The sequence below is a fragment of the Pseudomonas sp. MWU16-30316 genome (genome assembly GCF_020515645.1).
GTDB classification, from domain to species: Bacteria; Pseudomonadota; Gammaproteobacteria; order Pseudomonadales; family Pseudomonadaceae; genus Aquipseudomonas; species Aquipseudomonas cerasi.
Genome location: NZ_JAIZAZ010000008.1, coordinates 115,344 through 173,014, shown reverse-complemented (window position 1 = coordinate 173,014; position 57,671 = coordinate 115,344). Strand labels below are relative to the sequence as shown.

General features: G+C 60.3%; 48 protein-coding genes and 1 pseudogene (2 of these 49 cut by a window edge). 26 read left to right on the top strand and 23 right to left on the bottom strand.

The features are described from left to right. The 7 genes from betB to LCH65_RS22505 all read left to right on the top strand — a co-directional run. A protein-coding gene (gene betB / locus LCH65_RS22535; protein WP_058396369.1) for a betaine-aldehyde dehydrogenase crosses the window boundary here: on the top strand, positions 1 to 1,422 show its 3' portion. The gene continues 51 nt to the left of window position 1, outside the view; the window shows 1,422 of its 1,473 coding nt (coding positions 52-1,473); its start codon lies beyond the left edge, outside the window; it ends in the stop codon at positions 1,420 to 1,422. Between the two features lie 140 nt (positions 1,423 to 1,562). After that, positions 1,563 to 3,269, top strand: coding sequence for a choline dehydrogenase (gene betA, locus LCH65_RS22530; protein ID WP_226439814.1), 1,707 nt, complete (start codon positions 1,563 to 1,565; stop codon positions 3,267 to 3,269). A gap of 286 nt (positions 3,270 to 3,555) precedes the next feature. Beyond that, positions 3,556 to 4,074 (top strand): RNA polymerase sigma factor, encoded by a 519-nt coding sequence (locus LCH65_RS22525; protein ID WP_003372500.1) that lies wholly within the window; start codon positions 3,556 to 3,558, stop codon positions 4,072 to 4,074. Next, the gene (locus LCH65_RS22520) at positions 4,071 to 5,054 is read left to right on the top strand and encodes a FecR family protein (RefSeq protein WP_058416054.1); all 984 of its coding nucleotides are present in this window, start codon (positions 4,071 to 4,073) and stop codon (positions 5,052 to 5,054) included. Before LCH65_RS22525 ends, LCH65_RS22520 begins: the two co-directional genes overlap by 4 nt. Positions 5,055 to 5,175: 121 nt before the next feature. Continuing rightward, positions 5,176 to 6,309, top strand: coding sequence for a PepSY-associated TM helix domain-containing protein (locus LCH65_RS22515; protein WP_226439813.1), 1,134 nt, complete (start codon positions 5,176 to 5,178; stop codon positions 6,307 to 6,309). Beyond that, entirely contained in the window at positions 6,306 to 6,488 is a 183-nt protein-coding gene (locus LCH65_RS22510) for a hypothetical protein (RefSeq protein WP_002555613.1), read from the top strand. The genes LCH65_RS22515 and LCH65_RS22510 overlap by 4 nt, the downstream gene beginning before the upstream one ends. A gap of 69 nt (positions 6,489 to 6,557) precedes the next feature. Then, positions 6,558 to 7,187 carry a glutathione S-transferase family protein gene (locus LCH65_RS22505; RefSeq protein ID WP_024661874.1) on the top strand — a complete coding sequence of 210 codons (630 nt, stop codon included), beginning with the start codon at positions 6,558 to 6,560 and terminating at the stop codon, positions 7,185 to 7,187. Between the two features lie 366 nt (positions 7,188 to 7,553). Here LCH65_RS22505 and LCH65_RS22500 read toward each other — a convergent pair whose 3' ends face one another. Continuing rightward, positions 7,554 to 8,057, bottom strand: coding sequence for an ATP-dependent zinc protease (locus tag LCH65_RS22500; protein ID WP_003432546.1), 504 nt, complete (start codon positions 8,055 to 8,057; stop codon positions 7,554 to 7,556). A gap of 193 nt (positions 8,058 to 8,250) precedes the next feature. Between LCH65_RS22500 and LCH65_RS22495 the strand changes: the two genes are divergently transcribed. Beyond that, positions 8,251 to 9,144, top strand: coding sequence for an acyltransferase (locus LCH65_RS22495; RefSeq protein ID WP_003432549.1), 894 nt, complete (start codon positions 8,251 to 8,253; stop codon positions 9,142 to 9,144). Positions 9,145 to 9,215: 71 nt separating this feature from the next. Continuing rightward, complete coding sequence (locus tag LCH65_RS22490) at positions 9,216 to 10,262, top strand: RHS repeat-associated core domain-containing protein (protein ID WP_226439812.1); 1,047 nt, start codon at positions 9,216 to 9,218, stop codon at positions 10,260 to 10,262. On the opposite strand, the gene LCH65_RS22485 is transcribed toward LCH65_RS22490, so the two are convergent. Further along, positions 10,242 to 10,805, bottom strand: a complete 564-nt coding sequence (locus LCH65_RS22485; protein ID WP_003372491.1) for a DUF2780 domain-containing protein — start codon at positions 10,803 to 10,805, stop codon at positions 10,242 to 10,244. The genes LCH65_RS22490 and LCH65_RS22485 overlap by 21 nt on opposite strands. A gap of 221 nt (positions 10,806 to 11,026) precedes the next feature. Here LCH65_RS22485 and LCH65_RS22480 point away from each other — a divergent pair, with 221 nt between their 5' ends. After that, positions 11,027 to 16,855 (top strand): hypothetical protein, encoded by a 5,829-nt coding sequence (locus LCH65_RS22480; protein ID WP_226439811.1) that lies wholly within the window; start codon positions 11,027 to 11,029, stop codon positions 16,853 to 16,855. A gap of 119 nt (positions 16,856 to 16,974) precedes the next feature. Then, entirely contained in the window at positions 16,975 to 17,985 is a 1,011-nt protein-coding gene (locus LCH65_RS22475; RefSeq protein ID WP_054081722.1) for an RHS repeat-associated core domain-containing protein, read from the top strand. Between the two features lie 33 nt (positions 17,986 to 18,018). On the opposite strand, the gene fdhA is transcribed toward LCH65_RS22475, so the two are convergent. The 10 genes from fdhA to LCH65_RS22425 all read right to left on the bottom strand — a co-directional run bounded on the left by fdhA (position 18,019) and on the right by LCH65_RS22425 (position 30,125). Beyond that, positions 18,019 to 19,218, bottom strand: coding sequence for a formaldehyde dehydrogenase, glutathione-independent (gene fdhA / locus LCH65_RS22470; protein ID WP_226439810.1), 1,200 nt, complete (start codon positions 19,216 to 19,218; stop codon positions 18,019 to 18,021). A gap of 49 nt (positions 19,219 to 19,267) precedes the next feature. Beyond that, positions 19,268 to 20,125, bottom strand: a complete 858-nt coding sequence (gene purU, locus LCH65_RS22465; RefSeq protein WP_003432560.1) for a formyltetrahydrofolate deformylase — start codon at positions 20,123 to 20,125, stop codon at positions 19,268 to 19,270. A gap of 175 nt (positions 20,126 to 20,300) precedes the next feature. After that, positions 20,301 to 20,933, bottom strand: coding sequence for a sarcosine oxidase subunit gamma family protein (gene soxG / locus LCH65_RS22460; RefSeq protein ID WP_122266818.1), 633 nt, complete (start codon positions 20,931 to 20,933; stop codon positions 20,301 to 20,303). Positions 20,934 to 20,983: 50 nt separating this feature from the next. Then, a complete protein-coding gene (locus LCH65_RS22455; RefSeq protein WP_003432562.1) occupies positions 20,984 to 24,004 on the bottom strand; it encodes a sarcosine oxidase subunit alpha in 3,021 nt (1,006 codons plus the stop codon). Beyond that, positions 24,001 to 24,297, bottom strand: coding sequence for a sarcosine oxidase subunit delta (locus tag LCH65_RS22450; RefSeq protein ID WP_096108058.1), 297 nt, complete (start codon positions 24,295 to 24,297; stop codon positions 24,001 to 24,003). Before LCH65_RS22450 ends, LCH65_RS22455 begins: the two co-directional genes overlap by 4 nt. Before the next feature lie 15 nt (positions 24,298 to 24,312). After that, on the bottom strand, positions 24,313 to 25,563 hold the full coding sequence (locus LCH65_RS22445; RefSeq protein WP_003411874.1) for a sarcosine oxidase subunit beta family protein: 1,251 nt from the start codon (positions 25,561 to 25,563) through the stop codon (positions 24,313 to 24,315). Positions 25,564 to 25,580: 17 nt separating this feature from the next. Continuing rightward, positions 25,581 to 26,834 carry a serine hydroxymethyltransferase gene (gene glyA, locus LCH65_RS22440; protein WP_226439809.1) on the bottom strand — a complete coding sequence of 418 codons (1,254 nt, stop codon included), beginning with the start codon at positions 26,832 to 26,834 and terminating at the stop codon, positions 25,581 to 25,583. Positions 26,835 to 27,089: 255 nt separating this feature from the next. After that, positions 27,090 to 28,268: a choline ABC transporter ATP-binding protein gene (gene choV / locus LCH65_RS22435; protein ID WP_003372468.1), complete on the bottom strand. Its 1,179-nt coding sequence runs from the start codon at positions 28,266 to 28,268 to the stop codon at positions 27,090 to 27,092. Beyond that, positions 28,265 to 29,113 (bottom strand): choline ABC transporter permease subunit, encoded by an 849-nt coding sequence (gene choW / locus LCH65_RS22430; RefSeq protein WP_170846044.1) that lies wholly within the window; start codon positions 29,111 to 29,113, stop codon positions 28,265 to 28,267. Before choW ends, choV begins: the two co-directional genes overlap by 4 nt. 64 nt (positions 29,114 to 29,177) lie before the next feature. After that, positions 29,178 to 30,125 (bottom strand): choline ABC transporter substrate-binding protein, encoded by a 948-nt coding sequence (locus tag LCH65_RS22425; protein WP_003432571.1) that lies wholly within the window; start codon positions 30,123 to 30,125, stop codon positions 29,178 to 29,180. 781 nt (positions 30,126 to 30,906) lie between these two features. On the opposite strand from LCH65_RS22425, the gene LCH65_RS22420 reads away from it, so the two are divergent. Next, positions 30,907 to 32,010, top strand: coding sequence for a GlxA family transcriptional regulator (locus tag LCH65_RS22420; RefSeq protein WP_003432573.1), 1,104 nt, complete (start codon positions 30,907 to 30,909; stop codon positions 32,008 to 32,010). A gap of 333 nt (positions 32,011 to 32,343) precedes the next feature. Here the strand turns inward: LCH65_RS22420 and LCH65_RS22415 are convergent, their stop codons facing one another. After that, positions 32,344 to 33,969, bottom strand: a complete 1,626-nt coding sequence (locus tag LCH65_RS22415) for a methyl-accepting chemotaxis protein (RefSeq protein ID WP_096128356.1) — start codon at positions 33,967 to 33,969, stop codon at positions 32,344 to 32,346. Between the two features lie 421 nt (positions 33,970 to 34,390). On the opposite strand from LCH65_RS22415, the gene LCH65_RS22410 reads away from it, so the two are divergent. After that, entirely contained in the window at positions 34,391 to 34,624 is a 234-nt protein-coding gene (locus tag LCH65_RS22410) for a hypothetical protein (RefSeq protein WP_003316169.1), read from the top strand. Then, a complete protein-coding gene (locus LCH65_RS22405) occupies positions 34,621 to 34,923 on the top strand; it encodes a cell division protein ZapA (protein WP_003316170.1) in 303 nt (100 codons plus the stop codon). Before LCH65_RS22410 ends, LCH65_RS22405 begins: the two co-directional genes overlap by 4 nt. Positions 34,924 to 34,948: 25 nt before the next feature. On the opposite strand, the gene LCH65_RS22400 is transcribed toward LCH65_RS22405, so the two are convergent. Further along, positions 34,949 to 35,662 carry a 3'-5' exonuclease gene (locus LCH65_RS22400; RefSeq protein ID WP_003372461.1) on the bottom strand — a complete coding sequence of 238 codons (714 nt, stop codon included), beginning with the start codon at positions 35,660 to 35,662 and terminating at the stop codon, positions 34,949 to 34,951. Further along, the gene (locus LCH65_RS22395) at positions 35,659 to 37,593 is read right to left on the bottom strand and encodes a DUF294 nucleotidyltransferase-like domain-containing protein (protein WP_003432578.1); all 1,935 of its coding nucleotides are present in this window, start codon (positions 37,591 to 37,593) and stop codon (positions 35,659 to 35,661) included. The genes LCH65_RS22400 and LCH65_RS22395 overlap by 4 nt, the downstream gene beginning before the upstream one ends. Before the next feature lie 231 nt (positions 37,594 to 37,824). Between LCH65_RS22395 and LCH65_RS22390 the strand changes: the two genes are divergently transcribed. Further along, the gene (locus tag LCH65_RS22390) at positions 37,825 to 38,271 is read left to right on the top strand and encodes a response regulator (protein WP_003372457.1); all 447 of its coding nucleotides are present in this window, start codon (positions 37,825 to 37,827) and stop codon (positions 38,269 to 38,271) included. Between the two features lie 65 nt (positions 38,272 to 38,336). Here the strand turns inward: LCH65_RS22390 and LCH65_RS22385 are convergent, their stop codons facing one another. Next, positions 38,337 to 40,514, bottom strand: a complete 2,178-nt coding sequence (locus tag LCH65_RS22385; RefSeq protein WP_058416061.1) for a malate synthase G — start codon at positions 40,512 to 40,514, stop codon at positions 38,337 to 38,339. Between the two features lie 322 nt (positions 40,515 to 40,836). On the opposite strand from LCH65_RS22385, the gene LCH65_RS22380 reads away from it, so the two are divergent. Further along, positions 40,837 to 41,355 (top strand): ACT domain-containing protein, encoded by a 519-nt coding sequence (locus tag LCH65_RS22380; RefSeq protein ID WP_003432583.1) that lies wholly within the window; start codon positions 40,837 to 40,839, stop codon positions 41,353 to 41,355. Between the two features lie 19 nt (positions 41,356 to 41,374). Here LCH65_RS22380 and LCH65_RS22375 read toward each other — a convergent pair whose 3' ends face one another. The 4 genes and pseudogenes from LCH65_RS22375 to LCH65_RS22360 form a co-directional block, all read right to left on the bottom strand. Next, positions 41,375 to 41,677, bottom strand: a complete 303-nt coding sequence (locus LCH65_RS22375) for an XRE family transcriptional regulator (protein WP_058416062.1) — start codon at positions 41,675 to 41,677, stop codon at positions 41,375 to 41,377. Continuing rightward, positions 41,677 to 42,029 (bottom strand): annotated as a pseudogene (locus tag LCH65_RS22370) (type II toxin-antitoxin system RelE/ParE family toxin). The gene LCH65_RS22375 and the pseudogene LCH65_RS22370 overlap by 1 nt, the downstream one beginning before the upstream one ends. Positions 42,030 to 42,293: 264 nt before the next feature. Beyond that, complete coding sequence (gene rarD / locus LCH65_RS22365; protein ID WP_226439808.1) at positions 42,294 to 43,181, bottom strand: EamA family transporter RarD; 888 nt, start codon at positions 43,179 to 43,181, stop codon at positions 42,294 to 42,296. A 265-nt stretch (positions 43,182 to 43,446) separates the two neighbouring features. Next, a complete protein-coding gene (locus tag LCH65_RS22360) occupies positions 43,447 to 44,421 on the bottom strand; it encodes a serine/threonine protein kinase (protein ID WP_003432591.1) in 975 nt (324 codons plus the stop codon). A gap of 194 nt (positions 44,422 to 44,615) precedes the next feature. Here LCH65_RS22360 and LCH65_RS22355 point away from each other — a divergent pair, with 194 nt between their 5' ends. From LCH65_RS22355 to LCH65_RS22330, 6 genes are read left to right on the top strand one after another with little or no spacing between them, the layout of a single operon-like run. Beyond that, the gene (locus tag LCH65_RS22355) at positions 44,616 to 45,635 is read left to right on the top strand and encodes a substrate-binding domain-containing protein (protein WP_044309134.1); all 1,020 of its coding nucleotides are present in this window, start codon (positions 44,616 to 44,618) and stop codon (positions 45,633 to 45,635) included. Then, positions 45,619 to 46,620 (top strand): ABC transporter substrate-binding protein, encoded by a 1,002-nt coding sequence (locus LCH65_RS22350; RefSeq protein ID WP_226439807.1) that lies wholly within the window; start codon positions 45,619 to 45,621, stop codon positions 46,618 to 46,620. The genes LCH65_RS22355 and LCH65_RS22350 overlap by 17 nt, the downstream gene beginning before the upstream one ends. Further along, positions 46,620 to 47,489, top strand: a complete 870-nt coding sequence (locus LCH65_RS22345; protein WP_024661938.1) for an ABC transporter permease — start codon at positions 46,620 to 46,622, stop codon at positions 47,487 to 47,489. Before LCH65_RS22350 ends, LCH65_RS22345 begins: the two co-directional genes overlap by 1 nt. Next, positions 47,486 to 48,280: an ABC transporter permease subunit gene (locus LCH65_RS22340; protein ID WP_003432594.1), complete on the top strand. Its 795-nt coding sequence runs from the start codon at positions 47,486 to 47,488 to the stop codon at positions 48,278 to 48,280. Before LCH65_RS22345 ends, LCH65_RS22340 begins: the two co-directional genes overlap by 4 nt. After that, a complete protein-coding gene (locus tag LCH65_RS22335) occupies positions 48,277 to 49,308 on the top strand; it encodes an ABC transporter ATP-binding protein (RefSeq protein ID WP_226439806.1) in 1,032 nt (343 codons plus the stop codon). Before LCH65_RS22340 ends, LCH65_RS22335 begins: the two co-directional genes overlap by 4 nt. 25 nt (positions 49,309 to 49,333) lie before the next feature. Further along, the gene (locus tag LCH65_RS22330) at positions 49,334 to 50,167 is read left to right on the top strand and encodes a phosphodiesterase (protein ID WP_003432597.1); all 834 of its coding nucleotides are present in this window, start codon (positions 49,334 to 49,336) and stop codon (positions 50,165 to 50,167) included. Positions 50,168 to 50,431: 264 nt separating this feature from the next. Here LCH65_RS22330 and LCH65_RS22325 read toward each other — a convergent pair whose 3' ends face one another. The 3 genes from LCH65_RS22325 to LCH65_RS22315 form a co-directional block, all read right to left on the bottom strand. After that, a complete protein-coding gene (locus LCH65_RS22325; protein WP_226439828.1) occupies positions 50,432 to 52,348 on the bottom strand; it encodes a PhoX family phosphatase in 1,917 nt (638 codons plus the stop codon). Positions 52,349 to 52,429: 81 nt separating this feature from the next. After that, positions 52,430 to 53,194 (bottom strand): TOBE domain-containing protein, encoded by a 765-nt coding sequence (locus LCH65_RS22320; RefSeq protein WP_003372419.1) that lies wholly within the window; start codon positions 53,192 to 53,194, stop codon positions 52,430 to 52,432. Positions 53,195 to 53,332: 138 nt separating this feature from the next. Next, positions 53,333 to 54,067, bottom strand: a complete 735-nt coding sequence (locus LCH65_RS22315; RefSeq protein ID WP_058416064.1) for a ComF family protein — start codon at positions 54,065 to 54,067, stop codon at positions 53,333 to 53,335. Positions 54,068 to 54,156: 89 nt separating this feature from the next. Between LCH65_RS22315 and bioB the strand changes: the two genes are divergently transcribed. The 4 genes from bioB to bioC form a co-directional block, all read left to right on the top strand. Next, entirely contained in the window at positions 54,157 to 55,215 is a 1,059-nt protein-coding gene (gene bioB, locus LCH65_RS22310; RefSeq protein WP_003372416.1) for a biotin synthase BioB, read from the top strand. Between the two features lie 64 nt (positions 55,216 to 55,279). Beyond that, complete coding sequence (gene bioF, locus LCH65_RS22305) at positions 55,280 to 56,470, top strand: 8-amino-7-oxononanoate synthase (RefSeq protein ID WP_226439805.1); 1,191 nt, start codon at positions 55,280 to 55,282, stop codon at positions 56,468 to 56,470. Then, positions 56,463 to 57,194 (top strand): alpha/beta fold hydrolase, encoded by a 732-nt coding sequence (locus tag LCH65_RS22300; protein WP_060708366.1) that lies wholly within the window; start codon positions 56,463 to 56,465, stop codon positions 57,192 to 57,194. Before bioF ends, LCH65_RS22300 begins: the two co-directional genes overlap by 8 nt. Then, positions 57,187 to 57,671: the 5' portion of a malonyl-ACP O-methyltransferase BioC gene (bioC, locus tag LCH65_RS22295; protein WP_226439804.1), read on the top strand. 325 nt of this gene lie beyond the right edge of the window; the window shows 485 of its 810 coding nt (coding positions 1-485); its start codon is at positions 57,187 to 57,189; the stop codon falls past the right edge of the window. Before LCH65_RS22300 ends, bioC begins: the two co-directional genes overlap by 8 nt.

Sequence of the window (57,671 nt, the reverse complement as noted above, 5' to 3'; positions counted from 1 at the left end):
GCCAGCAACCCTGAAACCTTCGACGCCATCAATCCGGCGAACGGCGAAGTCCTGGCGCAGATCCAGCGCGCCGGCAAGGACGATGTCGAGCGCGCCGTCGTCGCCGCCGAAAAGGGCCAGAAAATCTGGGCCGCCATGACCGCCGTCGAGCGTTCGCGCATCCTGCGCCGTGCCGTCGACATCCTGCGTGAGCGCAACGATGAACTGGCCGCTCTGGAAACGCTGGACACCGGCAAGGCCATCTCCGAAACCCGCTACGTGGACATCGTGACCGGTGCCGACGTGCTGGAATACTACGCCGGTCTTGTACCCGCCATCGAAGGTGAGCAGATTCCGCTGCGCGACTCTTCATTCGTGTACACCCGCCGCGAGCCGCTGGGTGTGGTGGCCGGTATCGGCGCCTGGAACTACCCGATCCAGATCGCACTGTGGAAATCCGCCCCGGCGCTGGCCGCGGGTAACGCGATGATCTTCAAGCCGAGTGAAGTCACTTCGCTGACCACCCTGAAGCTGGCAGAAATCTACACCGAAGCGGGCGTACCGAACGGCGTATTCAACGTGCTGACCGGCAGCGGCCGTGAAGTCGGTACCTGGATCACCGAGCACCCGCGCATCGAGAAAGTCTCCTTCACCGGCGGCACCGACACTGGCAAGAAAGTCATGGCCAGCGCCTCTAGCTCGTCGCTCAAGGAAGTAACCATGGAGCTGGGCGGCAAATCACCGCTGATCGTGTTCGACGACGCCGATCTGGACCGTGCGGCCGATATCGCGATGATGGCCAACTTTTACAGTTCCGGTCAGGTCTGCACCAACGGCACCCGCGTGTTCGTGCCGAACGCTCTGAAAGCCGAGTTCGAAGCGAAAATCCTCGAGCGTGTGAAGCGCATCCGCGCCGGCAACCCGGAAGACGAAACTATCAATTTCGGCCCGCTGGTCAGCTTCGAGCACATGGAAAGCGTGCTGGGTTATATCGCCAAGGGCAAAGAGCAGGGCGCACGTCTGTTGTGCGGCGGCGATCGCCTGACCGGCGGGGTGTTCGACAAGGGCGCGTTCGTTGCGCCGACCGTGTTCACCGACTGCACCGACGAGATGACCATCGTGCGTGAAGAAATCTTCGGCCCGGTGATGAGCATCCTCGGTTACGACACCGAAGACGAAGTGGTGCGCCGCGCCAACGACACCGACTTCGGTCTGGCTGCAGGCATCGTGACCCGCGACCTGAACCGCGCCCACCGCGTGATTCATCTGCTGGAAGCCGGTATCTGCTGGATCAACGCCTGGGGCGAGTCGGCGGCACAAATGCCGGTCGGCGGCTACAAGCAGTCGGGCGTCGGTCGTGAGAACGGCATCAGCTCGCTGGCCCAATACACGCGCATCAAGTCGGTACAAATCGAACTGGGCGATTACGCCTCGGTTTTCTAAACACGGTTTCAGTGGCACGCGGCAGGCCTCAAGCAGACGCACTCAAAAGCTGCCTGCCGCACCCCATTTTCACGAGTATCGCCTCGCTGCTTCTGCTTGCGGCCAAGGCTTGAAACTCGCAGCTCTATGAGGGAGCCTCTATGACGACTCAATCCGAATACGACTACATCATCATTGGTGCCGGCTCGGCCGGTAACACCCTGGCAGCCCGTCTCACCGAAGACGCAGGCGTCACCGTTCTGCTGCTCGAAGCCGGTGGCCCGGATTACCGGCTGGATTTCCGCACCCAGATGCCTGCCGCCCTGGCATTTCCGCTGCAGGGCCGTCGCTACAACTGGGCCTACGAGACCGAGCCAGAGCCGCACATGAACAACCGCCGCATGGAATGCGGCCGCGGTAAAGGCCTGGGCGGCTCATCGCTGATCAACGGCATGTGCTACATCCGCGGCAACGCGATGGACTACGACGGCTGGGCCAAGGAGCCGGGTCTCGAAGACTGGAGCTACCTCGACTGCCTGCCGTACTTCCGCAAGGCCGAAACCCGCGACATTGGCCCGAACGACTACCACGGTGGTGAAGGTCCGGTCAGCGTGACCACGCCCAAGGCGGGCAACAATCCGCTGTTCCACGCGATGGTCGAGGCGGGCGTGCAAGCCGGTTTCCCGCGCACTGACGACCTCAACGGTTATCAGCAGGAAGGTTTCGGTCCGATGGACCGCACCGTGACGCCTAACGGTCGTCGCGCCAGTACCGCCCGTGGTTATCTGGACGAGGCCAAGAAGCGCTCGACCCTGACCATCTTCACTCACGCGCTGACCGATCGCATTCTGTTCGAAGGCAAGCGTGCCGTCGGCGTGGCGTACCTGGTAGGCGACAGCGATACCCGCATCCAGGCCCGTGCCCGCAAGGAAGTGCTGCTGTGTGGCGGCGCGATCGCTTCGCCACAGATTCTCCAGCGTTCCGGCGTCGGCCCGGCCGAAGTGCTGAACAAGCTGGATATTCCGGTGGTTCATGACCTGCCGGGCGTTGGCCAGAACCTTCAGGATCACCTGGAGATGTACCTGCAGTACGCCTGCACCCAGCCGGTGTCGCTGTACCCTTCGCTGAAGTGGTGGAACCAGCCTGCCATCGGTGCCGAGTGGATGTTCCTCGGTACAGGTATCGGTGCGAGCAACCAGTTTGAAGCCGGTGGTTTCATTCGCTCCAGTGAAGCGTTCGAATGGCCTAACATTCAGTACCACTTCCTGCCGGTCGCGATTAACTACAACGGCACCAAGGGCGTTCAGGAACACGGTTTCCAGGCTCACGTCGGCTCCATGCGTTCGCCGAGCCGTGGCCGCGTGCAGGTCAAATCCAAAGACCCGCGCGAGTACCCGAGCATCCTGTTCAACTACATGGCCAGCGAGCAGGACTGGCAGGAGTTTCGCGATGGCATCCGCCTGACGCGCGAGATCATGCAGCAGCCGGCACTGGACCCGTACCGTGGCCGCGAAATCAGCCCCGGCATCGACGTGCAGTCTGACGAGGCACTGGACCAGTTCGTGCGTGAGCATGCCGAGACGGCTTATCACCCGTCCTGCTCGTGCAAGATGGGCACCGACGAAATGGCGGTTGTCGATGGTCAGGGTCGCGTGCATGGCCTGCAAGGCCTGCGTGTGGTCGATGCCTCGATCATGCCGATCATCACCACCGGTAACCTGAATGCACCGACGATCATGATCGCCGAGAAAATCGCCGACAAGATCCGTGGTCGCCAGCCGCTGCCACGCAGTACGGCCGACTACTTCGTCGCAGGCGACAAGCCGTCACGCGGCAAGCCGCTGCGCGAGATCAGCCACCAGGCCTGATCTAACGCCCAGGCGTCCTCCCGGGACGCCTGTCGTTGTGCACGCTCCAGCGTGAATGTATTTCACACTGGAGCATCGGCGCGATAGTTACAGGATTCTTGTTCCTCACGCTTCAGCGTGAGACTGCATTTCCCGACGCTCCGCTTCGCAATGGCGCTGAGCATGGGCACGAGCGCCCACTCGATTCAGACCCGCCTCCCGACAGACGCGAATTGCCACTATCCCTCCGCTCTGCCACAATCGCGAATGATTCTCTTTAGTTAGAACTTTCTCATCGAGGCCATTCGTGTCGTCAGTCCCAAGCACTCATAGCGAGATCGTTGGTGCGCTGTATCGCGATCATCGCGGTTGGCTGCTGGCCTGGCTCAGACGCAATGTCGCCTGCCCGCAACGTGCTCAGGATTTGAGTCAGGACACGTTTGTGCGCTTGCTGGGGCGCCATGAATTGCTCACGCCCAGAGAACCGCGTGCTTTCCTGGCAACCGTCGCCAAAGGCTTGATGTTCGATCACTTCCGACGCGCTGCGCTGGAGCAGGCCTATCTTGGGGAGTTGATGCAGGTGCCCGAGGCCGAGCAGCCCTCTCCGGAAGAGCAGATGCTGATTCTGGAAGACCTCAAGGCGATCGACAGCATGCTCGGCACATTGTCCAGCAAGGCGCGGGCAGCCTTTCTGTACAGTCGCCTCGACGGCATGAGTCACGCTGAGATTGCCGAGAGGCTGGGCGTTTCGGTCTCGCGCGTCAGGCAATACCTGGCTCAGGCCATGCGTCAGTGCTACGTGGCACTTTACGGTGAGCCGACGTGAACGCCAGACCGGTCTCTGCCCGCGTGCTCGATGCGGCCATCCAGTGGCAACTGAACATGGACAGCAACGACGGCAATGACGCCGAACTGGCGCGCTGGCTGGCAGCCGATGAAGAGCATGCCCGGGCCTGGAGCCAGTTGGGCATGGTCAATCAGCGCTTTGCTTTGCCCGCAGGTCCGGCACGCAAGGTGTTGCAACAGTCGCCGGGTGCCCTGCGACACAGTTTGCGCAAGCTCGGTGGCGGTCTGGCCGGGGTGTTCATGGCCTTGGGTCTGGCATTGTTCGTCGGCGACCGCTATCTGCCGATAGATTACTGGCTTGCCGACCAGCGCACCGCCACCGGTGAACAGCGTGACGTGCGTTTGGCGGACAACACTCTGATTCGCCTTAACACCCACAGCGCAATCGATGTGCGCTTCGATGCGCAGCAACGTCGGGTCATTCTGCAGGACGGTGAAATACTGGTGCAGACCGGCGATCATGACGACCCGCGGCCCTTCATCGTCGAGACGGCGGATGGAAAGATGCGCGCTCTGGGAACGCGTTTTCTGGTCCGGCGCGAGTCCGATGGAACACGGCTCAGCGTGTTGCAATCGGCGGTTGTCGCCCACCCGCGCAATGCTTCCGGTGAACAGGTTCTGCGCGAGGGCCAACAGGTGCTGCTGACCCGCAACGGACTTGGCCCGTTGCTTGGCATGCCTTCCGGTGTCGACGCCTGGACGCGCGGCATGCTGGTGGTGGACAACGCGCGGCTGGCGGACATGCTCGCTGAACTGGGGCGTTACCGGGCAGGACATCTGGGCGTCGACCCGAAGGTGGCTGATCTGCGGGTTACCGGTACTTTCCCGTTGAAAGACACTGACCTGGCGCTCAAGGCGCTGCTGCCGACCTTGCCTGTGCAGATAGAACAACACACGGCGTGGTGGGTGTCCGTGCTGCCCAGGGATCAACAGCCCGGTAATCCTCCGGCAAAACTCTGAAACATACCCGTTCATGCAGACAGCGGATCGCCCTGACACTTTTTCGGTTTCGAGCGGCTTAGTCTTACAAGTCATTTCGGGGACGCGCGTAGCGTTGCGTCTCTTCGTCTGTGGATAAACCATGAAAAGCCAAACCGTGCGCCGCTGGTCCATCTTGCATACCTGGAGCAGCCTGATTTGCACCCTGTTCCTGTTGATGCTGGCTGTCACCGGCCTGCCGCTGATCTTTCATCATGAAATCGATCATCTGCTCGGCGACGCTCCGCATTACCGGGAGATGCCTGCCGACACACCACGCCTGGATCTGGAGCAACTGGCCAGGGCTGCCGAAGCGCATCGCCCCGGCGAGGTGATGCAGTATTTCGGCTGGGACGACGAAGACCCCAATGGCGTAATGGCAATCACCGCTGCAACCGCCGGCACCGAGCCCAACTCCTCGCACACCTTCGCCCTCGATGCGCGCACCGGTGAGGCGCTGGAGATGCCTTCTGCCAACGGCGGCTTCATGATGGTCATGCTGCGCCTGCATGTAGACATGTACGCCAACCTGCCCGGCAAATTGCTGCTGGCGTTCATGGGCTTGCTGTTTGTGGTGGCGATCGTTTCCGGGACCGTGTTGTATGCGCCGTTCATGCGCAAGCTGGAGTTCGGCCAGGTGCGGGTCAATAAATCCAGGCGTATGCGTTGGCTGGACCTGCACAACCTGATCGGCGTAGTGACATTGACCTGGGCGCTGGTGGTCGGCGTGACGGGGGTCATCAGCGCCTGCGCCGATCTGCTGATTGCCTCCTGGCGCAATGATGCGCTGGCGACCATGATCGCCCCTTACAAGGACGCGCCGCCATTGACCCAGCGCGCCCCGGCGACTCGATTGCTGGAAATTGCCGAATCCGCTGCGCCCGGCATGCAGGCCGATTTCATCGCTTTCCCCGGCACGCGCTTCTCCAGCGAGCATCATTACGCGGTGTTCCTCAAAGGCAATACACACCTGACTGCGCACCTCGCCACACCGGTGCTGATCGACGCGCAGACCCTGCAAGTCACCGCCGTGGTCGAACGTCCCTGGTATATGGACGCACTGGGCATGTCGCAACCTCTGCATTTCGGTGATTACGGCGGCATGCCGATGAAGATTCTCTGGGCAGTGCTGGACGTGCTGACCATCATCGTACTCGGCAGTGGCGTCTATCTGTGGTGGGTGAGGCGTCGTGCCGCGCGCTCGGTGAGCATGGTTCGGGCTCAGGTGGCGCAATGAGTTCCAGGCCATCGCGATTCTGGAGGACCTTTGCGATACCCGCCGTGATAGCGCTGCTTATCGGCGTCGGCTTGTTCGCCGCGCTGCTGGGTGATGGCTGGTGGGATACGCTGGCGTGGCTGGGCATGGGGACGGCTGCCCTGTTGAGCATCAAGGGCTTGCTGGTGCGGCGCGGCTGATTGAAACGCTGATTGCAGACGCTTCACAGGCTGACTAGTCTAGGATCCTGTCTCATTCGAGGAATACCCATGTCAGCGCCTACGATGACGTTGTACTTCAACGCGGCTTCACCCTTCGCCCGCAAGGTGATGGTGATGCTGCATGAAACCGCTCAGCTCGATCGCGTCGAGTTGCAGACCACAGTGCTGACGCCGGTCAGCCCGTCTGCCGAGCTCAATGAAGACAACCCGGCCGGTAAACTTCCCGCGCTAAGGCTGGCTGACGGCAACGTCATTCACGACAGCCGGGTGATTCTTGATTATCTCGACCACCAGCACGTGGGCCTGCCACTGATCCCCCGGGAAGGCTCGGCACGCTGGAGGCGCCTGACCCTGGCTTCGCTGGCCGATGCGGTGTTGGATGCAGCGGTAATGATCCGCTACGAAACTGCCTTGCGTCCGCAGGAAAAACACTGGAATCAGTGGCTGGACAACCAGCAGCAGAAGATTGAGCGCTCGCTGCATTACTTCGAAAGCGACGCGGTCACCGAGCTCAGCACGTCCTTCGATGTCGCATCGATCAGCGTCGCCGCTGCACTTGGATATCTGGATTTCCGCCAGCCGGATCTGAACTGGCGCAGCACTTATCCGCGACTGGCCGCCTGGTATCTGGACGTCAGTCAACGCCCGTCGATGATCGCGACCCAGCCGCCGGTCTGAGTCAATCTGCGTCGCACCGCACATCTCGGATAGGACGCAGAGCGTCCAGAACGGCATACCCACGCGGAGCATGGGCACGATGGTGTTCTTGCGGGCGGCTATCGTTCCTCACGCTCCAGCGTGGGAATGCCGTGTGTGACGCTCTGCGTCACAGATCTGCGCCGCGCCGCACATTCCGGATAGGACGCGGAGCGTCCAGAAATGCATACCCACGCGGAGCATGGGCACGATAGTTACAAGGTGATCGTTCCTCACGCTCCAGCGTGGGAATGCCGTGGGTGACGCTCTGCGTCACAGATCTACGCTGCGCCGCACATCCCGGATCGGGCGCGGAGCGTCACACGATACTGAGGACTGTGGATAACCTCAGCAATCAGGCTCGTCAGCGGTATAACGGCGGGCCGGGTTGACCGCGGCGTCGAACTCACGCAATGCCTTGGCACCGATCAACAGCGGGAAGTTGAAGTGGCTGCGGTCCACCAGGTTGACCTCGACCGTACGCTTCTTGTCGCCCAGACACAGTTCCAGGTCAACGACAGGGCGCTTGGCGGGGTTGATGCTTTCGTCATCGTCGTCGTCACCTTCGGCGCGTCCCTTGATCTTGCTGATCCGCGAGACCTTGTGCTCATACACCTTGTCGTCCGCACCCTTGGTTGCCAGGCGGAAACGTACCCAGTCATCACCATCGCGTTTGAACAACTCGATGTCCTTTGCCGACAGCGAGGCGGTCAGTGCGCCGGTGTCCATCTTGGCCTTGAAGGTCTGGCCTATTTCCGCAACCTTAATGTTCTCGTAGCGACCATACAACGTCGGTTCAGCGGCCATGACCGGCAGGGCCAGCAAAGACAATAGCGCCAGGATCGGTTTCACGTGAGAGGTTCCTCGCAATAGTCAGCGCCTGATTGGCGCCCGTTTTTAGACAGCGAACCTGCAGTAGGTTCGTCAGGATGAATATGACGTCAGCATAAAGGCCGAGACGTGAAACATTTGTAAGCACCTGTGTAATTGGCGTAAAACGCGTGGGTCTTTATTATTGCCGCCCCTGAACCTTCAAGAGTCCGTCATGCGCCGTCTGTTCACCGGCTGTTTTGTTGCCCTGCTGTTACTGATCAATACGCTGGTGCTTATCGGTCCGCTATTGATTTTTGCGCTGCTCAAACTGCTGTTCAGAGGCCGTATGCGCGATCGCTGTTCGGCTGCGGTGATGTGGATCGCCGAAACTTGGGCCGAGATCGACAAGGTCATCTTCGCCACCTGCATACCGACGCAGTGGGACATCCGTGGCGATGAAGGGCTGCGCGGTGACACGTCCTACCTGGTTATCAGCAATCACCAGTCGTGGGTGGATATCCCCGCGCTGGTCCAGGCACTCAACCGGCGCACGCCGTTCTTCAAGTTCTTCCTGAAAAAAGAGTTGATCTGGGTACCGTTGCTGGGCCTCGCGTGGTGGGGGCTGGACTACCCCTTCATGAAGCGCTACAGCAAGGCGTTCCTGGCGAAACATCCGCAGCTCAAGGGCAAGGACCTGGAAATCACCAAGGCCGCGTGTGAACTGTTCAAGCGCCAGCCGGTGACCATCGTCAACTACCTGGAAGGCACGCGCTTCACCACGGCCAAACATGCGGCCCAGGGCTCGCCTTATACCCATCTGCTCAAGCCCAAGGCCGGCGGCGTTGCCTTCGTGCTGGCGGCAATGGGCGAGCAACTCGATGCCATCCTGGACGTGACGGTCGTGTATCCCGATTCAGGCATTCCCGGTTTCTGGGACATGCTCTGCGGCCGGGTTTCCAACGTGATCGTCGACATCCGAACCCGCGAGCTGGACCCGGCGCTGTGGCAGGGCGATTACGAAAACGATCCTGCATTTCGCGAGAAAGTGCAGGGTTGGGTCAATCAGCTCTGGGACGAAAAGGATGCGCGTATTGCGGCGTTGCGGCTGGAGTTGCCTGGGCACTGACAGTTCTGACAGGTAGACGAGGCGAAACGGGCGGATGAAACTGGCCTTTAATGTTGCCGGAATCCGCTCTCATGTCATTGCCCCATGTTTCGCCGATCGGCCTATACCGTTACGACGCACTGAACCGACTGGCAAGCATCGCCCCTGCGGGGCAGGAGGTCGTCAGGCGTTTCTATCGAAACAACCGCCTGACCACAGCAATACAGGGCACTTCCCACCATTCTGTCGTTCAGGCAGAGGGTCTTTTACTGGCGTTGCGCCGTGTGGAATCTGATCAGGTCCTGTTCGATCTGCTTGCGACAGATCAAGCCAACTCGGTGCTGCACAGCCTTGATGCCATGCGCAATCAGGCGTTTGTCTACAGCCCTTATGGCCTGCGATCCCTGCAAACATCCGCACTGAGCGTACCTGGTTTTACAGGGCAGACGATTGATCCGATCACTGGATATTACTTGCTGGGCAATGGACTTCGCGCATTCAACCTGACGCTGATGCGCTTTAACAGCCCGGATACGCTGAGCCCGTTTGGTGAGGGCAGGATAAATGGTTATGCCTACTGTGGAGGAAACCCTGTCAATAATGTCGATCCGACGGGGCGAGTATTTAAGGTGGTTGTAGCAGTTTTCAGTACGCGTACGATAAAGTCTGTAAAGCTGATCAGCGAGCAATTTAACGACGTGATTGAAACAGCCCGCAAAGGGTTGATCCCTGCGGTTGGCTCATCGATGCCTCTGCAAGGCAGTAGAAAATGGCTTGATGACGCGCTTGAGCGATTCAATGACAGCCAGTCTTCCTTCATCAAAAACCTCCGTCAAGTGAATCGCCATTTTGCGACTCACGGAGACGAAAGGTTAAGTTTTGAGCACGCCGAGTATTACGCGGGGCTGGCGTCGCAAGTGTATTCGGGGAAAAAAAGCGACCCGGCCGCCTTTGGGGCGGCTGCTATCAAATGGGCAAGGCAATTTCCTGAAGACCGCAGCACCGCCATGGTGGGTGTGGCCTTCAATTCAGCAGGTGCGTTGATCTCAGGCGCTGTGCAAAAAAAGCAGTACAAGACCGGAGATATATTGAGGAACGCTACACGTATAAGGTCCGCTTCAGCTCCCGGCACCCCATAACCCACTCAAACTCTGCAACGCCGAGCCACTGGCACCTTGCTGCCCCAGGTATTGCAGAATCAGCGGGGCAAACTGGCTGACCATCGTGCTGTCCATGCCCAACGCCTTGAAGGCGTTGTTCACATCACCCATGCTCTGCACGTTGCCCAGCGCGCTGTTGAGCATCGAGCTATTGCCCGACTTGCCGCCCAGCAGGCTGCCCAGCCCGTTGGCGCCGCCCAGACTTTCCAGTGCGGAAGTGCCGGACATTTGCTCCAGGCCCGGGACCGATTTGGCCAACTGCGAATAATCGGTGCTGGTCAGTTTGTTCTTCGCCAGCCCGAGCAGCGCACCTGTCCCGCCAACCGCCTGTTCCGGGGTGACATTGAGCTGCGTACCGAGGGTATTGAGCAGCCCCGCGACTTCGGGTGCCGCCGTGGCTTTCTGATTGCCATTGGTGGCATTGGAGACCGCGTTCGCGGCGTCATTCAGATTGAAGGCAAATGCAGGGCTAGCAGCCGCTGCCATCAACGTTGCCAAAGCCATTGCGCGTGCAGTTTTCATTGCGTCACCTTTATCGAGCTCGAACCGCCCGTGAGTGGGCGATGAAGCACAGGGTTTGACTGGAGGAACAGAAGCTTGTTCCCAGCGCGCGGTAGCGAACAACGGCAGAGCCTGTATTTGCCCGGTGTCTGGCCCGTGTCGTCCGAAAACATCTATGTATTACCTCGTTTTTCCGCGAAACAGCATGGTGTCGGTCATTTGGAATGCACGGAGCATCAGCAATGACCGATACCCACACCTCATCATTTCCTTCCATGCCAGCCGCCGGCCGGGAAAGGCTTCAGCACATGCTGGCAACCGAAGGCAGCGAGCAACTGGCCGCCATTCTGCAACGGCCGCGGCCTGAAGGTTTCACGCTACTGGACGAGATCCAGGTACTTGGGGCTGCCAGCGTGTTCGGGCGATGGGCCGACGACATCGAGCTCCTGAACACCCTGAAATCAGTGCTGTTCGACGATGAACTGAACGTGCTCAGGGACAGCGCAGAACGCGTTACCCGTTCCGTCGCTTCGCCAGCCTTGGAGGCAGGCCCCGAGCACGAACTGGCCAAGGCGGCGCTCGATATTGCGCAGAGTCATCAGCGCGAGTCACATTCGCCGAGCGTCCGAATCGAGCGCATAGACCGCACGCGGGGCGATTACCGCAGGTTGCTGAACACGCTGCGGGCACGAATGCGCGACGTGAAGACCGGCACCTGTATGACCAACAGAGTATTCATGACCGTGGCCGACGACTCGCCGCTGTTTGCCGGCGTCACTTTTGGCGGTTCGATATTGCAGCGGTTCAAGGCGTTGCTCAGGGCTATCGCCAGCGCGGGTCCGGCTGGCGAGGTCGATGACGATCTGTTGCCCGGGGTACGCCGTAAAGACCTGCGCTACGTTCTTGATCTGGTCAACACGTCTCAGGTGGACTTCAGGCAGTCTTTCACCTGTGTGCTGCATGTCAGGATGAATGAAGGCAGGCCGGTTTACTCGCTGCGACTGCAGGGCATCTCCGAGGGACGGCAACCTGCGCACGCCACGCTGTCTGACCTGCACCTGCGATTTATCCGTTTCACCGACTGCCTGGCCCGGTTGGTACCGCACCTTGAATCGGCAGATGCCAAGTGCATCCTGGCCATTCGCGACGATCAAACCGTCTCACTGCATGGTCTGCTCGATTACTACGGCGTCGACATTCCGCTGGCTGCCACCCGCGACCATCTGCTGCAGGCGATCACTGCGCTGTTGCCCGGAGAGCGCGAAGCCCATCCTGCGGGGATGGCACCCGCGTTGCCTTTCACCCTCGCCGAACAGCAGCGTTTCATGCTCGATACCTCGCAGGTCTACACCTTTCGGCAGCACAAGGTTCAGGCGCACGGCACTGACGACTACGGTGTCATCGACCTTGAGCTGAAGAAAGAGATGCAGTGGCATCTTGGTCGATGCCGCACCTTGCTGAACAGTTACCGGCATTTTGGCGCGTCGCTGCAAGACAACGAAAACGCGCTGCTGACAATGCTCCAGCAAACCGGTGGCATCACGCTGAAACTGGTCGTTTACGACAGCGATGGCCACCACGACATCTACCGCGAGCAGCACACCGTCAATCCCTGGCGCGCGAAGGACCTTGCGGAATACTTCGACGCGGCGCGCCAGGAACTGTCGTCTTACATGATCAACACCATTCGCTATGGCGAAGCCGAGGGGGCGATCAATATTGAGCGGCTGATCGTGGAAGTGATCGTGCCCAATCCTGTCCAGCGTCGTTATCCGCTGTCCGATATCGACATCGAAGCCTTCGATATCCGCAGCAAAGAACCTCCGTTTCTATACGTGGATCCCCTGGCGCTGGGTGCTTATGACGTCATCAGGTCACGGTTCGTGGAGTTGACCGATGAGTTGCGCGAGGCGCAATGGAACGTCGGCCACTCTGTCACGTTGCTGCGTGCGGTCCGTCACCTGCTGGCACATTACCAGGAGGACCTGCCGGCGTTGCCGCACGCGCAGCGTCAGGCGGCCTATACCCGGCGCTTGAATGATGCCGTCAACACCTACTACAGAGTGATTGCGCAGAACCTCGAGGACCAACAGCGCCTGCAAGTCGTTCTGCAGCCGACCCAGCCGGAATTCGTGGCGCGTGAGCTATGCCGTTATCTGGGGTTGAATGAAGCCTGCTGGCCGGTGATTGCACGGTCTTCGTTCGATATCAGTTACCGGGCCGGCTGGATCAATACCGGTACGTTTTTCCGGCACGAAGAGTCGGTCGGTTATCGAACCCTGCTGAGTGTGGTGTATGACGAAGACCTGCGCCGCGAGCTGGCGCTTGCCGACAATCGTGATGAACGGCTCGGGCAACTGGCTCAGGCGCTCGCCGTTAAAACCCGTTACACGGCAAGTCTGGACGTGCTGCAAGCGAAGCTGACGGGTTTATTCGACGCGAACATTGCCTTCGTCAACAACGGCCACCTGCCTGCTCGACTGACCGCACCACAGGCAGCGTTCAGGCTCGAGGCCGAGAACTACGCCATTCAGGCGACCGAAACCTATCGGATGCTGGAGGCCGAGCGGCTGGTGCTGGTATCCGGTACTGCCGCCGAGCGCCTGCAGATTCTGGAAGGGGTTGCGCTGGCGGACAGTGACAGGCCGGTTCATTGCATCGAGTTATTGAGCGCCGACGAGAAGGTCCGGCTTGAAGCCAGTGCTCTGGCGTTCAGGCAGATGTTGAGCGCCCGAGCGAACGACGATGACATTCAGAACATGTCGACCAGCGCGCAGCATGTGCTGCAACTGGTGCATCAGGTCGGCGGATTGATCCCTGTGCTGGGCAACTTCATCAACCTGGGATTCGACATTTACGACGGCAATGATGAAGGCATCGCGCTGGATGCACTCAACATCATTGCCGAACTGGTGCTGTGCAAAATGCGCACGCTCCCTCCCAGAGTGGCGGGTGTGCTGATGCTGCAAGGCACCACTATCTGGACGATGAGCCAGCAGGTCCAGGCCCTCGGCGATTCGATCAAGGCCAACGACTACGAGGAGTCGGTGAAGAACTTCGGTTTTCTGCTGGTCGGTCTGCATTCGGCGCTGCATTGCGGCATATCGGCGGTGAAAGGGCTTCGGTCCGCGATACTGCGTTATCAACAGACCGTCAGCGAGCGCGCTGTTTCTGACAGCTCTGATCTGAACGAAACGGCCCGACACAGCGAGCACGGCGATGCCATCGAACGCGAAGCCGAGGGCGCACACCTCGCGCGGCGTCGCCTATCCACAAGCAGCTCCTATTGGCGGGTCTCGGAGGATGGGCAGATCTCCGAGCTGCCGACGGGCCGGAAGGTCACGAGCCTCGACTGGAATGGCAACGCGATGGTCGAAGGTGGCGCTCGGGCGGTACTGCTGGGTGGAATCAGCGAGAAGATCTACATGCTCAACGGCCATGCCTGCCGGACAGTCAGCGGACTGACAGGGCCGGAATTGCGACCTCTGCATACGCTGGACCTCGAAGCAGGTCAATGGCGCAGGCACCCGCAGTCAACGGTCGACGCCCCGCAGCTTTCACGTTTTGCCCACACCGAGGATTTTCCGCTTGGCTTCAGCGGTCGCCCGGAGCGTTTTCTGGCTCCCACCAACACAGTCAGCTGGTATGACAACTGCGTGGCGGCGCTTGAAACAGCCTCCGTGCGGGCCATCGACGCAGATGGCAGGGTAAGCCAGCAGAGCATGGCGCTTGGTGTGATCGAGCACAAATACGTCACCGAGCGTAATGGTCATGTCGAAGTCCTCGAACATGCGGGCACCGATGTTGAGACGACCGCCTTCATTCGCGCCGACGGCAGCCGCATGGAAGTCGCCAGGGTGTTGCCTGCCATACCGGCCTACAAGCCTGAAATTCAGGCACAGATTGTCGCGGCTCAAGGCATGTTCGTGACCGTCCGAATAAGCGACACGCTGCAAGGTCTGGTCGGCAGCAAGACCGTGGCGGGTGTTCTGGCGACGCTCAGTAATGGCAGCGGACAGGAACTGGTGATCGAAGCGGATCGCGGCGTTCACTATCGCGGCACGCTGCCCATCGAGCACTTCCTGGCGCTGGCGCCGGGCGAGACGTTACACGACCAGCAGCCTGTTGCCCTGAGCCTGCAGAAAATCAGCCCGCACGCCGATCCCAAACGAGCGTTGCCTCAGCTGTGGCACGACCAGTCGGATTATCGCAACGGCATCGCCCATGATGACTTTGCACTGGAACTGTTCTATGGCGCGAAGGCGGCGAACGAAGCCTATGTGCGCAACCCTCAATGGGTCGCCAGGAACATCGATGCTGTGGCCAAAATCAAATCGCGGCTGCCCTCGTCCATTACCACAGTGGAAAATCCGTTTTATGTACTCGATACCCCCGAGGAACTGGCCATTCTTTTTGCTGCGCGCAACCAGGCGGCCTTGGCCAATACCTTGCTGGGCCATACCGTTGAATGGGGAGCGGCATCGAGATCCAGAGAGTTACGCCTGGGGGAAAATATCCTCAGACAGCTTCGTCTGAGCGAGCCGCTTCTGGCTGCTCAGGAAAACATTCCGCCGCTCGCCAGCGAGCGGAGCGCCTTCGTCAGTCAGCTTAAGGAGAAGCTGGCCCGCAACAACCTGATGATGGCAGAAGTCAGCCTGAAGTCAGGGGGAAAATCCTGGTTCGCCCATTCGCCTGCCAGGCGTCTCGGCATGCTGGCGGGGCATCTGCACGACGAGTTTTACCTGAGTCATGCGGGGTCGATCATCGATCATATTGAAGCCTGTTTTACCGACCCGTCGAGAATTGAACGTATCGCCGTGCTGTCCCTTGATGACGTCCCGGAAGCCGATGCGCGACGCATTTTTCTCTCCTCGCAGCGCGGCTATACCTATGAGTCGGTCACCAGTCTGGAGCAGCCGGACGAGCATACACATCTGAGCGGTGCGCAATTGCAACTGCACATCGATAACGCCCTTTATCCCGAGCGGACCCGAGGTGTGGGGATTGCCAGCGCGATTGTCGACCTGACCGGTGCAGAAGCGCTCAGCAGCGGGCCAAAGCGTGGCAGTTACTCGATTGAGGGACGTGACTACATCAAGCTGGATAACGGCAGGATCTACCGCGCCGACTGGGATGAGCGCAACGGGGTGTTTCTGCTGGTACCACCGCAAGGCAGGTCGCGCGCCGAGACCCTGGCACTGCCCTGGGTGCGTCACATCGGCGGACATGAGTTCACGCTGATCAACCGTCCAGCGCTCAAGGGCGGCAATCTCATCGATCAGATGATCTGCAGCATCCGCACCCGGCGGCCGGCCGGTCGTTTGGCAACTCACGAGTCCCATTCCGCTCATGACACAGCGAGCGGAACGCTTCAGGTTCACCACGAAGACCTGCACATCATGAGCGACGACGTTCTGGTACCCGGCAAGCTTAATGTGCCATCGAGCCTGTTCCACTCCATCGCAGCGGATCGTGACGGTTACGTGAGGCTGGAAGCCAGGGCAGCGGTGCCTGAAAGCTGCATCTCCAGCACCGAGTTCCTGGTATCGAAATATGCCGGAGGGCAAGTCGCGTTCGATTACAAGGGCGAGAGCCTGGGTGATCCGGCTCCAGTGGTGCCCAATGTCGAGGTCGTCGCCAGGCAGGATGGTCAGTTGGTGAGCCTGAATATCACGACAACAGCGCTCGATGACTGGATAAATGCACGCGGCCACTCTGACTATTTTGTCGGCGAGCAGTCATTTCCCGAGATCGGCGAAGGTATCGGTTTCATCGAGCGAGGAGGGCTGGAAGGCAGCCCGTCATCGGACTACCCGTTTCATTTCATGTTCGTGGCGGGGAAAGTACTGGACCGGAACGGGCAGATTACCGGCGTGCTGGCCTCGGACTTGTCCGAGCCTGCACGTGAGCCTGATCAAAATGGAGTTACGCCGCAATTGCCCGCCAGACGGAACTGGAATCTGGGTCTTTTCCCTTCGATCGACAGCATGCGCGGGGTGCCGGAACCTGATAGCAATGCCTATGTGCAGGAGCATTACTACTCGGTATTGGTGAGGCCTGTGCGTCAGTAGGGCACGTCTCCAGCGTTTTTCGTCCCGCAGGCGGAACAGCCTAGTAGTTCTGCTAGCTGGGCGGAAACAGAGACTCAGCCCAGACTTGCTGCCATGGGTGACTTCAAAGGAGTGAAACCATGGCTTCGTCCGGGCAATCCGCGCTCTGTGTCTACCGCTACGATCCATTGGATCGCCTGGCCGATTGCGCGCCTGCGGGGCAGAGCAGCACTCGCCTTTTTTATCAGAAGACACATCTGGCTACGCAGGTTCAGGGGCAGGTCCAGCACACGCTTATGCGCACGGATGAGCATGTGCTTGCTTGCCTGAGTACAGAAAATAATCAGCGCGACGGCGCGTTGTTGGCGACGGATCAACAGCAGTCAGTGATTGCCGCTCAGGGGTTGGAGTTTGCCTACACGCCTTACGGACATCGTCATCCTTCAGGCCCCGCGAGCCTGCCGGGCTTTACCGGCCAGCGAGTTGACCCGGTGACGGGGCACTATTTGCTGGGGAATGGGTATCGGGCGTTTAACCCGGTGTTGATGAGGTTCAACAGCCCGGACAGTCTGAGCCCGTTTGGTGAGGGTGGGGTGAATGCGTATGGGTATTGTGGGGGGGATCCGGTTAATTGGGTTGATTTGACTGGACATATGTTTAATCTATCTAATTTTTTTAGGCGTCTCGTGCCAAGGGAGCGGCAAACAACAGTTTCAAATGGCTTGCGATCTGGGGAGCCTATCGTAAGTGTGATAGCTATTAGTGAGCCGCCGACCTATCAAGCTTCGCAGCAGGCCCAGTATAATAAGAATATTTATCACACAAAAGACACTCAGTACTCTGAGGCTTATGATCACGCGTATGAAAACTATAAGCGTCTTGAACGTAAAGTGGAGTTGGCAGATATGAAGGTCAGTAACAAGCTGGCGCGAGGCGAGGTACCTTCTTATTCCTTTATAGAGAAGCGAGATAAACTTAATAAGATTTTCGATGATGTTGAAGGTGTTGTATTTTCAGAGAAGTCCCCGCCGCCTAGCTATCACCTTGCTGAATCATTGCCATTTCCGTCCACTTCTAATCCGGTAGCCCAAGTTCGCAATATCCGCCGAGAACCATTAATCGGTTCTTGGCGTGATATCGATAGAACTTAATAATTAAGTATAAGGTTGATCGGTTGGATGAATCTAAACCCCGCCAAACAACCCATGCGGATCAATCACAAACTTCTTCGGCACGCCCGAATCAAACTCGCCATAACCCCGCGGAGCCTCATCCAGACTGATCACCTCGACACCCACTATGTCGGCGATCTTGATGCGGTCCCACATGATCGCCTGCATCAGCTGGCGGTTGTATTTCATGACCGGGGTCTGGCCGGTGTGGAAGCTGTGTGATTTGGCCCAGCCCAGGCCGAAGCGAATGCTCAGGCTGCCCATTTTTGCGGCGGCGTCCACGGCTCCCGGGTCTTCGGTGACGTACAGGCCGGGGATGCCGATCTTGCCTGCGACGCGCACCACGCCCATCAACGAGTTGAGAACGGTGGCGGGTGCTTCGGCCTGAGCGCCAGCATGGCCGTGACCGCGTGCTTCGAAGCCTACGGCGTCGATGGCGCAATCCACTTCAGGCTCGCCGAGCAGGGCAGCGATCTGCTCGTGCAAAGGGGTGTCCTGGGACAGGTCGGCAATTTCGAAGCCCTGAGCCTTGGCATGAACCAGACGCGTCGGGTTGACGTCGCCGACGATCACCACGGCAGCGCCCAGCAAGCGTGCTGACGCCGCCGCAGCCAGGCCGACCGGGCCGGCGCCTGCAACATAAACCGTACTGCCAGGGCCAACCCCGGCAGTCACTGCGCCGTGGTAGCCGGTGGGCAGGATGTCGGACAGGCAGGTCAGGTCGCGGATTTTCTCCATCGCCGCGTCGCGGTCCGGGAGTTTGAGCAGGTTGAAGTCCGCGTAAGGCACCAGCACGTATTCAGCCTGGCCACCAACCCAGTCGCCCATGTCGACATAACCATAGGCACCACCGGGACGCGCCGGGTTGACCGTCAGGCAGACGCCGGTGTTCTGTTCCTTACAACTGCGGCAGCGGCCGCACGCCACGTTGAATGGCACAGAAACCAGCTCACCGACTTTCAGATGCTCCACGTCGCGACCGGCTTCCAGCACCTCTCCGGTGATTTCATGACCGAGCACCAGCCCGGTCTGCGCCGTGGTACGGCCGCGTACCATGTGCTGGTCCGAGCCGCAGATATTGGTGGAGACCACGCGCAGGATCACGCCGTGTTCGATGCGCTTGCCGCGTGGGTCTTCCATTTTCGGGAAAGGAATTGATTGCACTTCGACCTTGCCAGCGCCGAGATACACTACACCGCGATTACCAGACATACATGTCACCTCGCTTTTATTGTGGTGGAGCAGAGAGAAGCCGTTGCAGCTATAAAACCACCGTCCTGTTGGCGTTGAGAAACACCCGCCGTTCGATGTGATAACCGACCGCACGGGCCAGTGTCAGTCCTTCGATGTCCCGACCCTTGGCGATCAGGTCTTCGGGATAGTGGCTGTGATCGACCACTTCCACGCCCTGGGCAATGATCGGACCTTCGTCCAGATCGTTGTTGATGTAATGCGCCGTGGCTCCGACCAGTTTTACCCCCTTGTTGTAAGCCTGATGGTAGGGCTTGGCACCTTTGAAACCGGGCAGCAACGAGTGGTGGATATTGATCGCCTTGCCGTCCAGCTTGCGACACAGGTCCGGAGACAGGACCTGCATGTAGCGGGCAAGAATCACCAGTTCTGCACCAGACTCTTCAATGACCTGCCAGACTTTGGCTTCCTGCGCGGGCTTGTCGTTCGGGTCCAGTGGGAAATGGTAGTACGGAATGCCGTGCCAGCCAGCCAATGGCTCAAGATCAGGGTGATTGGACACCACCGCGACCACGTCCATGGACAGTTGATTGATACGCTGGCGGTAGAGCAGGTCATTGAGGCAGTGATCGGCTTTCGAGACCATGATCACTACTTTTGGCCGGTAGTTGGGCGCCGTGAGTTCGAAGATCATGCCGAACGTTTCACCGCGCGCGCTCAGCCCGGCCCTGAACGCCTGCTCGTCGAAAGCCTCGGGCTGACGAAATTCCACACGGATGAAGAAGCGTCCCGAGAGACGGTCATCGAAGGAGTGATGTTCTGTGACGTAGCAACCCTGCTCGAACAGAAAGCGCGTCACTGCGTCTACCGTACCCAGCATGCTGGGGCAGTCGGCGGTCAAAATCCATGTGTCGGGCGCGCGGCTCATTGAATCAATGCTCCAGAGTATTTGTTATCCGCAAATATGACTGACAGTGCCAGCCTGTAGGCTTGGGCAGGACGCTGAGCGTCCGGAACTGCGTTCCCACGCGGAGCGTGGGAACGATAATCCAAGAGTCTTCATTGAGACCGACGCTACGGTTTCAGCCCCGGTTCCCGGCGCTTCACGTCTGAATGCTCAGCCCGTACTCGGCACTCGCATCCTGCAACCACAGCCACCAGTAATCCGAGAAGCTGCGGCGGACCAGCAGCTCCCAGGTGTCTTCACCGGTCCGGCGGATCACCAGTTGCGACTTGGCGAACACGGTGCCGACTGCCTTGCCCACCGGGAAGTTGTCCGGGTGCACGTCGTAGCTGGTGGACTTCATCAGTACCTGGCGCACCTTCGGGCCGCTCAGTTCGAGAATCGATTGCCCGCCGCTGACATTGACGATAGCGATGTGTTGCCCGCTCAGTTCGTCACGCAACTTCTGTTCTGCCGCGAACTCTTCGCCGCTCGGCACAATCAGCAGCCACTCATCCGGGCCAAGCCATTGCAGCGAGCTTTCGCCACTGATGACCAGCATCAGTGCGGCGGGCAGCTCCATGCCCAGCGCCTTGTGTACGCCTGCGGCGAAGGCCGGATCGTGGGCATTGCCACGAATCGTCAGATGGCCCAGCAGCTTTTTCTCGCGCAGGAAAACCCCCGGGCTGGCGCGCCCCTTGCCAATCAGGCTGTCGAGGTTTGCGTGGAACAGCGGCGACTCGGCTTTGACGTCGGTGGTCGGGCGCTGCTGGTAAATGTTGGCTGTGCTCATGATTCACCTGCTTGAATTCTGTGTGCTGCGGATGATCGGCTCACCGCGGACTACTCGACGTTCTGCCGCTCGCCCTTCGGATCGAAGAACACCGAAGAAACGATCTCGGCTTCGATCACGCTGCCATCGGCCAGAGGCGCGAAGACCCGCTCTCCCATGCGCGCCAGACCGCCTTTGACCACGCCCATCGCGAACGAATAGCCCAGCGAGTTGTGCGCGTAACTGGAGGTCACGTGGCCGACCATGCTCATCGGGATCGTCTGTTTGGTGTCGAACACCAGTTGCGCACCTTCCGGCAACCATTTGGCAGGGTCCACCGGCTTGAGGCCGACCAGTTGCTTGCGCTGTTCACGCACGCAGTCTTCGCGATTCATGCCGCGCCAGCCGATCCAGGAGAACGGCTTGGTACGACCGACACACCAACCCATGTTCAGGTCGTCGGGCGTCATCGAGCCGTCGGTGTCCTGGCCGACGATGATGAAACCCTTCTCTGCGCGCAGTACGTGCATGGTCTCGGTGCCGTAAGGCGTCAGGTTGTACTGCTTGCCTGCCTCGGCGATCTTTTCCAGAACGCCCATGGCGTAGTCGGCCTGAATGTTGACCTCGTAGGACAGCTCACCGGTAAACGAGATACGGAATACGCGAGCTGGCACACCGGCGACCAGACCTTCCTTCCAGGTCATGAACGGGAAGGCTTCACGGCCCAGATCGATATCGGTGACTTCGCTGAGCAGCTTGCGGCTGTTGGGGCCGGACAGCGTCAGAGTCGCCCAGTGATCGGTCACTGAGGTGAAATACACTTTCAGGTCCGGCCATTCGGTCTGCTGATAGATTTCCAGCCATTGCAGGACGCGCGCTGCGCCGCCCGTGGTGGTGGTCATCAGGAAGTGGTTGTCAGCGAGACAGGCAGTGACCCCGTCATCGAAGACCATGCCGTCTTCCTTGCACATCAGGCCGTAGCGCGCCTTGCCCACGTCCAGCTTGGTCCAGGCGTTGGTGTAGATGCGGTTGAGAAACTCGCGTGCATCCGGGCCTTGAATATCGATCTTGCCCAGCGTCGAAGCGTCCAGCAGGCCGACGCTGTCGCGCACCGCCTTGCATTCGCGAGCGACGGCTGCGGGCAGGTCTTCGCCGTTCTTCGGGAAGTACCACGGCCGTTTCCACTGGCCGACATCCTCGAACTCGGCACCGTTTTTGACATGCCAGGCGTGCAGCGCAGTGAAACGCACGGGTTCGAAGATGTGTTTGCAATGACGCCCGGCTATCGCGCCGAAGGTCACCGGCGTGTAGTTGGGGCGGAACATGGTGGTGCCCATTTCCGGGATCGACACGTTCAGCGAACGCGCGGCGATGGCCAGACCGTTGACGTTGCCCAGCTTGCCCTGATCGGTGCCGAAACCCAGCGCGGTGTAGCGCTTGACGTGCTCAACCGACTCGAACCCCTCGCGGGTCGCCAGTTCGATGGCCGCTGCGGTCACATCATTCTGCAGGTCGACGAATTGCTTGGGTGCCCGAGCGGTGCCTTTCTCATGCGGCACCTGAAACAGCGCCAGCGTCGGCTCTTCCGCACGGCTGAGGGCTTTGGGCATCACGCCTTCGACCACCTTGAAGCCCGCTTCACTGGCAGCGCGCACGCCGCCTTCGAAACCATCGGCCAGACTGTCAGCCAGACTGTAGACACCGTTGACGCCGCCTACGCAGATACGTTTCTGCGGTGCTTCGCCCGGCACGAAGCCGAGGATGTCCTCGCGCCAGACCGGCTTGCCGCCCAGGTGCGAGGCCAGGTGCACGATCGGGCTGTAACCGCCTGAGCTGGCAACCACGTCGCATTCAAGCCATTCGCCAGGGCTGGTCACGCTGTGCGTCTTGACGTCGATGGCGGCAACGCGGGCAGCCGTCACACGCTTGCTGCCACGGGCCTCGATGACCGCGCTGCCGGTCAGGATGCGAATGCCTTTGGCCCTCGCTTCTTCAACCAGCGGGCCGCGCGGGTTATGCCGTGCATCGGCAATCGCGACCACGTGCAGACTGGCGTCGAGCCAGTCCAGAGCGACGCGATAGGCGTGATCGTTGTTGGTGGAAAGCACCAGTTTCTTGCCCGGCGCCACGCCATAACGACGAACGTAAGTCGATACGGCGCCGGCCAGCATGTTGCCGGGCACATCGTTGTTGCCGTAGACCAGCGGACGCTCGTGAGTACCGGCGGCCAGCACCACACGCTTGGCACGTACCCGGTGCATGCGCTGGCGAACCATGCCGATCGGCGCGCGATCACCCAGGTGGTCGGTAAGGCGCTCATGAATGGTCAGGAAGTTGTGATCGTGGTAACCATTGACCGTGGCACGCGGCAGCAGGGTGACGTTGGGCAGGCTTTTCAGCTCGGCGACGACTGTAGACACCCACTCGGCGGCGGGTTTGCCGTCGAGGCTTTCACGGCTGTCGAGCAGGCTGCCGCCGAACTCTTCCTGTTCATCGGCAATGATCACTCGGGCACCGCTGCGACCTGCTGCCAGCGCGGCAGCCAGACCAGCCGGGCCTGCGCCGACGATCAACACGTCGCAGTGCTGGTTCATCGCATCGTAGCTGTCCGGGTCGTTTTCGGTCGGCGAGCGACCCAGGCCTGCAGCCTTGCGGATGTACTTTTCGTAAGTCATCCAGAACGATTGCGGGTACATGAAGGTTTTGTAGTAGAAACCCGGCGGCATCAGTTTGCCGCCGACCTTGCCCAGAATGCCCATGACATCGGTATTCACGCTCGGCCAGCCGTTGGTGCTGGTCGCGACCAGTCCGGCATAGAGCGCCTGTTGCGTGGCACGCACGTTGGGGATCTGCGTCGCTTCGGTCGCGCCGATCTGCAGCACGGCGTTGGGCTCTTCCGAACCCGCTGCGAAGATGCCGCGCGGGCGGGAGTATTTGAAGCTGCGGCCGATGATATCGACGCCGTTGGCCAGCAGGGCAGAGGCCAGCGAGTCGCCTTCAAAGCCCTGGTAGGTCTGGCCGTTGAAGGTAAAGTTGAGCACCTTGCTGCGGTTGATGCGGCCGCCGTTGGGCAGGCGATGGGTCTGGCTCATACCTTTTCTCCCTGATCCGTGAACTGCGGCCTGCTACCGATCGGATAGGTCTCGAGAATCTCGTAGGTCACGGTATTGCGCGTCATGTTGAAATACTGGCGGCAACCGGCGGCGTGTATCCACAGTTCGTGATGCAGGCCGCGCGGGTTATCGCGAAAGAACATGTAATCGCCCCATTGCTCATCGGTGCAGGCACCGGGGTCCAGCGGGCGCGGAATGTGCGCCTGGCCGGACGGGTGGAATTCCTCTTCGGAGCGCAGTTCGCCACAGTGAGGACAGAAGATATGCAGCATGGTCGGGTTCTCCTGTTAGTGGGCTACGGCTGCAGCGCCGTGTTCGTCGATGAGCGCGCCGTTGTGGAAACGGTCGATGGAGAACGGCTTGGCCAGCGGGTGCATCTCGCCCTTGGCCAGGCTGGCGGCAAATACGTTGCCCGAGCCCGGCGTAGCCTTGAAGCCGCCTGTGCCCCAGCCGCAGTTGAAGAACATGTTCGGCACCGGGGTCTTGGAAATGATCGGGCAGGCGTCCGGCGTGGTGTCGACGATGCCGCCCCATTGACGGTTCATGCGCACGCGGGACAGTACCGGGAACATCTCGACGATGGCCTGGATGGTGTGTTCGATCACCGGGTACGAGCCGCGCTGGCCGTAGCCGACCCAACTGTCGATGCCGGCACCGATCACCAGGTCGCCCTTGTCGGACTGGCTGATGTAGCCGTGTACCGCGTTGGACATGATGACGCTGTCGATAATCGGCTTGATCGGCTCGGAGACCAGTGCCTGCAACGGATGCGATTCGATGGGCAGACGGAAGCCTGCCAGCTTGGCCATGTGCCCGGAGTTGCCGGCGGTTACCACGCCGACCCGTTTGGCACCGATGAAACCCTTGTTGGTTTCCACTCCGATGCACACGCCGTTTTCCTTGCGAAAGCCGATGACTTCGGTCTGCTGAATCAGGTCAACGCCCAGCGCGTCGGCCGCACGGGCGAAGCCCCAGGCCACCGCATCGTGACGGGCGACGCCACCACGGCGCTGAACCGTTGCGCCAATGATCGGATAGCGGGTGTTTTTCGAGCAGTCCAGGTACGGGATTTCCTCGGCGACCTGCTGGCCGTTGAGCAATTCGCCGTCCACGCCGTTAAGCCGGTTGGCGCTGACGCGGCGCTCGGAGTCGCGCATGTCCTGCAGGGTGTGGCACAGGTTGTAGACGCCGCGCTGGGAGAACATGACGTTGTAGTTCAGGTCCTGGGACAGGCCTTCCCACAATTTCATCGCATGTTCATACAGGTGGGCAGACTCGTCCCACAGGTAATTGGAACGCACGATGGTCGTGTTGCGAGCCGTGTTGCCGCCGCCCAGCCAGCCTTTCTCGACCACGGCCACGTTGGTGATGCCGTGCTCCTTGGCCAGATAGTAGGCCGTCGCCAGACCGTGCCCGCCGCCGCCGACAATGACCACGTCGTAGACCTTTTTCGGGGTCGGCGTGCGCCACATGCGCTGCCAGTTTTCATGGTGGCTGAGGGAATGCTTGAGAAGGCCGAAGCCTGAGTAATGCTGCATGTGAGGCTACTCCTGACTCAGCGATAAACCGGAAAATCGGCGCACAGGGCGGCGACCTGGCTGGCAACGTCAGCCTCGACATCGGCATCACCGAGGTTGTCGAGGATGTCGCAGATCCAGCCTGCCAGCTCGGTGCACTGGGTCACCTTGAAGCCGCGCGTGGTCACGGCCGGTGTGCCGATGCGCAGGCCGGACGTCACGAACGGCGACTGCGGGTCGTTGGGCACCGAGTTCTTGTTGACGGTAATGTGCGCACGCCCCAGCGCCGCATCTGCGTCCTTGCCGGTCAGGCCCTGACGGATCAGGCTGACCAGAAACAGATGGTTGTCGGTGCCGCCGGAGACCACGTCGAAGCCCCGATCGATGAACACCTGCGCCATCGCTTGTGCGTTGTCGATGACCTGCTGTTGATAGGCCTTGAAGGCGGGCTCCATGGCTTCCTTGAAACATACCGCCTTGGCGGCAATGACGTGCATCAGCGGGCCGCCCTGGCCACCGGGGAAGACGGCGGAATTGAATTTCTTTTCCAGCTCCTCGTTGGCCCTGGCCAGGATCAGGCCGCCGCGTGGGCCGCGCAGGGTCTTGTGGGTCGTGGTGGTGACCACGTCTGCGTAGGGCAGCGGATTCGGATAAAGACCGGCGGCAACCAGACCGGCAACGTGCGCCATGTCGACGAACAGGTAGGCGCCCACCTTGTCGGCGATTGCGCGGAAGCGCGGGAAGTCCAGGGTCTTGGAGTAGGCCGAAAAGCCGGCAATGATCATTTTCGGCTGGCATTCGACGGCAATGCGCTCGACTTCGTCGTAATCGATCAGCCCGGTCGCGGTGTCGATGCCGTACTGCACGGCGTTATAGAGTTTGCCCGAGAAGCTGACCTTGGCGCCGTGGGTCAGGTGACCGCCGTGCGCCAGGCTCATGCCCAACACGGTATCGCCGGCCTGGAGCAGCGCCAGGTAGACCGCTGCGTTGGCCTGACTGCCGGAGTGCGGCTGAACGTTGGCGTAGTCGGCACCAAACAGTTGTTTGGCGCGTTCGATGGCCAGTTGCTCGACCTTGTCGACGTGCTCGCAACCGCCGTAGTAACGCTTGCCGGGATAGCCCTCTGCGTACTTGTTGGTCAGGCCGCTGCCCTGCGCCTGCATCACGCGTTTGCTGGTGTAGTTCTCCGAGGCGATCAGCTCGATATGGTCTTCCTGACGCTGCTCCTCGGCGTTCATCGCCGACAGCAGTGCATCGTCATAACCCTGAATCTGGTCTTGCTTGCTGAACATCGCGGATCTCCCAGCGGCGGCGCGGCGCCTGACTTGTCGTTCGGGCTGACAGAGCCCTCTGAGAGCGATGGTAGGGCCGGACCGAAGACGCCAAATGCCTATGGACGCCACACAAAGGTGCGTTTACGACATGGCGGCGGAGGGAGCAGAAATAGCGGAAGGGAGTTACCCGTGACAACGCTGCAGACGAAAAAAGCCCGCTCCCGGCTGGATGAGTCCAGCGCGGTTGAGCGGGCTTGTCGGTTTCAGGCCTTGTCAGCCGTGGTTTTTGCCCAGCAATGCGTGATACAGCTCGGTATCACCCAGAATGCCGACCACTTTATTGCCGTCCTGCAGGACCAGCTTGTTGCCGGTCTGGTAGCGGATCTGCAGCGCGTCGCGCATGCCAATGTTGGAATGCACAAGCGTAGGGCGTCGATCCAGGGTGGCGACGTCCTGACCGGGGGCCCAGTTCTGCAGATCGAGGGCCGTGGCACCTTGCCGCGCGCCTTTGATCACGTTGCCTTCGGCCAGATCGAGCCATGAGTCGCCGCTCGGGTCCAGGCACACCGAACCGTTGACGTGGGTGCACTCGTCGACGGTGCGCATCAGACTGCGACCGCACAGCACGTTCAATGGGTTGGTATGTGCAACGAAGGTGCGCACGTATTCGTCTGCCGGATTGAGCACAATCTGCTCTGGCACGCTGTATTGCACGAGGCGGCCGTCTTTCATGATGGCGATCCGGCTGCCGAGCTTCAGTGCTTCATCCAGATCGTGGCTGACGAACACAATGGTTTTGCTCAGCTTGGTTTGCAGGGCGAGCAGTTCGTCCTGCAACCCCTGGCGGATCAGCGGGTCGAGCGCCGAGAACGGCTCGTCCATCAGCAGGATGTCGGCATCCATCGCCAAGGCCCGCGCCAGGCCCACTCGCTGCTGCATGCCGCCGGACAGCTCGTCGGGCTTCTTGTTGCGCCACTGGGTCAGGCCCACCAGCTCGAGTTTTTCATCCACCAGCTTGCGCCGTTCCTTTTCGGGGCGACCCTGCATTTCGAGGCCAAAGCTGATGTTTTCGCGCACCGTGAGCCAGGGCATCAGGGCGAATTTCTGGAAGACCATGGCAATGCGCTTGGTGCGCATCATTTTCAGTTCGGCCGCGCTGCAGTTGGCGATGTTGATCTGTGAGCCTTCATGCTCGACGAACAGCGAGCCACGGCTGACGGTATTGAGACCGTTGATACAGCGCAACAGGCTGGATTTGCCGGAGCCCGACAGGCCCATCAGCACGCAGATTTCGCCCTTCTCGATATCCAGGCTGGCGTTCTCGACGCCGACGATCTGTCCGGTTTTCTTGAGGATCTGGTCACGCGTGAGGCCTTCGTCGAGCAGCTTGAGGGCTTCACGCGGGTCCTTGGAGAAGATGACGTCTACCTTGTCGAATTTGATGATACTCATGCGTCGGACCCTACCTTGGCTTCGGGTTGTTTGCAGATGCGGTCGAGCATGATGGCCAGCAATACGATTGCCAGACCGGCTTCGAAACCGAGCGCGATGTCGGCCGTGTTCAGCGCGTTGACCACTGGCTTGCCCAGGCCGTCGGCGCCGACCAGGGCCGCGATGACCACCATCGACAATGACAGCATGATGCATTGGGTAATCCCGGCTGCAATGCTGGGCATCGCGTAGGGCAGTTCAATGCGTGTCAGCAACTGGCGGCGTGACGAGCCGAAGGCCTTGCCGGCATCCAGCAACTCCTGAGGTACATCACGGATACCCAGGTAAGTCAGGCGAATCGGCGCGGCAATGGCGAAAACCACTGTCGAGATCAGACCGGGTACCACGCCCAGACCGAACAGCGTGAGTGTCGGAATCAGATAGACGAAGGTGGGCACGGTCTGCATCAGGTCGAGCAGCGGCCGGATGATGGTGTAGAACAGCGGCTTGTGCGCGGCAATGATGCCCAGCGGCACGCCGATGACGACACACACCAGTGTGGCGAAGAGCACCTGTGCCAGGGTTTCCATGGTCTCCTGCCAGTAATGCAGGTTGAGGATCAGCAGAAACGAAAGGATGACGAAAACCGTCAGGCCCCACTTGCGCTGGATGAAGTGCGCGAGGGCGGCGATAAGGCCGATCAGTACGAATGGATTGAACCAGGTCAGCGCGAAAGTGAACCCGTGGATCATCATTTCCAGTGTCGAGGCTATCGCGTCGAAGTAATCGGCGCCGTTGGCCGTCAACCAATCGACAAATGCGGCGATGTACTCGCCCAGAGGGATTTTATGGTCAGTCAGCATGATTTCGGGTGTCCGCTTGCGGAAGGTGAAGAGGGCAGCAGGCGGGTCAGCCCCGCCTGCTGTCGGCTTACTGGGTCAACTTGGCTTTGGCTGCCTCCAGGCCTGGCTTGCCATCGACGGTGGTCACGCCTGCGAGCCAGGTGTCGAGTACTTGCGGGTTTTTCTTGATCCACGCCTTGGCGGCGGCATCAGGCTTCATTTTGTCGTCCAGCACATTGCCCATCAGGCTGCTTTCCATGTCCAGCGTGAAGGACAGATTCTTGAGCAGCTGACCTACGTTGCTGCACTCCTGACTGTAGCCTTTGCGGGTGTTGGTGTAGATGGTCGCCTGGCCATAGTTGGGGCCGAAGAAGTCATCGCCGCCGGTCAGATATTTCATCTTGAAGCGAGTGTTCATCGGATGCGGTTCCCAGCCGAGGAACACCACATCGTTCTTGCGTTTCACGGCGCGGTCGACCTGCGAAAGCATTGCGGCTTCGCTGGATTCAACAACCTTGAAGCCTGCATCTTTCAGGCCGAAGGCGTTCTTGTCGATCATGCTCTGGATCAAGCGATTGCCGTCGTTGCCAGGCTCGATCCCGTAGATCTTGCCGCCCAGTTCCTTCTTGAATTTGGCGATGTCGGCGAAGTCATGCAGGCCTTTGTTATAGAGCGCTTCCGGGACAGCCAGGGTGTACTTGGCGTTCTCCAGATTGGCACGCACGGTTTCGACGGTCCCTGCTTCGCGATAGGGCTTGATGTCGTTTTCCATGGTCGGCATCCAGTTGCCGAGGAACACGTCCATGTTCTTCCCGTCAGCCAGCGACTTGTAGGTCACCGGTACGGAAATCATGGTGGTCTTGGTCTTGTAACCCAGTGACTCGAGTACGGCGCTGGTTACCGCAGTAGTGACGGTAATGTCAGTCCAGCCTACGTCGGAGAAGTTGACCGTATGACAGGCCTCTGGCTCGGCTGCCTGAGCGAGCACCGGCATACAGAGCGTGGCGGCCAACAGCAACGATTTGGAACCTTTCATGGGTGGACTCCTGTGAGTTTCTTCTGGTCATCAGCAGGTGAACGCTGACGCGGCTTATGGGTTGGCGAGGCTTTTCGCGAAGCTCCATCACTGCGCCGGGCGATCGAGTCGGAACCGATCATGTAACAGGGAAAATCAAACGCCTACAGGGGGCGTCGTATCCAGTGCAGGAGGCGTCGTATCCAGTGCGCGCAAGGTCGCTTACAGATTCGTTGCATCGTACGCACGCCCGGTTGCAGTGTCGGAACTGCGAAAAAACGGCCAGTACGTTACACAGTCGCTGCGCAGTTCGGCAGCGGTCGGTTGGCAGGTCGGTGCCTGCGCGAACGCGGTCTTTTGGAGGGGGGTAACGCCGACAAGTTCATTATCGGGTCAGATCCGGCAGTGGTCATGCCCGGTCGCATGCCATTTTTGGCGGCTGCGCGCTTTTCGATCACGCGCCCTGCAGGCCGCCACTTTTTAGCGCGAACGCCTGCCCTCGGCAGGGTTTTATCGGGATGTGCCTTGAGTAGCACTTGGCGTGCGAAGGCCCCTTGGTCGTTTCCGCCAAGTGCTACCGAACTGCTCATCGAACTGCGCCTGCGGCGGCCTTGGCGTCGCTGACAGGTACGTGGGTCGCAGCCGGTTAGACGCTTCGCGACGTCGTTTTCAGGTGTTCTTGAATGAGCGATCAATTTCCGGCATGGGATTTGCGATGTCATCACCAGGCCCTGCAATGACGAGGGCTACAAGAAGAGCCTGTTCTGGGGCCAACCATTGCCATATGAGAGGAGATAGTGTGATGACATCGTTCAATCAAGGGACTCAACCCCAGAACCGCGCGCCACAGTCCATCGGCTTTCTGCTGCTGGATAACTTCACCCTGATCTCCCTCGCATCGGCGGTAGAACCCCTTCGCATGGCCAATCAGTTGTCGGGCCGCGAGCTGTATCGCTGGACCACGCTGAGTGTCGACGGCGGACAGGTCTGGGCCAGCGATGGTCTGCAGATCACGCCGGATGCGGCAATGCACAAGGCTCCTTTGCTCGACACGGTTATCGTCTGCGGCGGTGTCGGTATTCAACGCTCCGTCACGCGTGAACACGTCAGTTGGCTACAGAGCCAGGCACGTCAGTCGCGTCGTCTGGGCGCGGTGTGCACCGGCAGTTGGGCGCTGGCGTGCGCAGGCCTGCTGGATGGTTTCGAGTGCAGCGTGCATTGGGAATGTCTGGCTTCGATGCAGGAAGCCTTTCCACGGGTGTCGATGAGCACCCGGCTGTTCACGCTGGACCGCAACCGTTTCACCAGCTCGGGTGGCACCGCACCACTGGACATGATGCTGCACCTGATCAGTCGTGATCATGGGCGCGAGTTGTCGGCAGCCATTTCCGAGATGTTCGTCTACGAGCGCATTCGCAACGAACAGGACCATCAGCGCGTGCCGCTCAAGCACATGCTCGGTACCAATCAGCCGAAGCTGCAGGAAATCGTGGCGCTGATGGAAGCCAATCTCGAGGAGCCGATCGATCTTGACGAACTGGCTGTGTATGTCGCCGTTTCACGCAGGCAGCTGGAGCGGTTGTTCCAGAAATACCTGCATTGTTCGCCTTCGCGCTACTACCTGAAACTGCGCTTGATTCGCGCCCGGCAACTGCTCAAGCAGACCCCGATGTCGATCATCGAAGTGGCGTCGGTGTGCGGCTTCGTGTCGACGCCGCACTTCTCCAAATGCTACCGCGAATACTTCGGCATCCCGCCGCGTGACGAGCGCGTAGGGTCCAACACCGCACAGCAGGTTGCCATGATGCCAATCCCGCAGGCCTTGGTGCTCGCCCCGTTGTCCGGGCCGATGTCGGCCTTGAGTCAGGCGCGTAATGAGTCGACGTTTGCGAGTGTGAGGCTTTAACCGCCCTGATTCGCAAGAGGACGCAGAGCGTCCAGAAAGGCATGCGACGCAGAGCGCCGCACGATAGTCGAGAGCATCGTTCCGCACGCTCCAGCGTGGGAATGCGGTTCCCGACGCTCTGCGCCGCACGATAGTCGAGAGCATCGTTCCTCACGCTCCAGCGTGGGAATGCACTTCTCGACGCTCTGCGTCGCACGATAGTCGAGAGCATCGTTCCTCACGCTCCAGCGTGGGAATGCAGTTCTCGACGCTCTGCGTCGCAAGAGGACGCGAGCGTCCAGAAAGGCATGCCAACACGGAGCATTGGCACGAGAGTCAGGTACCTGCCTGCAATCAAAGCGCGAAGCGCGCCACCATGCCGTTGAGGTCGATTGCCAGGCGTGACAGCTCGGTGCTGGCTGCGCTGGTCTGGTTGGCGCCGTTGGTGGATTGTGCCGAGAGATCGCGGATGTTGACCAGGTTGCGGTCCACTTCGCGGGCGACCTGTGCCTGTTCTTCGGCGGCGCTGGCGATGACCATGTTGCGTTCGTTGATTTCCTCCACGGCGCTGTTGATGGTGTTCAATGCCTGGCCCGCGCCCTTGGCGATGTTCAGGGTCGATTCGGCGCGTTCGGTGCTGTTGCGCATCGAGCTGACGGCCTGTTCCGTGCCGGTCTGAATGCTGCTGATCATGCGTTCGATTTCGCTGGTCGATTGCTGGGTGCGATGGGCCAGGGCACGGACTTCGTCGGCGACGACGGCAAAGCCACGTCCTGCTTCACCGGCGCGCGCGGCTTCGATGGCGGCGTTCAATGCCAGCAGGTTGGTCTGGTCGGCCAGGCCGCGAATCACGTCGAGCACTTTGCCGATATCGCGCGATTCATTGGCCAGGCTGATGATCAGCTCGGCAGTGCCTTGCACGTCGCCACTCATGCGTTCGATGGCGATGACGGTTTCCTGAACCAGGTCGCGGCCATCGCCCGCAGAGGTGGCCGCGCTGCGCGAGGCCTGCGAGGTGCTGGTGGCGTTGCGTGCAACTTCTTCCACGGCACTGGTCATCTGGTTGACCGCAGTGGCTGCCTGTTCTATTTCATCATTTTGCTGCACCAGCCCGCGTGCGCTTTCGTCAGTGACAGCATTCAGCTCTTCGGCTGCCGAGGCCAGTTGCGTGGCCGAGCCGGAAATACCCTGCAAGGTATCGCGCAGCTTGTCCTGCATGGTTTTCATGGCCAGCAGCAGACGACCGGCTTCATCGGTGCCATCGATACTGATCGGCCGGGTCAGATTGCCTTGCGCGATGGTCTCTGCTGCAAGCAGTGCGGTGGCAATCGGTGTGGTAATGCTCTTGATCAGCATCCAGGCAAACACGAGGGTCAGCAGGGTGGCAGCGATCAGCAGTCCGATCACCATATTGAATGCCGAGTCGTACTCGCTGGAGGCCTGTTCCTTGACCTCATTCAACTGTGCCGTATTGATCTCCACCAGTTTGCGCAGCACAACGTTCATCTGGTCGGAGTTGCTGACCATTTCGTTGTTGAGCAACTCCTGCAATTGGTCGATGTTGTTCGCACGGCTCAGCGTCTTCAGACGATCCTCAAGCTGGCGATACTGCCCCAGCAACTGCACGTACTGGCTATAGAGGTTGCGCTCTTCGGGCGCGCTGATCAGCTTTTCGTAAACGGTCTGAGCGTCAGTGATCTGCTTGTTGCGCATCGCCATCAGTTCGATGGTTTTCTGCTGGGTTTCCGGATCGCGATTGACCAGCAATCGATAGGACAATACCCGCAGACGAATACTGACTTCAGCGAAGCGATCGAGGCTCTTGATGCTGGGCACGTTGCTGTCGGCCAGCACCTCGGTGGCGCCGCGGATCTTGCTCATCTGTGACAGTGCAAAGACGCCCAGAATCAGCATGAGGGTGCCGATCATGGCAAATCCAAGAAACGCTCGGGGCGCGATGTTCATATTTCGCAGGGACATAGAAAGCTTCCAGGGTCATTTACGCGTTCCATGCGATTTAGAGACGGGGATAAAGCCGTGAGTGGGGTGCCTATCGGACGTGCGACTGAAGTCTTGAGTTAATAGGCACGTATCGCCTGTGACTTAATCGTGACGAATTCTTCATTTCTCTCGCGGATCGGGCGCAACCCCTTGAAAAGACGGGGCGGGGGCTTTTTCTACGATGGCAGTCTGCCCATTGGCTGCGCGCATTTGTCGCAGTTTCAGGCAGTCTGACGAACAGCAGGAACCGGATACCGAATACGCAGTCACAAGCCCCCTACGCGTCTACGTTATCGACATGTCGATGTCATGACAGAGCGGTATCGAAGCCTGAGCGCTGGTATGCGCAGCGACTTTTCTTTATCGTACGCGCCCGTTGAAATTTGCTCGAGAAATCAAAATGTTGGAAGCCTCCCTTAGCCAATTGGAACAACTTGTCGGCGATCTGGTGCAGCAGAACCAGGCCCTTCAGGAAACAAATGCACAGCTCGGTGCCGAGCTGGCAAAAGCCAAGGACGAGAACGAGAACTTGCAACTGAGTCTGATGGAGCAGGAAGAGAAGCATGGCAGCACTGCCGCGCGCATCCAGGCACTGGTTGATCGCGCGACCAGCGCAAGTGCTGTCGGCGCATGAACGTCGATGGCAGCGGTGTAACCGTCCTCACTATTCTGGGCAATGAGTACTCGGTCAAGGCGCCGGCTGGCGAAGACCTGACCCTCATGAAGGCCGCCGCGATGCTTAATGCGTCGCTGGCCGACACCAAGCGCAAATACCCGACGTTGATCGGTGACCGTCTGCTGGTCCTTGCTGCGCTGAACCTTTGTTCGCAGCAGATCGAGCTTGAGCAATTGCACAAGGTCGAGCTCAAGCGCTACCGGGAGCAGGTCGAAGCGACGGTGGATGTGATCGCCAAGACCATCGCCCCGAACTGAATGTGAGGCGCTGACGCAGCCGCACTCAGAACGAATGCGACTGTCTGCGTCTGCGCCATTGCCCGAGTGCTTCCTCAAGCCGCAAGGGGCTGTCGATCTGCTGGCGACGGGCATGGCTGAACAGGATCAGCGCCAGTTCTGCGGTGACCAGCGCATCGGCGCTGGCGTGGTGACGCTCTTCGGCGTGCAGACCAAAGAAACGGGTCCAGTCATCCAGCCCGGCATGACGCAGGTTGGCGTGCTCGCAGAGCATCGGAGCTATTTCGGCAGCGTCGAAAAACGGATGCTGCAAGCGATAGCCCAGGCTTTCCTTCAAGGCACGCGACAGCATGTGCTGATCGAATGGCGCGTGAAAGCCGAGGATCGGGCTGTCACCGACGAACTCCATGAAGTCCAGCAAAGCCTCGACCGGCTCACTGCCCGCGGCAATCGCACTGGGCGCCAGCCCATGAATCAGAACGGCGGGGCTGATCTTGTGGTCGACGCGCAACAGCGTGCGCTCGAACTGCTGGCCCAGATCGATGGCGCCGTCTTCAATCACCACCGCACCCATGGACAGCACCTGATCACGGTTCATGTTCAGGCCGCTGGTTTCCAGATCCAGCACGACCCAGCGCTGTTCACGCAGCGGTGTGCCGCTGAGGTTCGCGCACACCGGCAGTCGTTCGAGGCGCTCCAGTTGATGTGCATGCAAAGGCGTTTTTTTCGGCCGTGGCTTGAGCCATTCGAACAGATTCATAGTTGATAACGCAGGGTCAGGCTGGTTTGCAATCGCTGCGCCTGGCGAAACGATTCGCGCAGAATGCGCCGGTCCAGATGGTTGAGTGTGTCGGGGTCGATGCGGTTGGAATAAGCCAGATTCTGGCGACTCTGCAGCTGATGTTGCTGCATGCGGGTCTGCTGAATGAAGTGATAGGCCTCCTCATACGCAGCACCGTCGAGCGGGTCGATGACTTCGCGCTCGACCAGTTGGCGCAGGCGTTCCTGCGTGTTGCTCACGCCGATACCGTTGGCCAGTGCCAGCAGGCGCGCCCCGTCGACGAAGGGCGTCAGGCCTTCGACCTTGAGGTCCAGGGTGTCCTTTTCACTGCCTTTGCGCGCCAGCACGAAATCCTTGAAACGACCCACCGGCGGACGCTGGCGCAGCGCATTCTCGGCCATCATGCGCTGGAACAGCCGGTTGTCTGCGACCTGATCAAGAATGCCGCGGCGCAGTTGCTCGCCGCCGCTTTCATCACCCCAGACCACGCGCAGATCGAAATAGATACTCGAGGCCAGCAGGTTCTCCGGCGTCGCCTCGCGAATAAATGTCGAGAAACGCTGTGACCATTCAAGTTGCGACAGACACAGGTCGGGATTGCCGGCCATGATGTTGCCCTTGCACAGGGTAAATCCACATTGCGCCAGGCTCTGGTTGATGCGTTCGGCAATTGGCAGCAGTACTTTGCGAATCTGCTCTGCCTCTGCGGCATCGCGCGCTTCGAACAAAATGGCGTTGTCCTGATCGGTATGCAGCGTCTGCTCGCGACGGCCTTCGCTGCCAAAACACAGCCAGCTGAACGCAATGCCAGGGTCGCCTCTCTCTGCAAGCGTCAGCTCGATCACCCGGCATACGGTGTGATCGTTGAGCAGGGTGATGATCTGGGTTATCTGCGTCGAAGACGCGCCGTGGGCAAGCATGCGATCGACCAGCTGGACGATATCGCCGCGCAAGCCGGTGAGCGCTTCGATGCGTGGCGCGTTGCGAATGGTCCGCGCCAGGTGCACCAGGTCGACCCGTTGCAGGGAAAACAGATCCCGCTCCGACACCACGCCGCACAACCGCCCGTCCCGGACCAGGCACACGTGGGCGATATGGCGTCCGGTCATGGCGATGGCGGCGTCGAACGCACTGGCGTCCGGGCTCAGGTGGAACGGTGACAGACTCATGGTGTGCCTGACCGGCGCGCTGAAGTCGGCATTCACATCGGCAACCGCCTCACGCAGGTCGCGCAGGGTAAAGATACCCAGCGGCGCCTGCCGCTCGTCGACAATCACGATGCTGCCTACCTGCTGCTCATGCATCAGCTTCACGGCGTCGCGCATGGGCGTTTCCGGGCTGCACATCACCGGATGGCGCATGGCAAGTTCACCCAGCCGGGTGTTCAGAGAGTATTGCGTGCCGAGGGTTTCGACGGCGCGCTGCTGGACCTGCTGATTGACTTGATCCAGCAGGCTGCTGACGCCGCGCAGGGCAAAGTCGCGAAAGGTTGTGGAGAGCGCGAACAGCTTGATGAACGCTTGCTTGTTCAATTGCAGGCAGAAGGTGTCCTCGGCAGCCAGATGCTCGGTGCGGGTGGCACGCTCGCCGAGCAGGGCGGCGAGCGGAAAACACTCACCCGTGGTTATTTCAAATGTCGTTTCCGTACCGCCTTTGGCAGAATGCGGACGCTCGCCGACTATCCGACCCTGTTTGACGATGTAAAAGTGCTCCACCGGTCCGTCGCCAGGCTTGATGATGCTTTCACCGGCAGCGTAGAAGCGCAGCTGGCACTGCTCGACCAGATAGGCCAGGTGAGCGTTTTCCATCTGATTGAACGGCGGGAATTTTTGCAGAAACTGCATGGTGCCGTGTATGTTCTGCAGCACGGCTGTCTTGCCTGCCTGGGTGAAAGCATCTGCCTTGCTCATGGCCTGTTCCGCGTTCTTGTTATTGGTGCTCATGGTCGGCCGCTTGCAGCCAGGTGCCCATTGGACGTAAGTCTTACCTTGAACCCAGTGACACAGTCGTGCTGGTTGCGACATAACTGATTTGACGAGCGCAACGGATTGCGAGCGGAGACCGGCCGGGATGCCGACGAAATGCATCGCAGATTGACCCGTATCTGCTGTCGGATTAGTTCAGGGAATGATGAGACTGCAATGATTGACCACGATATTCTGAGCGACGATGAGCGCGATGCCCTCCATGAGGTCATGCTCACGCCCGCCCGCGACGCCCCGCAACGGGTCCTGATCGTCGATGACGACAGCGACGCGCGAGAGCTGCTGGCCGAAATTCTAAGCCTCAATGACATCAGTTGCATGACTGCGCCCGGTGGCGATACTGCGCTGCAGATGATCCACACGCGTCAGTCTATCGGACTGCTGATCACCGACTTGCGGATGGCTCCTTTTGACGGGCTGGATCTGATTCGCAAGGTTCGTGAGTCGGATCGGGCCGAGCTGCCGATCATCATCGTGTCCGGCGACGCCAACGTGCGCGATGCCATCGATGCCATGCACCTGAACGTGGTGGACTTCCTTCTCAAACCGCTCAATACCAAGCAATTGGTGAAGCTGGTCAAGCGGGAATTGGGGATAAGTTGAGGCAGTGAGCCCTTGCAGGTTCTGGCCCGGCAAGGACCAGAACCTGCAATTGCCCGGGCGGCGAGTTACAGGCCGTTGATGGCCTTGAACTCCCTGCGGCGACGGTGCAATACCGGCTCGGTGTAGCCGTTGGGCTGCCGGGTGCCTTCGATGACCAGCTCGACCGCCGCCTGGAAGGCGATGTTGTTGTCGAAGTCGGGTGCCAGAGGGCGATACAGCGGGTCGTTGGCGTTCTGGCGATCCACCACCGGTGCCATGCGCTTGAGGCTTTCCAGGACCTGAGCTTCGCTGACAACGCCGTGACGCAGCCAGTTGGCCATGTGCTGGCTGGAGATGCGCAGCGTGGCGCGGTCTTCCATCAGGCCGATGTCGTTGATGTCCGGCACTTTCGAACACCCCACTCCCTGATCGATCCAGCGCACGACATAGCCAAGAATGCCCTGCGCATTGTTGTCCAGTTCGTTCTGGATTTCTTCCGGCGTCCAGTCAGTATTCGGTGCCAGCGGAATGGTCAGAATGTCATCCACCGAGGCTTGCTCGCGCTGCGCCAGTTCGGCCTGACGGGCGAACACGTCGACCTTGTGATAGTGCAGGGCGTGCAGCGCGGCTGCCGTAGGTGAGGGAACCCAGGCGGTGTTCGCACCCGCCAGTGGATGAGCGATTTTCTGCTCCAGCATGGCGGCCATCAGGTCCGGCATGGCCCACATGCCTTTGCCGATCTGTGCGCGACCTTGCAGGCCGCATTTCAGGCCGATGTCGACGTTGGAGTTCTCGTAGGCAGCGATCCACTTCTCGGCTTTCATCTGCGCCTTGCGCACCACCGGGCCTGCTTCCATGGAGGTATGGATTTCGTCACCGGTGCGGTCGAGGAAGCCGGTGTTGATGAACACCACGCGCTCGCTGGCGGCCTCAATGCAGGCCTTGAGGTTGACCGTGGTACGGCGCTCCTCGTCCATGATCCCGACCTTCAAGGTGTTACGCGGCAAGCCCAGTACCTGCTCGATGCGCCCGAACAGTTCGTTGGTGAATGCAGCTTCCTCCGGGCCGTGCATCTTCGGTTTGACGATGTACATCGAGCCGCTGCGGCTGTTGCTGCGCGAGGTGTTGCCGTTTAGGTTATGGATGGCTGCAAGGCTGGTCAGCAGGCCATCGAGAATGCCTTCCGGCACTTCGTTGCCATGCTTGTCGAGTATCGCATCGATGGTCATCAGGTGACCCACGTTGCGAATGAATAACAGCGAGCGACCATGCAGCGTGACTTCGCCGCCCTCTGGCGTGGTGTAGACGCGGTCCGGGTTCATGGTGCGGGTAAAGGTTTCACCGCCCTTGGACACCGATTCGGCCAGATCACCCTTCATCAGGCCCAGCCAGTTGCGGTAGACAACCACTTTGTCGTCGGCATCGACGGCGGCAATGGAGTCTTCGCAGTCCATGATGGTGGTCAGCGCCGCTTCCATGAGGATGTCTTTCACGCCTGCCGGATCGGTCTGCCCGACCGGGCTGGCGGCGTCGATCTGCAGTTCGAAGTGCAGGCCGTTGTGCTTGAGCAGCAAGGCAAACGGTGCCAGGGCATCGCCTTGAAAACCGACCAGTTGGGCGTCATCGTGCAGGCCGGTATTGCTGCCACCCTTGAGACTGACGACCAGCTTGCCGTCGATCAGTTTGTAAGCCGTCGAGTCTGCATGTGAACCTGCTGCCAGAGGCGCAGCCTGATCGAGAAAGGCACGAGCGAACGCGATCACCTTGTCGCCACGCACCTTGTTGTAGCCTTTACCCTTTTCCGCGCCGCCTGCTTCGCTGATGGCGTCGGTGCCATAGAGCGCGTCATACAGCGAACCCCAGCGGGCGTTCGACGCATTCAGCGCAAACCGGGCGTTCATCACCGGCACGACCAGCTGCGGGCCGGCCATGGTGGCGATTTCTTCATCGACGTTTTGCGTGGTGATCTGGAAGTCCGCTGCTTCTGGCAGCAGGTAACCGATCTCCTGAAGGAAGGCTTTGTAGGCCGAGGCGTCGTGAGCCTGCCCGGCATGCGACTGGTGCCAGGCGTCGATTTTCGCCTGTAACTCATCACGTTTGGCGAGCAGTGCCTTGTTCTTTGGCGCAAGGTCGTGGATCAGTTGGTCCGCACCGGCCCAGAACGCAGTGGCGTCGACGCCGGTTCCGGGGGTGGCTTCGTTCTGCACGAAGTCGAACAGGACTCTGGCGACTTGCAGGTCACCGACTTGAACGTACTCAGTCATTGCACTTGCCTCACTCTGCTCAGCAGGGTCGAGCACACTCGGGGAGCGCTCTGTTATTGATTTTGGTGTCATGTAGTGCGCAATTCGGGATACTACATGAGCCGTCATCGCGTGAAAACGTCGCTGAATATGTCACTAAACGACTGGATATTCATATTGGGTCACGGTGATATTCACCGTGTTCCCAGAAACGCTCAGGATTGTTCCATAAAGCGTGGCAAACGGTACACGATTTACCGCGAGCGAGCTGCCCTTCGGGCATGCCTATACTCGTAAGACCGACGCTGTCTCCAAATCATCTGTGCAGAAAGAGGAATTGACCGTGGATCATCTCGTCGTAACGCTGGTTGCTCCCGACAAACCGGGTCAGGTCGAACGCATCGCACGCTGCATCGCCGAGCATGGCGGCAACTGGCTGGAAAGTCGCATGTCGCGCATGGCCGGACAATTTGCCGGGATCCTCAAGGTAGGCGTCGAGGCAGAAAACTATGATGACCTGATCAAGGCCCTGAATGGTTTGTCAGCCCATGGCATCCGCATGTTGCTGGCCGAGAGCGTGGTCGAGACCACCGATACGACTCGAATGATCAGCATGGAACTGGTCGGCAACGACCGCCCCGGCATCGTACGCGACATCACCCGTTTGCTGGCCGGGCAGGGCGTCAATGTCGAACACCTGATTACCAACGTGTCCCCCGCGCCCATGAGCAGCGAACTGCTGTTCCACGCCGACGCGGTGTTGGGCGTCCCTCAGGACCTTTCACTGGATGACCTGCAGACGGCGCTCGAGACTCTGGCGGATGATTTGATGGTGGAGTTGGTGCTGGGGGCCAAGGAGTAAGTCCGATCACTGTTTTTATTCAGCTGCGGACTGCTTCTCGCTCCGGTACCAGTCTGACTTCTACACGTTGCCCCAGCGCTCTTGCTGCGCTGGCCAGCGTCGCAAGAGTCATTCCCGGATCGTTTTGATCCAGGGCCCTGTCCACTGCCGTCCGGCTTGTGTGCATGCGCTCGGCAAGGGCCTTCTTGGTCACCTTTTGCTTTTTCATGACTTCGGCGATCTGCCAAGAGATGACTCGCTTCAGAGCTGCGGCAGAAACCTCCTCGGCAAAACCTTGCTCGGCAAGGAAATCATCGAAGTCGGAGCCAATGTGCTCGTTCATTACCTTTTCCTCTTCAGTGCTGCCTTGCGCTGTCTGGCAGTTTCCAGATCGGACGCGGGAGTTTTTTCACTTTTTTGATGAAGCCATGAAGCAAAACCATTGTGCGGGCTTCGACGGTAAACAGTACTCGTGCAATCTTTTCCTTCAAATCAATTCTGACTTCCCAAAGGTCTGGCTCCATTTTACGGACCACAGGCATACCTATTGGCCATCCGAACTGGACCGTCTTGATGTCAGTGCCGACTGCCTTACGATCATCGCGTGGCAGATCGATCAGCCATTCACGTACAGGTTCATTGCCTGTTTCGGTCCGGAAAAACTTGACGGTCAAAGTGGGTGGGAGATTACTCATATTTGGAGTGTACCAAAAAGTGTGCATAATTCAATGCTTGGAAAGGTATCCAGGTTATCCAAGTTAATCGTGCTCCTGCCTGTGGATAACCTGGGGGAATCGCGTTGCGCGCCACGTCGGCCGTGGCTTGGCGGCGATTGATCAAAAATCCAGCAGTTTCAAGGGCTTGTGCACAGATAAGGTGAGTCTGCCTGTGGATAACCCTTGGAGAACCCTTTGCAGGCCACGTTTTGCGTGGCCTGCAAGATGTTGTCTGTTTTTTGATCAGTGACGGCCGCGGGATTTCAGCCAGATATCCACACTGTAGATCGCCAGCCCCGTCCAGATGAAAGCGAAGGTGATGATGGTGCTGGTGGTCAGGTGTTCGCCATACAGCAGCACAGCCAGTAGCAGGACCAGTGTGGGCGCGATGTATTGCAGGAAGCCCAGGGTGGTGAACGGCAAATGGCGGGCGGCGGCGTTGAAGCACACCAGCGGTACCAGCGTCACCGGGCCTGCGGCGGCCAGCCAGATGGCTTGCGTGGTGGTCCAGAATTCCGGCTGGGCGCTCACGGCCGTCGGGTTGAGCGTCAGCCAGATCAGTGCCAGCGGCACGAGCATCCAGGTTTCGACCACCAGGCCGGGCAGGGCAGCGACCGGGGCTTGTTTACGGATCAGCCCATAGAACGCGAAGGTCAGTGGCAGCGCCAGCGACACCCACGGCAGGCTGCCGACGTGCCAGACCTGCTGTGCGACACCCATCGCGGCGAAAGCGACCGCCAGCATTTGCAGGCGTCTGAGGCGCTCGCCCAGCAGCAACATGCCGAGCAGCACGTTGACCAGCGGGTTGATGTAATACCCGAGGCTGGCCTCCAGCATGCGCCCGTTGTTCACTGCCCAGACGTAGATGATCCAGTTGCTGGCGATCAGCGTGCCGCTCAGCGCCAGCACGGCCAGCCGTTGCGGATTGTCGCGCAGGTCGCGCCACCAGCCGGGATGCTTCCAGAACATCAGCACAATCGAGCCGAAGAGCGCCGACCAGAGCGCGCGATGGATGATGATTTCGATGGCCGGAACCGCGGCAATGGCTTTGAAGTAGATGGGGAACAGGCCCCAGATGGTGTAAGCACTCAGGCCCAGAATGTATCCACGGCGTGGATTGGCAGCTTGCATGGAGCGTCCCTTAAATGCAGAAAATTCCGGTTTTATTGTGGGGTGATGCGGTTGATGGTTTTGATTGTACTGACGCTGGAGCGCTCGATGTTATACACAGGTTCGACTCATTCACGACATCTGTGCCGCGCCGCTTGCTCAGGATCGGACGCAGCGCGCCGCACGATAGTTGAGATTATCGTTCCTCACGCTCCAGCGTGGGAATGCCTTGGGTGACGCTCCGCGTCACAGATTTGCGCCGCACGATAACCTGGGGCTCATCAGGTCAAAACAGTTTCAACGGCTCTTCATTCAGTGCGGCCATCTGCTCGCGCAGGGCCAGGATATGGTCGCCCCAATAGCGCTCCGTGCCGAACCACGGAAAGCTGTGCGGAAACGCCGGGTCATCCCAGCGCCGGGCCAGCCAGGCGCTGTAGTGCATCAGGCGCAAGGCACGCAGCGGTTCGATCAGGGCCAGCTCGCGTGGATCAAAATCATGAAATTCGTTGTAGCCGTCCATCAGCTCCGACAGCTGACCCAGACGTTCCTGGCGGTCGCCGGCCAGCATCATCCAGATATCCTGGACGGCAGGGCCGAGGCGGCAATCGTCCAGATCGACGATGTGGAACATCTCGTCACGGCACATCATGTTGCCGGGGTGGCAGTCGCCATGCATGCGGATGTTGGTGTGCGGTGTGGCCGCGTAAACGTCTTCGACACGCTTGAGCAGGTCGCGGGCCACCGACTCGTAAGCCGGCAGGAGGCTGCGCGGGATGCAGTCGTTTTGCAGCAGATAGTTGACCGAATCATGGCCGAAGTTCTTCACGCCCAGGGCTTCACGGTGCGCGAACGGTTTGGTCGAGCCGACGGCATGCAGACGCCCCAGTAACTGGCCCAGGCGATACAACTGATCAAGATTGCCTGGCTCCGGTGCTCGTCCACCGCGACGCGGGAACAGCGTGAAACGGAAACCGGCGTGCTCGAACAGGGTTGCGCCGTTGTGCACCATGGGCGCGACCACGGGCACTTCGACCTCGACCAGTTCAGCGGTGAAGCTGTGCTCTTCAAGGATGGCTTCGGTAGTCCAGCGCTGTGGGCGATAGAACTTGGCGATCAGCGGTTGGCCGTCTTCGATACCGACCTGATAGACGCGGTTTTCGTAACTGTTGAGCGCCAGGATGCGGGCATCGCTGAGAAAACCGATGCTTTCGACAGCATCCAGGACCAGATCGGGAGTAAGTGTTGCAAACGGGTGAGCCATGACTACTCCTGCGCGCAGCAGGTTGCCGCGTCGGACCGCTGATGGTAACGCAGACCGGTCCCGCTTCGCCAAACCCCATCCGTTTAATCTGCCTTCGGGCTCTTTTGTCATCAAAAAGTCATGAGTCGTTAGCGAGATAGCCATGTTCGACGCCTAGAGTCGCCGTCAATGAGATCGATCTCAAGTGAGCGACAATGACTGATCTGAAAGAGGTAGCGCATCTGGCCGGGGTTTCCCGGGCTACTGCGGCACGTGCCTTCGCAAGCCCCGACGTCGTGCGCTCGGAAACCCGCGAGCGGGTATTCGCTGCGGCCCGCGCCTTGGGTTTTCGCCCCAATCGGCTGGGCCGCCAGTTGCGTCTGCAAACCACCAACCTGATTGGCGTGGTGGTGCCCAACCTGCTCAACCCGGTGTTTGCCGAACAGTTTCAGGCCATGGAGCGGGCGGCGCGGGCGCGGGGTTATAACCTGCTGCTGGCAACCACCGACTACACCGCAGAGCGTGAAAGCGCCGTAGTTGAGGAGTTGTTGCGTCAGCGGGTCGACGGGCTGGTGCTGACGGTGACCGACGCCGAGCACAACCGGGTACTGCAAAGCCTGATCAATGAAGACACTCCGTTCGTGCTGGCCTATCACCAGACCGGTAACCCGGATTACAGCGCGGTGTCTGTGGATAACCGGGCGGGCATGGCGCTGGCCACTCGTTACCTGATCGATGCAGGCCATCAGCGAGTCGCCATGGTCGCAGGCCCGGCCATGCAGTCCGACCGCGCCCGACTGCGTTATGAAGGCTATCGCGACGCCATGGCCGAGTGTGGGCTTGAAGCGCGACCAGTGATTGAAATGCCTGCTCATACAAGCGCCGATTTCGCTGCACTGGAACCCCTGTTACGTGGCCCGGACGCGCCCAGCGCGCTGGTCTGTTCCAACGATTTGCTGGCCATCAGCCTGATTGCCGAATTACGCCGCAACGGCTGGGGCGTTCCCGAGCGCCTGTCGGTGATCGGCTTCGACGGCATCGCCCTCGGCACGCAGATGCACCCGACCTTGTGCAGCGTGGTTCAGCCCATCGCCGAGCTGGCGCACATTGTCATCGACCAATTACTGGCACGGATTGCTGGCGCAGTACCTGTTTCTCATTGTCTGCCGTGCCACATCCGGCCCGGCGAAAGCACCCAGCCCTACCAGGAGATGCTTCATGCTCAGCCTCAGTAAAACCCTCGCGGCACTGCTGTTATGTGGTGCGGCCAGCCTCGCCCAGGCCGCCGAAACCGCCATCTGCTACAACTGCCCGCCCGAATGGGCCGACTGGGGAACACAGCTCAAGGCGATTGCCGACAGCACCGGTGTCCAGGTGCCGCTGGACAACAAGAACTCCGGCCAGGCGCTGGCGCAGATCGTTGCCGAGCAGGCCGCACCGGTCGCTGACATGGTCTATTACGGCGTGACCTTTGGCCTGCAGGCGCAGAAGGCCGGCGTGGTCGATGCCTACAAACCCAAACACTGGGACGAGATTCCGGCAGGCTTGAAAGACCCTGAAGGGCACTGGTTCGCGATTCACTCCGGGACCCTCGGCATCATGGTCAACGTGGACGCACTGGGCGGTCTGCCGGTGCCGCAAAGCTGGGCGGATCTGCTCAAGCCCGAGTACAAGGGCATGGTCGGCTACCTCGACCCGTCCAGCGCGTTCGTCGGTTACGTGTCCGCCGTGGCGATCAACCAGGCCATGGGCGGCACGCTGGACAACTTCGGTCCGGCCATCGACTACTTCCAGAAACTGGCGAAAAACTTGCCCATCGTGCCCAAGCAAACCGCCTATGCACGCGTGCTGTCCGGCGAGCTGCCGATTCTGGTCGACTATGACTTCAACGCCTATCGCGCTCGCTACAAGGACAAGGCCAACGTTGCCTTCGTGATTCCCAAGGAAGGCACCATCGGCGTTCCCTATGTGATGAGCATGGTCGCCAAGGCGCCGCATCGTGCCAACGCCGAGAAGGTGCTGGATTTCGTGCTGTCCGATGAAGGTCAGGCGCTGTGGGCCAAGGCCTATCTGCGCCCGGTACGCTCGAAGATGCCTGCCGATGTTGCTGCGCAGTTCTTGCCGGACAGCGATTACGCCCGTGCCGGTGTGGTGGATTACCAGCACATGGCCGCCGTGCAGGAAGCCTTCGCCGCCCGTTATCTGCGTGAGGTGAAGTAATGTCGGCCTCGCCGGAACAAGCGCTGGCTCTGCGCAAGGGCGGATCTTTCAGGCTGCGGCTGCGCCCGACCGCTGCGGTGGCGCTGGCTCCGGCGATGGCCGTATTGCTGGCATTCTGGCTGCTGCCGCTGACCCACCTGATCATGCTCGGCACGCAAGGGTCCGATGGCAATGGCAGCGGTTACTGGCAGGTCCTGAGCAGTCCTCAGTACCTGGGCAGTCTGGCGCAAACCTGCCTGCTGGCGCTGGTGGTGACGCTCGCGGCGTTACTGGTCGGCGGCATCAGCGGTGTGTTTCTGGCCCGCAACCACTTCTTCGGACGCTCTGCGCTGGTGGCTTTGCTGACCTTCCCTCTGGCGTTTCCCGGTGTGGTGGTCGGCTTTCTGGTGATTCTGCTGGCCGGTCGCCAAGGTATCTTCGCCGCGCTCGGGTTGCACCTGGCGGGCGAGCGCTGGGTGTTCGCCTATTCGCTGACCGGACTGTTCATCGGCTACCTGTATTTCTCGATTCCGCGAGTGATTCTGACGGTCATGGCGGCCTGCGAAAGTCTTGATCGCAGCCTTGAAGAAGCCGCGCATTCGCTGGGCGCGGGTCATTGGCGCGTGGTGTGCGATGTGATCGTTCCGGGGCTGGCACCCGCGCTGGTGTCCTGCGGCGCGATCTGCTTCGCCACGTCGATGGGCGCATTCGGCACGGCCTTTACCCTGGGCACGCGTCTGAACGTCACGCCGGTAGCGATCTACAACGTGTTCACCAATTACGCCAACTTCACGGTGGCCGCAGCGCTGTCGGTAATCCTCGGGCTGGTGACGTGGGCAGTGTTGTTGCTGGCCCGGCGCATGGTCGGTAAATCGGGAGTTCCCTTGTGAAACGTTCTCCGTTGTTTGCAGTACAACTGGCGTTCACGCTGTTGGTCTGCGCGTTCATGCTGGTCCCGGTGGTGCTGTCGTTACTGGCCGGCCTGACGCGCAACTATTTTCTGGGCCTGTCGAGCGGTCTGACCTTCGACTGGCTGGTGCAGGTCTGGCAGGCCTATTCACCGACCGTCTGGCTGTCGTTGCAACTGGCCGTGGCGTGCGCAATCTGCGTGTGTCTGGTGGGCGTCCCGGCAGCGTATGCGCTGGTGCGCATGAACAATCGCTTCAGCCGGGCCTTCGAGGAATTGATGGTCTTGCCCGTCGCCATGCCCGGTCTGGCCAGCGCCCTCGCGTTACTGCTGACCTACGGCCAGTTCGGCGGCTTTCGCAGCAGCTGGTTGTTCATTCTGGTCGGCCACGTGTTGTTCACCCTGCCGTTCCTGGTGCGCCCGGTCATGGCGGTGATGCAGCGTCAGCAACTGCCGGTGCTCGAAGAGGCGGCCGCCAGTCTGGGCGCCGGGCCGATCAAGCGTTTCTTCAGTGTGGTGGTGCCTAACTGCCGGGCCGGGATTCTTGCCGGTGTGCTGATGGTCGTGACCCTGTCGCTGGGCGAATTCAACCTGACCTGGATGCTGCACACGCCGATGACCAAAACCCTGCCGGTCGGTCTGGCCGACAGTTACGCCTCGGCCCGACTGGAAGTCGCCAGTGCCTACACCCTTCTTTTTCTGTTGCTGATTGTGCCGCTGCTGATTGCGTTGCAGGCCATCAGCGCGCGTCTTGCCCGTGGAGAGAGCCGATGAGCGGAACCACCATTCGCCTGAAAGGCTGCCGCAAGGCATTTGCCGACGGCACCGTTGCTGTAAAGGATCTGCACCTGACCATCGAGCCCGGCGAAACGCTGGCGATTCTCGGTCCGTCCGGTTGCGGCAAGACCACCACCTTGCGGCTGATTGCCGGGCTTGAACGTCCGGACGTCGGGCAGGTGTTGTTCGATGATCAGGACGTGACACGTCTGCCCATCGAGCGGCGCGACGTGGGCATGGTGTTTCAGAACTACGCGTTGTTTCCCAACCTCGATGTGGCCGGCAATATCGTTTACGGCCTGAAGATTCGTGGTCTGTCGGCTGCCGAGCGCAACAAGCGTTGCGATGAGTTGCTGGAACTGGTCGGTTTGACCGGCCACGGCAAGCGCCGCGTCAACGAGCTGTCTGGCGGGCAGCGCCAACGGGTCGCGCTGGCCCGGGCGCTGGCGCCGCGCCCCCGGGTGCTGTTGCTGGACGAGCCGCTGGCGGCACTGGATGCACAGTTGCGTGAGCGCTTGCGCAGTGAGCTGGATCAGTTGCTGCGTGGGCTGGGCATCACCTCGGTGTTCGTCACTCACGATCAGGGCGAGGCGATGGCCCTGGGCGACCGGATTCTGGTCATGGAAAAAGGCTGCGTCTCGCAATTGGCGACGCCGAGGGACATCTATCAACAGCCTGCCAATGCATTCGTCGCCGGGTTTGTCGGCAATCTGAATGCGTTCAGCGTGGTCGAGCGCACCCCGTCAGGCCTCAAGGTGAGCGGGGGCGAGCTGCCGTGGCACCGTGCTGACGTACCGGGCACGGTCTACTGCCGCCCCGAGCACCTGCGTTTGATGTCAGGAAACGGCCATATTCATGGGCGTCTGGTCGGGCAGTTTTTTCAGGGCGCGCAAAGTCGCTTGCTGGTCGATGTCGGTGGCCCGCAGCCGCTGCTGGTAGACAGTACCGACAACGTGATTTATGCCGCAAACGCAGTCATTGCCTTGAGCGTCGACCCGCAAGTGCTGTTTACCCTGCATTCGTGAACTCGTTTTTCGTAGAGAGATTATTTTGAATCGTCCGTTTCTTATTGCTCAGATCAGTGATCTGCACCTCAAAGCCGACGGGCGCCTGACCTATGGCGTGGTCGATACCCTGGGGGCGCTGCGCCGCGCGGTCGCGCACATCAATGCCAGCAAGCAGCGCCCCGACATCGTGGTGATCAGCGGTGACCTGGTGGACTTCGGTCGCGAGGACGAATACGCCGTGCTCAAGCCCGAACTGGAACGTCTGCAGATGCCGTTCTATCTGGTGCCCGGCAATCATGACGATCGGCACAACCTGCTGGCCGCGTTCGCCGAGCAGGTGTACCTGCCGTTGTCGGCCAGCGGTCCTCTGGACTGGGTCGTTGAGAAATACCCGGTGCGCCTGATCGGCATGGACACGACCATTCCCGGCGAGCATGGCGGGCAACTGGATTATTGTCAGCTGGACTGGCTGCACGCACAGCTGTCCCGTCGTCCTTACGTGCCGACCGTGATTGTCATGCACCATCCGCCGTTCATTACCGGCATAGGGCACATGGACCGCGAATCCTTCGGCAACGCATCGGCGCTGGAGCGCGTGATCGCCCAGCATCCGCAAGTGGAGCGTTTGCTGTGCGGACATTTGCATCGACCGATGCAGCGACGTTTCGGAGGCAGCGTGGCGAGCATCTGCCCGGGCACCTCACACCAGATCGTCCTCGACCTCGACGAAGCCGCGCCTGCGCATTTCAATCTGGAACCGGCAGGTTACGTGCTGCATCGCTGGCATTCGGAACAGGGGTTTGTCAGTCATAACGCCGTGTTCGGCGACTATGAAGGGCCATACCCGTTCTACGATGTGAACGGGTTGATTGATTGATTGCTCATCGCTCCCACGCTCTGCGCCCGGCGTGATACTCAAGTCTTGATGAGCCCGGAAAGCGGGGCTCGACGCGCTGTATCAGGCGGAGTAAAGATCCTTGTGGGAGTGAGCTTGCTCACGAAGACGGTGTATCAGTCGATGCATTTTCGACGATCATACAGCCCTCTTCGCGAACAAGTTCGCTCCCACGGCCTCCGGCCAGAATCAATAGCAGACCTTTATATAACGATGAGCGATCTGCGTCCTCTTCCTGATTGCCGATCAGGCGCCGATAACGCCGCCATCTTCCCGGGTGATGACCATCACCGATGAGCGCGGTTTACCGTTGGGCAAATGCTCGGGGAAGGTAGAGCCACCGTTTTCACCGGGATGCTGGATGCCGATGAACATCGTCCGGTAGTCAGGCGCAAAGCTGATGCCGGTGATTTCGCAACCGATCGGGCCAACCAGAAAACGACGGATCTCGCCGCTGGCCGGGTCGGCACAGAGCATCTGGTTGTTGCCCATGCCAGCGAAGTCACCCTTGTTGCTGGAGTCGCCGTCAGTCTGGATCCACAGCCGACCCGATCGATCGAAACTCAGGCCGTCCGGGCTGTTGAACATGTTCTGCGCGTTGATGTTGCTCGACCCGGCCTGTGGCGTACCGGCATGTACGGTCGGGTTGCCCGCGACCACAAACAGGTCCCACTCGAACGCCATCGCCGACGCATTGTTGCCGCCTTCGCGCCAGCGCAGGATCTGCCCGTACTGGTTCTTGGCGCGTGGATTCGGCCCGCCAACCGGCTGACCTTCGTCGCCGCGCTTGATGTTGTTGGTCAGCGTGCAATAAACCTGGCCATCCTTGGGGCTGACCACGATCCATTCCGGGCGGTCCATGCGCGTGGCCTTGACCACACTGGCGGCCAGCCGTGCATGAATCAACACTTCAGCCTGATTGGCGAAACCGGCAGCGGCATCGAGGCCGTTCTTGCCGTATTTCAGTTCGATCCACTGGCCGTTGCCCTTTGGATGGTCCGGGTTGCCGTTGCCAGCGTCGAATTGCGCCACGTACAGGGTGCCGTGGTCCAGCAGGTCGCGATTGGCTTTCGGGTTCTTGCGATCGATCCGGTCGCGGCTGATGAATTTGTAGATGAACTCGCCACGCTCGTCGTCGCCCATGTACACCACGGCGCGCCCGTCCCTGGTCTGCGTGAAGGCGGCGTTTTCGTGCTTGAAACGCCCGAGTGCCGTGCGCTTGACCGGCGTCGATTTGGGGTCGAACGGATCGATCTCGACCACCCAGCCATGGCGATTGACCTCGTTGGGGTTTTTCGCCACGTCGAAGCGCGGGTCGTGCGGGTGCCAGTTGATCTCTTTACTGGCAGCCACGACGCCATAGCGCTTCATGCCCGCATCGAATGTCTGCTCCGGGTTGCTGCTGCCGAAGCAGTCGGTGAAGTTCTCTTCACAGGTCAGGTACGTGCCCCACGGTGTCTGGCCGCTGGAGCAGTTCTGGAAAGTCCCCAGGACGCGGGTGCCGGTCTTGTCGGCGTCAGTCTTGAGCCATTCGTGACCGGCCGCCGGGCCACTCAGCCTGATCGGCGTATTGCCATGCACACGACGGTTGTAACGCGAGTCCTGCACGAACTGCCATTTGCCGTTTTTCTGCTGTATCTCGATCACTGACACGCCTTCTGCGGCGAGTGCCTTGCGCACTTCTTCAGCCGATTGCGGCTCCTTGCCATGCTCGAAGAGGTAGCGGTAGTTGGTGTATTCGTTGTTGATCGCCAGCAAAGCACGGTCTTTGCGACCCCGCATCGGGAACAGGCACATGCCGTCGTTGTTGTCGCCGAACTGCACCTCCTGAGCCTGGGCGGTACCCTTGCCACTCGGGTCGAACGCCGGACCGCCCGCTCGCAGAGGCTGGCCCCAACTGATCAGTACCGAGGAAGTGTAACCTGCTGGCAGGCTGATGCTGTCGGCGGTGGCAGCAGGAATGCTCTGGAAGCCGAGCAATCTGCCAGACGCCGCGCTGACGCTGTTGGCCAGAGCGGTACGGCTGAGCAGGTTGCCGCCGAGAAACATCGCAGCGCCGCACAATGCGCCCGCGCTGATGAAACCGCGGCGGGTGAGGCCGACCTTGTCGGCGCCGACCAGGTTTTCCAGGTCAGTGGTCTGGTTTTCTTCTAATAGTTTCATCATCACGGCTCCCTCGAATATGGCAGCCACCTTAGTGCGCGCATATGACGAAATTGTGTCGTGGTGATGACCTGCCAGCGCTTACAACGGTATACCCAGCAGTACCAGTGAAGCAGCAAATCTTGCCTGCACCGTGGTGCCGGTTTTCAACTGTTGTGCATGCAGGTGCTCAGGTGTCGCCAGGGCGCACAGCGTCTGGCCGCCGGGGAGTGTGATGCGTACTTCGCTCGGGCCATCTTCAGCGTCGGTCACGCTGTCGATTCGGCCGATCAGACAATTGTTTCCATTTGTTTCTTCGCTGCGGTCTGCGTGCAGTTCCAGCCAGCCGGCCTTGATCAGTGCAACCACCTCCGTGCCGTTTTCCAGTTCCAGACGCAGGGTGCTGTCATGGGTGACCTGTGCTTCGATAAACACCTCGTCCGCCAATTGCAGGCGAACCTGATCGTTATGCCCCTGGCGGGTGATGCTGACGATCCGCCCCAGCAACTGATTGCGTGCGCTGGTACGCAGGGTCAGGCGATTGAGCAGGTCAAGGTCGCTGCTGTCTTCGGCCGCTTCCAGCACCTGGGCCTGCAAGGCCTGGACGCGCTGATAGAGACGCAGCACTCGCTCGCCCTCGACCGACAACTTCGCGCCGCCACCGCCGCGTCCGCCGACACTGCGCTCTACCAGCGGTTTTTGCGCCAGATTGTTCAGCTCGTCGATCGCGTCCCAGGCCGCCTTGTAACTCAGCCCTGCGCTTTTCGCAGCGCGGGTGATCGAGCCCTGTTCGGCAATATGCTGCAACAGCGCAATGCGTTGCGGGCGACGGACCATGTGTTGCGTCAGCAAGGTGGGGAGGGCCATGGAAGTCCGGGGCGGTCGAGTAGGAGTGGGCAGTATGATCGCTCTCGCTCATGGCGTCGAAACCGGACGCGGAGCGTCCTGAAAGGCATTACCACGCTGGAGCATGGGAACGATATTAAACCAGGCGCGTAGGGGCCATTAGTCACCCGGCTTGGGCGTGCGAGCCAGGCAATACACGTCCACCCGCCGCGCACCGGCCTTGTTCAGCAGTCGCGCAATGACCTCTGCCGTCGAACCGGTGGTCAGAACATCATCGACCAGCGCCAAGTGCTTGCCCTGTACCCAATCGGGATCAACCAGGGTAAAGGCGCCGCGCAGGTTGCGCCTGCGGGCTTTCGCGTCCAGGCCCTGTTGCGCGGTTGTCTCCCGGCTGCGTAACACATGCTCTTCGTCGATGGGCAGTTGCAGCTGTTTACCCAGCCAGCCGGCCAGCATTGCCGCCTGATTGTAGCCGCGCTGGCGCAAGCGTTTGTTGGCCAGCGGCACTGGAATGAGGCAGTCGGGGCGCGGCAGGTCTTCCTCGAAACGGTGCTGCAGGTATTGCGCGCACAGTTCTGCCAGCAGTCGTCCCATAGGCCATTTACCGCTATGTTTGAAGCGGGTGATCAGACCGTCGACCGGGAAATCGTACAGCCAGGGCGCGATGACCTGAGCAAAGCCGGGCGTTTGCTTGCAGCATTGCGCGCAGCTCATGCCTGAACGCGGTAACGGCAGCGCACAGCACACGCAGGCGTTGCCCAGCCACGGCAGTTCTGCTTCGCACGGCACGCAAATGGGCGTGGGCACCTCACTGCGTTCATCGCATAACAAACAGGGTTGTTTGTTTTTTAACCAGATGTAAACCTCATGCGGGTAGCTGGGTTGACAGCGCATGGCTCTTCCTTAAATATGCCGACATCCGTGTAGCGCATGGGGTCTTTCCCGCCCTCGCGCATTGCCCAGAAACACCAAGGAGCCGCCCGATGAGCGCCAGCACCACCGCCACTTTGCGTCACGACTGGACTTTAGCCGAGGTCAGGGCGCTGTTTGTACAGCCATTCAATGACCTGCTGTTTCAGGCGCAAACGGTGCATCGCGCTCACTTCGACGCCAACCGCGTGCAAGTCTCCACGCTGCTGTCGATCAAGACCGGCGCCTGCCCGGAAGACTGCAAGTACTGTCCGCAGTCCGGCCACTACAACACCGGTCTCGAGAAAGAAAAGCTGCTGGAAGTGCAGAAGGTGCTTGAAGAAGCCGCGCGTGCCAAGGCCATTGGCTCGACCCGCTTTTGCATGGGCGCGGCCTGGAAGCATCCTTCCGCCAAGGACATGCCTTATGTGCTGGAGATGGTCAAAGGCGTGAAAGCCATGGGCATGGAAACCTGCATGACCCTGGGACGCCTCGATCAGGAACAGACCGAAGCGTTGGCCACTGCCGGGCTGGATTACTACAACCACAACCTCGACACCTCGCCGGAGTTCTACGGCAGCATCATCACCACCCGGACCTACAGCGAGCGCCTGCAAACCCTGGCCTACGTGCGCGATGCCGGGATGAAGATCTGCTCCGGTGGCATTTTGGGCATGGGCGAGTCCCTCGATGACCGCGCGGGGCTGCTGATTCAACTGGCCAACCTGCCTGAGCACCCGGAGTCGGTGCCGATCAACATGCTGGTCAAGGTCGCCGGTACGCCGCTGGAAAACGCCGAAGATGTCGACCCGTTCGATTTCATTCGCATGCTCGCCGTGGCACGGATTCTCATGCCGAAATCCCACGTGCGTCTGTCCGCCGGTCGCGAAGCGATGAACGAGCAAATGCAGGCACTGGCGTTCTTCGCCGGGGCCAACTCGATTTTCTACGGCGACAAGCTGCTGACCACCGCCAACCCGCAGGCCGACAAGGACATGCTGTTGTTCTCGCGTCTGGGCATCAAGCCCGAAGCAGGCGAAGGGCATGCCGACGAAGTGCATCAGGCCGCCATCGAACAGGCGCTGGTCGAGCAGCAAAGCAGCTCGATGTTCTACGACGCTGCCTCTGCCTGATCCGTTGAATGGGCCGGCCTGTTCCGGCCCGTTTTGAATTGTCATCTTCCGGTTCGGGGCCTGCATGTCTTTCGATCTCCGCACGCGCCTCGATGCCCGGCGCGCCGCACACCTCTATCGCCAGCGCCCGCTGCTGCAAAGTCCGCAGGGGCCGCAGGTCATCGTCGACGGCCAGCCGTTACTGGCGTTCTGCAACAACGATTATATGGGGCTGGCCAATCATCCCGAGGTGATCGCCGCCTGGCAGGCAGGTGCCGAGCGCTGGGGCGTGGGAGGCGGGGCTTCGCATCTGGTGATCGGCCACAGCGCGCCGCACCATGAACTGGAAGAAGCGCTGGCCGAGCTGACCGGTCGCCCGCGTGCCCTTTTGTTCTCCAATGGCTACATGGCCAACCTTGGCGCAGTGACAACGTTGGTCGGGCAGGGCGATACGGTTCTGGAGGACCGTCTCAACCACGCCTCGCTACTGGATGCCGGTCTGCTCAGCGGTGCACGGTTTTCGCGCTATCTGCACAACGATGTGAGCAGCCTGGAAGCCCGCCTGGAAAAATCCGTGGGCGATACCCTGGTAGTCACCGACGGGGTGTTCAGCATGGACGGCGACATCGCCGATCTGCCCGCGCTGGCCCGTTCGGCGAGGGCCAAAGGGGCCTGGCTGATGGTGGATGACGCTCACGGCTTCGGCCCCTTGGGTGCCAACGGCGCCGGTATCGTCGAACACTTCGGCCTGAGCATGGATGACGTGCCGGTGCTGGTCGGCACCCTGGGCAAGTCGTTCGGCACTTCCGGAGCGTTCGTGGCCGGCAGTGAGGAGTTGATCGAAACCCTGATCCAGTTCGCCCGGCCCTACATCTACACCACCAGCCAGCCGCCCGCGCTGGCCTGCGCCACCTTGAAAAGCCTGCAGTTGCTGCGTACCGAGCATTGGCGTCGCGAGCATCTGACGCGGCTGATTCAGCAGTTTCGTCGCGGTGCCGAGCAGATCGGGCTGCAACTGATGGACAGCTTTACCCCGATTCAGCCGATCATGATCGGTGATGCCGGTCGGGCGTTGCACCTCTCGCAGTTGCTCCGTGAGCGTGGCCTGCTGGTCACCGCCATTCGCCCGCCTACCGTGCCTGCGGGCAGCGCGCGACTTCGTGTGACCTTGTCTGCCGCGCACAGCGAAGCCGACGTGCAGCTATTATTGAACACTCTGGAGCAGTGCTACCCGCTGCTGGATGCCAGCCAATCCTCGGAGCCTGTTCGTGCGTGATCGTCTGATTCTGTTGCCAGGCTGGGGCCTTGGCGTTTCGCCGCTGGAGCCGCTTGCCGCTGCGCTGCGTGGGCTGGACGAGCACTTGCGGGTTGAAGTCGAGCCATTGCCGGATATCGACAGCTGCGACTTGCCAGACTGGCTCGACGAACTGGACAGCAACCTGCCAGACGACGCCTGGCTGGGCGGCTGGTCATTGGGTGGCATGCTCGCGGCTGAACTGGCGGCGCGGCGCGGCGAAGGTTGTTGCGGATTACTGACGCTGGCCAGCAACGCCTGTTTCGTCACCCAAGGTGCGTGGCCGAACGCAATGCCCGCGCAGGATTTCGAGGCATTTCTGGCTGGCTGTGCCGATGATCCGGACCTGACCCTCAAGCGTTTCAGCCTGTTATGCACGCAAGGCGCAGAAGACCCGCGCGGTCTGGCGCGGCTGCTCAAGGCCGGCGCACCGCACCTGTCGAAAACGGCGTTGATCGACGGCCTGAAAATACTTCGGCAACTCGACACCCGCAGCGCTTTGCAAACCTATCGTGGCCCGCAACTGCACCTGTTTGCCGGGCTGGATGCCTTCGTGCCCGCTGAGGCGGCAAGTGATCTGCTGGCCTTGTTGCCGGATGTCGAAGTGGGGCTCATCGAGCAGGCCAGTCATGCCTTCCTGCTGGAAAACCCTCACGGGGTGGCGGCTGCGATCCATGCCTTTCTGCACGAGCTGGACGATGACTGATCTTTCAATCCCCAAACCACCTTCTGTCTTGCCTGACAAACGTCAGGTCGCCGCATCGTTTTCCCGCGCGGCAGGTAGCTATGACAGCGTTGCCGAACTGCAGCGCAACGTCGGTAATGAGCTGCTCACGTGTTTGCCTGCGCAATGCAATCCGTCTCGCTGGCTGGATCTAGGCAGCGGCACCGGCTATTTCAGCCGGGCGCTGGCGCAGGCTTTCAATGGCAGCGAAGGCATTGCACTGGATATCGCCGAAGGCATGTTGCGTCACGCCCGACCCTTGGGTGGCGCACAGCACTTTGTTGCGGGTGATGCCGAGCACCTGCCGCTGCGTGACCAGAGCTGCGGGCTGATTTTTTCCAGCCTCGCGGTGCAGTGGTGCGCCGATTTCACGGCGGTGCTCAGTGAAGCTCACCGCGTTTTGCAACCAGGCGGCGTATTTGCCTTTGCCAGCCTGTGTGTCGGCACGCTGTACGAGTT

Bases quoted from the DNA above. Each gene is read 5' to 3' on its own strand.
- LCH65_RS22405 (WP_003316170.1), top strand. From the start codon at position 34,621: ATGAACGTCGATGGCAGCGGTGTAACCGTCCTCACTATTCTGGGCAAT.
- LCH65_RS22420 (WP_003432573.1), top strand. From the start codon at position 30,907: ATGACATCGTTCAATCAAGGGACTCAACCCCAGAACCGCGCGCCACAG.
- LCH65_RS22455 (WP_003432562.1), bottom strand. From the start codon at position 24,004: ATGAGCCAGACCCATCGCCTGCCCAACGGCGGCCGCATCAACCGCAGC.
- bioB (WP_003372416.1), top strand. From the start codon at position 54,157: ATGAGCGCCAGCACCACCGCCACTTTGCGTCACGACTGGACTTTAGCC.
- LCH65_RS22485 (WP_003372491.1), bottom strand. From the start codon at position 10,805: ATGAAAACTGCACGCGCAATGGCTTTGGCAACGTTGATGGCAGCGGCT.
- LCH65_RS22515 (WP_226439813.1), top strand. From the start codon at position 5,176: ATGAAAAGCCAAACCGTGCGCCGCTGGTCCATCTTGCATACCTGGAGC.
- LCH65_RS22320 (WP_003372419.1), bottom strand. From the start codon at position 53,194: ATGGCCCTCCCCACCTTGCTGACGCAACACATGGTCCGTCGCCCGCAA.
- LCH65_RS22395 (WP_003432578.1), bottom strand. From the start codon at position 37,593: ATGAGCAAGGCAGATGCTTTCACCCAGGCAGGCAAGACAGCCGTGCTG.
- LCH65_RS22345 (WP_024661938.1), top strand. From the start codon at position 46,620: ATGTCGGCCTCGCCGGAACAAGCGCTGGCTCTGCGCAAGGGCGGATCT.
- LCH65_RS22350 (WP_226439807.1), top strand. From the start codon at position 45,619: ATGCTCAGCCTCAGTAAAACCCTCGCGGCACTGCTGTTATGTGGTGCG.
- LCH65_RS22355 (WP_044309134.1), top strand. From the start codon at position 44,616: ATGACTGATCTGAAAGAGGTAGCGCATCTGGCCGGGGTTTCCCGGGCT.
- LCH65_RS22375 (WP_058416062.1), bottom strand. From the start codon at position 41,677: ATGAACGAGCACATTGGCTCCGACTTCGATGATTTCCTTGCCGAGCAA.
- LCH65_RS22445 (WP_003411874.1), bottom strand. From the start codon at position 25,563: ATGCAGCATTACTCAGGCTTCGGCCTTCTCAAGCATTCCCTCAGCCAC.
- LCH65_RS22415 (WP_096128356.1), bottom strand. From the start codon at position 33,969: ATGTCCCTGCGAAATATGAACATCGCGCCCCGAGCGTTTCTTGGATTT.
- LCH65_RS22390 (WP_003372457.1), top strand. From the start codon at position 37,825: ATGATTGACCACGATATTCTGAGCGACGATGAGCGCGATGCCCTCCAT.
- betA (WP_226439814.1), top strand. From the start codon at position 1,563: ATGACGACTCAATCCGAATACGACTACATCATCATTGGTGCCGGCTCG.
- LCH65_RS22480 (WP_226439811.1), top strand. From the start codon at position 11,027: ATGACCGATACCCACACCTCATCATTTCCTTCCATGCCAGCCGCCGGC.
- soxG (WP_122266818.1), bottom strand. From the start codon at position 20,933: ATGAGCACAGCCAACATTTACCAGCAGCGCCCGACCACCGACGTCAAA.
- LCH65_RS22385 (WP_058416061.1), bottom strand. From the start codon at position 40,514: ATGACTGAGTACGTTCAAGTCGGTGACCTGCAAGTCGCCAGAGTCCTG.
- fdhA (WP_226439810.1), bottom strand. From the start codon at position 19,218: ATGTCTGGTAATCGCGGTGTAGTGTATCTCGGCGCTGGCAAGGTCGAA.
- choV (WP_003372468.1), bottom strand. From the start codon at position 28,268: ATGAGTATCATCAAATTCGACAAGGTAGACGTCATCTTCTCCAAGGAC.
- rarD (WP_226439808.1), bottom strand. From the start codon at position 43,181: ATGCAAGCTGCCAATCCACGCCGTGGATACATTCTGGGCCTGAGTGCT.
- LCH65_RS22510 (WP_002555613.1), top strand. From the start codon at position 6,306: ATGAGTTCCAGGCCATCGCGATTCTGGAGGACCTTTGCGATACCCGCC.
- LCH65_RS22495 (WP_003432549.1), top strand. From the start codon at position 8,251: ATGCGCCGTCTGTTCACCGGCTGTTTTGTTGCCCTGCTGTTACTGATC.
- LCH65_RS22335 (WP_226439806.1), top strand. From the start codon at position 48,277: ATGAGCGGAACCACCATTCGCCTGAAAGGCTGCCGCAAGGCATTTGCC.
- LCH65_RS22360 (WP_003432591.1), bottom strand. From the start codon at position 44,421: ATGGCTCACCCGTTTGCAACACTTACTCCCGATCTGGTCCTGGATGCT.
- LCH65_RS22505 (WP_024661874.1), top strand. From the start codon at position 6,558: ATGTCAGCGCCTACGATGACGTTGTACTTCAACGCGGCTTCACCCTTC.
- LCH65_RS22410 (WP_003316169.1), top strand. From the start codon at position 34,391: ATGTTGGAAGCCTCCCTTAGCCAATTGGAACAACTTGTCGGCGATCTG.
- LCH65_RS22425 (WP_003432571.1), bottom strand. From the start codon at position 30,125: ATGAAAGGTTCCAAATCGTTGCTGTTGGCCGCCACGCTCTGTATGCCG.
- glyA (WP_226439809.1), bottom strand. From the start codon at position 26,834: ATGTTCAGCAAGCAAGACCAGATTCAGGGTTATGACGATGCACTGCTG.
- LCH65_RS22400 (WP_003372461.1), bottom strand. From the start codon at position 35,662: ATGAATCTGTTCGAATGGCTCAAGCCACGGCCGAAAAAAACGCCTTTG.
- purU (WP_003432560.1), bottom strand. From the start codon at position 20,125: ATGAGCCGCGCGCCCGACACATGGATTTTGACCGCCGACTGCCCCAGC.
- LCH65_RS22325 (WP_226439828.1), bottom strand. From the start codon at position 52,348: ATGAAACTATTAGAAGAAAACCAGACCACTGACCTGGAAAACCTGGTC.
- LCH65_RS22490 (WP_226439812.1), top strand. From the start codon at position 9,216: ATGTCATTGCCCCATGTTTCGCCGATCGGCCTATACCGTTACGACGCA.
- LCH65_RS22475 (WP_054081722.1), top strand. From the start codon at position 16,975: ATGGCTTCGTCCGGGCAATCCGCGCTCTGTGTCTACCGCTACGATCCA.
- LCH65_RS22315 (WP_058416064.1), bottom strand. From the start codon at position 54,067: ATGCGCTGTCAACCCAGCTACCCGCATGAGGTTTACATCTGGTTAAAA.
- bioF (WP_226439805.1), top strand. From the start codon at position 55,280: ATGTCTTTCGATCTCCGCACGCGCCTCGATGCCCGGCGCGCCGCACAC.
- LCH65_RS22450 (WP_096108058.1), bottom strand. From the start codon at position 24,297: ATGCTGCATATCTTCTGTCCTCACTGTGGCGAACTGCGCTCCGAAGAG.